The organism is Pseudofrankia coriaricola, from assembly GCF_032027725.1.
Classification (GTDB): domain Bacteria; phylum Actinomycetota; class Actinomycetes; order Frankiales; family Frankiaceae; genus Pseudofrankia.
Window position 1 is genome coordinate 57,672 of the sequence record NZ_JASNFO010000041.1, and the last position, 57,671, is coordinate 115,342.

The 57,671-nt window shown below is 74.4% G+C and carries 47 protein-coding genes (2 of these 47 cut by a window edge); 22 read left to right on the forward strand and 25 right to left on the reverse strand.

The genetic code is table 11. The features are described 5' to 3' along the window. Positions 1-1,212, forward strand: the 3' portion of a protein-coding gene (locus tag QOZ89_RS22510) for a helix-turn-helix transcriptional regulator (RefSeq protein WP_071051579.1). Its footprint begins 1,887 nt before the window's first position; the window shows 1,212 of its 3,099 coding nt (coding positions 1,888-3,099); the start codon falls outside the window, past its left edge; its stop codon occupies positions 1,210-1,212. Positions 1,213-1,663: 451 nt separating this feature from the next. Here QOZ89_RS22510 and cas6 read toward each other — a convergent pair whose 3' ends face one another. Next, positions 1,664-2,587: a CRISPR system precrRNA processing endoribonuclease RAMP protein Cas6 gene (gene cas6, locus QOZ89_RS22515; RefSeq protein WP_071051580.1), complete on the reverse strand. Its 924-nt coding sequence runs from the start codon at positions 2,585-2,587 to the stop codon at positions 1,664-1,666. A 271-nt stretch (positions 2,588-2,858) separates the two neighbouring features. Beyond that, on the reverse strand, positions 2,859-3,254 hold the full coding sequence (locus QOZ89_RS22520; RefSeq protein ID WP_071051581.1) for a DUF2267 domain-containing protein: 396 nt from the start codon (positions 3,252-3,254) through the stop codon (positions 2,859-2,861). A 365-nt stretch (positions 3,255-3,619) separates the two neighbouring features. Here QOZ89_RS22520 and QOZ89_RS22525 point away from each other — a divergent pair, with 365 nt between their 5' ends. Beyond that, positions 3,620-3,781 (forward strand): ABC transporter permease subunit, encoded by a 162-nt coding sequence (locus QOZ89_RS22525; RefSeq protein ID WP_274536589.1) that lies wholly within the window; start codon positions 3,620-3,622, stop codon positions 3,779-3,781. Positions 3,782-4,219: 438 nt separating this feature from the next. On the opposite strand, the gene QOZ89_RS22530 is transcribed toward QOZ89_RS22525, so the two are convergent. From QOZ89_RS22530 to QOZ89_RS22565, 8 genes are all read right to left on the reverse strand, one after another. Next, entirely contained in the window at positions 4,220-5,086 is an 867-nt protein-coding gene (locus QOZ89_RS22530; protein WP_071051582.1) for a hypothetical protein, read from the reverse strand. A gap of 229 nt (positions 5,087-5,315) precedes the next feature. Continuing rightward, positions 5,316-6,302 carry a mycofactocin-associated electron transfer flavoprotein beta subunit gene (locus QOZ89_RS22535; protein ID WP_071051583.1) on the reverse strand — a complete coding sequence of 329 codons (987 nt, stop codon included), beginning with the start codon at positions 6,300-6,302 and terminating at the stop codon, positions 5,316-5,318. A gap of 77 nt (positions 6,303-6,379) precedes the next feature. Then, a complete protein-coding gene (locus QOZ89_RS22540; protein ID WP_241842066.1) occupies positions 6,380-6,748 on the reverse strand; it encodes a ferredoxin family protein in 369 nt (122 codons plus the stop codon). After that, positions 6,745-8,112 carry an FAD-dependent oxidoreductase gene (locus QOZ89_RS22545; RefSeq protein ID WP_071051584.1) on the reverse strand — a complete coding sequence of 456 codons (1,368 nt, stop codon included), beginning with the start codon at positions 8,110-8,112 and terminating at the stop codon, positions 6,745-6,747. The genes QOZ89_RS22540 and QOZ89_RS22545 overlap by 4 nt, the downstream gene beginning before the upstream one ends. Beyond that, positions 8,105-9,352: a mycofactocin-associated electron transfer flavoprotein alpha subunit gene (locus QOZ89_RS22550; RefSeq protein ID WP_071051585.1), complete on the reverse strand. Its 1,248-nt coding sequence runs from the start codon at positions 9,350-9,352 to the stop codon at positions 8,105-8,107. The genes QOZ89_RS22545 and QOZ89_RS22550 overlap by 8 nt, the downstream gene beginning before the upstream one ends. Positions 9,353-9,395: 43 nt before the next feature. Then, a complete protein-coding gene (locus QOZ89_RS22555) occupies positions 9,396-9,554 on the reverse strand; it encodes a hypothetical protein (protein ID WP_157910580.1) in 159 nt (52 codons plus the stop codon). Positions 9,555-9,696: 142 nt separating this feature from the next. After that, complete coding sequence (locus tag QOZ89_RS22560) at positions 9,697-11,856, reverse strand: mycofactocin system FadH/OYE family oxidoreductase 2 (protein ID WP_312625031.1); 2,160 nt, start codon at positions 11,854-11,856, stop codon at positions 9,697-9,699. After that, positions 11,853-14,012 (reverse strand): mycofactocin system FadH/OYE family oxidoreductase 1, encoded by a 2,160-nt coding sequence (locus QOZ89_RS22565; RefSeq protein WP_312625033.1) that lies wholly within the window; start codon positions 14,010-14,012, stop codon positions 11,853-11,855. The genes QOZ89_RS22560 and QOZ89_RS22565 overlap by 4 nt, the downstream gene beginning before the upstream one ends. A gap of 309 nt (positions 14,013-14,321) precedes the next feature. On the opposite strand from QOZ89_RS22565, the gene mftR reads away from it, so the two are divergent. Then, positions 14,322-14,912 carry a mycofactocin system transcriptional regulator MftR gene (gene mftR, locus QOZ89_RS22570; protein ID WP_071051594.1) on the forward strand — a complete coding sequence of 197 codons (591 nt, stop codon included), beginning with the start codon at positions 14,322-14,324 and terminating at the stop codon, positions 14,910-14,912. A 163-nt stretch (positions 14,913-15,075) separates the two neighbouring features. On the opposite strand, the gene QOZ89_RS22575 is transcribed toward mftR, so the two are convergent. Continuing rightward, on the reverse strand, positions 15,076-15,339 hold the full coding sequence (locus QOZ89_RS22575) for a hypothetical protein (protein ID WP_071051595.1): 264 nt from the start codon (positions 15,337-15,339) through the stop codon (positions 15,076-15,078). A gap of 85 nt (positions 15,340-15,424) precedes the next feature. Here QOZ89_RS22575 and QOZ89_RS22580 point away from each other — a divergent pair, with 85 nt between their 5' ends. The 3 genes from QOZ89_RS22580 to QOZ89_RS22590 are packed head-to-tail and all read left to right on the forward strand — an operon-like array spanning position 15,425 to position 21,321. Next, a complete protein-coding gene (locus QOZ89_RS22580; RefSeq protein ID WP_071051596.1) occupies positions 15,425-15,940 on the forward strand; it encodes a hypothetical protein in 516 nt (171 codons plus the stop codon). Between the two features lie 3 nt (positions 15,941-15,943). Continuing rightward, positions 15,944-20,623 carry an HAD-IC family P-type ATPase gene (locus QOZ89_RS22585; RefSeq protein ID WP_312625036.1) on the forward strand — a complete coding sequence of 1,560 codons (4,680 nt, stop codon included), beginning with the start codon at positions 15,944-15,946 and terminating at the stop codon, positions 20,621-20,623. Beyond that, positions 20,569-21,321 (forward strand): cation transporting ATPase C-terminal domain-containing protein, encoded by a 753-nt coding sequence (locus tag QOZ89_RS22590; protein ID WP_312625038.1) that lies wholly within the window; start codon positions 20,569-20,571, stop codon positions 21,319-21,321. The genes QOZ89_RS22585 and QOZ89_RS22590 overlap by 55 nt, the downstream gene beginning before the upstream one ends. 138 nt (positions 21,322-21,459) lie before the next feature. Here the strand turns inward: QOZ89_RS22590 and QOZ89_RS22595 are convergent, their stop codons facing one another. Further along, positions 21,460-22,260: a DUF4232 domain-containing protein gene (locus QOZ89_RS22595; RefSeq protein WP_312625040.1), complete on the reverse strand. Its 801-nt coding sequence runs from the start codon at positions 22,258-22,260 to the stop codon at positions 21,460-21,462. 385 nt (positions 22,261-22,645) lie between these two features. After that, on the reverse strand, positions 22,646-23,356 hold the full coding sequence (locus QOZ89_RS22600) for a TetR/AcrR family transcriptional regulator (protein WP_083419380.1): 711 nt from the start codon (positions 23,354-23,356) through the stop codon (positions 22,646-22,648). 875 nt (positions 23,357-24,231) lie between these two features. On the opposite strand from QOZ89_RS22600, the gene QOZ89_RS22605 reads away from it, so the two are divergent. Continuing rightward, on the forward strand, positions 24,232-25,152 hold the full coding sequence (locus QOZ89_RS22605) for a proteasome assembly chaperone family protein (protein WP_071051599.1): 921 nt from the start codon (positions 24,232-24,234) through the stop codon (positions 25,150-25,152). A gap of 100 nt (positions 25,153-25,252) precedes the next feature. On the opposite strand, the gene QOZ89_RS22610 is transcribed toward QOZ89_RS22605, so the two are convergent. Then, on the reverse strand, positions 25,253-26,137 hold the full coding sequence (locus QOZ89_RS22610) for an LLM class flavin-dependent oxidoreductase (RefSeq protein ID WP_071051600.1): 885 nt from the start codon (positions 26,135-26,137) through the stop codon (positions 25,253-25,255). Positions 26,138-26,613: 476 nt separating this feature from the next. Between QOZ89_RS22610 and QOZ89_RS22615 the strand changes: the two genes are divergently transcribed. Beyond that, positions 26,614-27,774: an epoxide hydrolase family protein gene (locus QOZ89_RS22615; protein ID WP_071051601.1), complete on the forward strand. Its 1,161-nt coding sequence runs from the start codon at positions 26,614-26,616 to the stop codon at positions 27,772-27,774. A 30-nt stretch (positions 27,775-27,804) separates the two neighbouring features. On the opposite strand, the gene QOZ89_RS22620 is transcribed toward QOZ89_RS22615, so the two are convergent. From QOZ89_RS22620 to QOZ89_RS22630, 3 genes are all read right to left on the reverse strand, one after another. Next, positions 27,805-28,644: a mycofactocin-coupled SDR family oxidoreductase gene (locus QOZ89_RS22620; protein ID WP_071051602.1), complete on the reverse strand. Its 840-nt coding sequence runs from the start codon at positions 28,642-28,644 to the stop codon at positions 27,805-27,807. A 128-nt stretch (positions 28,645-28,772) separates the two neighbouring features. Further along, complete coding sequence (locus QOZ89_RS22625) at positions 28,773-30,485, reverse strand: DUF4139 domain-containing protein (RefSeq protein ID WP_071051629.1); 1,713 nt, start codon at positions 30,483-30,485, stop codon at positions 28,773-28,775. Positions 30,486-30,529: 44 nt separating this feature from the next. Continuing rightward, positions 30,530-31,534, reverse strand: a complete 1,005-nt coding sequence (locus QOZ89_RS22630) for a CE1 family esterase (protein ID WP_083419366.1) — start codon at positions 31,532-31,534, stop codon at positions 30,530-30,532. A 326-nt stretch (positions 31,535-31,860) separates the two neighbouring features. Here QOZ89_RS22630 and QOZ89_RS22635 point away from each other — a divergent pair, with 326 nt between their 5' ends. Continuing rightward, positions 31,861-32,391 (forward strand): VOC family protein, encoded by a 531-nt coding sequence (locus tag QOZ89_RS22635; protein ID WP_071051631.1) that lies wholly within the window; start codon positions 31,861-31,863, stop codon positions 32,389-32,391. 288 nt (positions 32,392-32,679) lie between these two features. Continuing rightward, positions 32,680-33,216, forward strand: coding sequence for a GNAT family N-acetyltransferase (locus QOZ89_RS22640; protein ID WP_083419367.1), 537 nt, complete (start codon positions 32,680-32,682; stop codon positions 33,214-33,216). 108 nt (positions 33,217-33,324) lie between these two features. Here QOZ89_RS22640 and trxA read toward each other — a convergent pair whose 3' ends face one another. From trxA to QOZ89_RS22660, 4 genes are all read right to left on the reverse strand, one after another. After that, positions 33,325-33,723 (reverse strand): thioredoxin, encoded by a 399-nt coding sequence (gene trxA, locus QOZ89_RS22645; RefSeq protein WP_083419368.1) that lies wholly within the window; start codon positions 33,721-33,723, stop codon positions 33,325-33,327. Continuing rightward, on the reverse strand, positions 33,720-34,307 hold the full coding sequence (locus QOZ89_RS22650) for a MerR family transcriptional regulator (RefSeq protein WP_071051603.1): 588 nt from the start codon (positions 34,305-34,307) through the stop codon (positions 33,720-33,722). Before QOZ89_RS22650 ends, trxA begins: the two co-directional genes overlap by 4 nt. An 86-nt stretch (positions 34,308-34,393) precedes the next feature. After that, positions 34,394-35,566, reverse strand: a complete 1,173-nt coding sequence (locus QOZ89_RS22655; protein WP_241842069.1) for a serine hydrolase domain-containing protein — start codon at positions 35,564-35,566, stop codon at positions 34,394-34,396. A 401-nt stretch (positions 35,567-35,967) separates the two neighbouring features. Then, positions 35,968-36,192 (reverse strand): hypothetical protein, encoded by a 225-nt coding sequence (locus tag QOZ89_RS22660; RefSeq protein WP_071051604.1) that lies wholly within the window; start codon positions 36,190-36,192, stop codon positions 35,968-35,970. Between the two features lie 153 nt (positions 36,193-36,345). Between QOZ89_RS22660 and QOZ89_RS22665 the strand changes: the two genes are divergently transcribed. Both QOZ89_RS22665 and QOZ89_RS22670 read left to right on the forward strand, forming a co-directional pair. Then, positions 36,346-37,317: a hypothetical protein gene (locus QOZ89_RS22665; RefSeq protein ID WP_241842070.1), complete on the forward strand. Its 972-nt coding sequence runs from the start codon at positions 36,346-36,348 to the stop codon at positions 37,315-37,317. A gap of 51 nt (positions 37,318-37,368) precedes the next feature. Then, a complete protein-coding gene (locus tag QOZ89_RS22670) occupies positions 37,369-37,614 on the forward strand; it encodes a DUF2630 family protein (protein WP_071051605.1) in 246 nt (81 codons plus the stop codon). Between the two features lie 31 nt (positions 37,615-37,645). Here the strand turns inward: QOZ89_RS22670 and QOZ89_RS22675 are convergent, their stop codons facing one another. The 3 genes from QOZ89_RS22675 to QOZ89_RS22685 form a co-directional block, all read right to left on the reverse strand. After that, positions 37,646-37,816 (reverse strand): hypothetical protein, encoded by a 171-nt coding sequence (locus tag QOZ89_RS22675; RefSeq protein WP_157910581.1) that lies wholly within the window; start codon positions 37,814-37,816, stop codon positions 37,646-37,648. Between the two features lie 198 nt (positions 37,817-38,014). Beyond that, entirely contained in the window at positions 38,015-39,622 is a 1,608-nt protein-coding gene (locus QOZ89_RS22680; RefSeq protein ID WP_312625053.1) for a sensor histidine kinase, read from the reverse strand. An 82-nt stretch (positions 39,623-39,704) separates the two neighbouring features. Then, positions 39,705-40,556 (reverse strand): response regulator transcription factor, encoded by an 852-nt coding sequence (locus QOZ89_RS22685; protein ID WP_241842072.1) that lies wholly within the window; start codon positions 40,554-40,556, stop codon positions 39,705-39,707. A 100-nt stretch (positions 40,557-40,656) separates the two neighbouring features. Here QOZ89_RS22685 and QOZ89_RS22690 point away from each other — a divergent pair, with 100 nt between their 5' ends. The 6 genes from QOZ89_RS22690 (at position 40,657) to gabT (ending at position 50,489) form a co-directional block, all read left to right on the forward strand. Then, the gene (locus QOZ89_RS22690; RefSeq protein ID WP_312625057.1) at positions 40,657-42,063 is read left to right on the forward strand and encodes a DUF1800 domain-containing protein; all 1,407 of its coding nucleotides are present in this window, start codon (positions 40,657-40,659) and stop codon (positions 42,061-42,063) included. 86 nt (positions 42,064-42,149) lie between these two features. Next, on the forward strand, positions 42,150-43,526 hold the full coding sequence (locus QOZ89_RS22695) for a DUF1501 domain-containing protein (RefSeq protein ID WP_071051606.1): 1,377 nt from the start codon (positions 42,150-42,152) through the stop codon (positions 43,524-43,526). A gap of 387 nt (positions 43,527-43,913) precedes the next feature. Continuing rightward, entirely contained in the window at positions 43,914-44,759 is an 846-nt protein-coding gene (locus QOZ89_RS22700) for a GNAT family N-acetyltransferase (protein WP_198543441.1), read from the forward strand. A 143-nt stretch (positions 44,760-44,902) separates the two neighbouring features. After that, positions 44,903-47,437 carry an FdhF/YdeP family oxidoreductase gene (locus QOZ89_RS22705; RefSeq protein WP_083419381.1) on the forward strand — a complete coding sequence of 845 codons (2,535 nt, stop codon included), beginning with the start codon at positions 44,903-44,905 and terminating at the stop codon, positions 47,435-47,437. A 375-nt stretch (positions 47,438-47,812) separates the two neighbouring features. Beyond that, the gene (locus QOZ89_RS22710; RefSeq protein ID WP_071051607.1) at positions 47,813-48,574 is read left to right on the forward strand and encodes an SDR family oxidoreductase; all 762 of its coding nucleotides are present in this window, start codon (positions 47,813-47,815) and stop codon (positions 48,572-48,574) included. Positions 48,575-49,019: 445 nt separating this feature from the next. Beyond that, positions 49,020-50,489 (forward strand): 4-aminobutyrate--2-oxoglutarate transaminase, encoded by a 1,470-nt coding sequence (gene gabT / locus QOZ89_RS22715; protein WP_397428822.1) that lies wholly within the window; start codon positions 49,020-49,022, stop codon positions 50,487-50,489. A 43-nt stretch (positions 50,490-50,532) separates the two neighbouring features. Here the strand turns inward: gabT and QOZ89_RS22720 are convergent, their stop codons facing one another. Then, complete coding sequence (locus tag QOZ89_RS22720) at positions 50,533-54,150, reverse strand: NAD-glutamate dehydrogenase domain-containing protein (RefSeq protein ID WP_312625061.1); 3,618 nt, start codon at positions 54,148-54,150, stop codon at positions 50,533-50,535. A 392-nt stretch (positions 54,151-54,542) separates the two neighbouring features. Here QOZ89_RS22720 and QOZ89_RS22725 point away from each other — a divergent pair, with 392 nt between their 5' ends. The 4 genes from QOZ89_RS22725 to QOZ89_RS22740 form a co-directional block, all read left to right on the forward strand. Next, positions 54,543-55,466 (forward strand): M48 family metallopeptidase, encoded by a 924-nt coding sequence (locus tag QOZ89_RS22725; protein ID WP_312625063.1) that lies wholly within the window; start codon positions 54,543-54,545, stop codon positions 55,464-55,466. Positions 55,467-55,876: 410 nt separating this feature from the next. Then, a complete protein-coding gene (locus QOZ89_RS22730) occupies positions 55,877-56,359 on the forward strand; it encodes a hypothetical protein (protein ID WP_312625065.1) in 483 nt (160 codons plus the stop codon). 156 nt (positions 56,360-56,515) lie between these two features. Then, on the forward strand, positions 56,516-56,917 hold the full coding sequence (locus QOZ89_RS22735) for a pyridoxamine 5'-phosphate oxidase family protein (RefSeq protein ID WP_071051612.1): 402 nt from the start codon (positions 56,516-56,518) through the stop codon (positions 56,915-56,917). A gap of 100 nt (positions 56,918-57,017) precedes the next feature. After that, on the forward strand, positions 57,018-57,671 hold the beginning of the coding sequence (locus QOZ89_RS22740; RefSeq protein WP_083419370.1) for a serpin family protein. 675 nt of this gene lie beyond the right edge of the window; the window shows 654 of its 1,329 coding nt (coding positions 1-654); the start codon lies at positions 57,018-57,020; the stop codon falls past the right edge of the window.

Here is a 57,671-nt window from a genome sequence, read left to right on the forward strand (position 1 = left end):
GGCGGCTGCCGGTTCGACGAGGCGATCGCCGCGGGGCATGAGGGCCTGCGGCTGGCCCGCCGGCTCGGCCAGGAACGCACCCACGGTCTGCTCCTCGCCGGCAATGTGATCGAGGCACTGTTGGGCGCGGGCCGCTGGGAGGAGGCCGAGAAGCTGCTCGCCGAGACGACGGAGCTCGCCCCGATGGGGATCCACGCGCTGTTCCTGGAGCAGCTGCGGGGAGACCTGGCGCTCGCCCGCGGCCAGCTCGACGAGGCGGGGACCGCACTGGCCGCCGCCGAGGGCACGCTCGCCTACCGTTATCTCGGCAGTCAATACACGATGCCGCTGCTGCGGCTGCGCATCGACCTGGACCTGCGCCGCGGCGAGCCGGGCGCGCTGACCGACGGCGTCGCCGACGCCCTGGCGGCCGTGCGCGCCGTCGAGGCGTTCGACTTCACCGACGTGGTCCGCTACGCCGCGCCGTTGCTCGCGACCGCCATGGGTGCCACCGCCGAGGCGGCGGGCGTCGCCAGAGCCCTGCGCGCCCAGGACGACCTGCGCCACGCCCTCGAGGCGGCCGGCAGGGTCGCCGCGCTCGCGGCCGAGATGCCGTTCGAGCGGGCCGTGTCCGGCGAGGCCTGCCGCGCGGTGATCGCCGGGGAGCTGGCCAGGGCCGAGGGCCGGCCGGACCCGGAGCCGTGGGCGAGCGCGGCGAAGGCCTGGTCCGCGCTCGGCGTCCCCTATCAGGCGGCCCGGGCGCGCTACCGGCGGGCGGAGACGCTGCTCGCCGTCGGCGACCGGGCGGCGGCCGGCGACGAGCTGCGCGCCGCCGCGGCCGCCGCGGCCGCGCTCGGCGCGCACCTGCTGCGCCGTGACCTGCGCCTGCTCGCCGCGCAGGGCCGCCTGGCGCTGCCCGGCCCGGAAAGCGGGCAGGCACCGGCCGAGGACGAGTGCGAGGCCGCCACCGCGGACGGCCCGCCGCTCGGCCTGACCGCGCGGGAGCTGGACGTGCTGCGCCTCGTCGCCGCCGGCAGCACCAACCCGCAGATCGCCGCGGCGCTGTTCATCAGCCGCAAGACCGCGAGCACCCACGTCTCGAACATCCTCGGCAAACTGGGTGTCACCAGCCGCGGTGAGGCCGCCGCCGTCGCCCACCGCCTGCGGCTGTTCGACGACACCGACGTCGCTGATGCCGCCATCCCCGACCACCGTCCCGTCGCGCGCCGCTAGTCCTCTCACGACGACCCTGGTCCTGCTCGGCTTTGCCTGCGCGTTGCTGGCGTCGCTGGCGTTCGAGAGCCGGCTGGTCATTGGCTCGCAGCCTGCCCGCAACCAGATCCCGGCACTGGCGGCGCTGGCCGCCGGCGCCGCGGTCGGGCTCGGGCTGAGCGTCGTTGTGCTTCCGACGACGCTGGTCGGCCTGAGCTGTGCGTTGCTCGCGGGCGCGACGACCGCCTTCGGTTTGATCACCGGGCTGGGACCGGTGAGCCCAGAGAGGGGAGCTCGACTCCGATGGCCACGGCCATGGCCTCGCCGGCCGCCGCGCAGACGGCCACCGCGGACTCCGAGAACCCGTCCTAAACTCCCCTGGGCACGTAGGGCAGCCGGCTGCCGCGAGTGCATTGCGGTACCTCGCGGCCGACGTCAGGCACCTCACCATCCCGGATACCGGGGTGGCCGGTTACCGCCTGACGGTCCTGGCGGCGGGGGAGGAGACCGGGGCGCGGCCCGAGCGCCGGCTCGGTGGGACGGCGACCGGCGCCATCTGCCGCGGCGCGCGCACGACGTCGACGACATCGACAACGTCGACGTCCACCGCGCCGAAGCCGTGGGCGGTGCGCTCTCCTACGCCGGCGAACGCGGCGAACCGGGCGAGCGCGGCGAACATCGTCGCGGTGTAGTCGGACGTGGCCGCGAGCAGGCGCAGGTCGGCCTGCCCGACGAATCCCACCTGGCGCAGCCCGTGGCCGAGCTCGACCTCGGAGCTCGCGCCCCAGACGCCGTCGAGGAAGACCGCCTCGACGAGGGCCCGCGCGTCGTCGGCGCCGATCCGCAGCGGCCCGGGCGCATAGGTGTTCCAGCGGGCGAGCAGCCCGCCGATGGCCAGTGCCGGGTCGGGCAGCGGCAGGTCGCGCCCGTCCCGGGAGAAGAACGTCGGAGTGTTCATCGTCAGCCGGGCGCCGCGGGCCGGCCGGCCCTGCGCGAGCTCGGCGTAGGAGTACCGGTGCAGGTCGGCGCCGACGACCGGGAGTACCTGGGAGCCGAACCGGACCGTGTCCGGCTGCCACCCGGGCAGCGGCGCGTCGTCCGCGAGCCAGCCCAGCCGCCAGGTCGTCACGGCGCCGCCGCGGCCCGGCGTGCCGCACGTGGACGGCTCCCACGCGCCGGCCAGGCCGGCATCGCCGCGCCCGCCGAGCCCGGTGCCGCCGAGCCCGGTGGCGTTGGGTCCGGCGTCGGGCACCAGCGGGCCGACGCTGAACGGCCTGGCCTCGTCGGCACGCGCCCCGTCGGCGGGGTCGCAGATGGCGCTCGCCGCGGCAAGCAGCCAGCGAGGGGCCGCATCCGGAATGGCGCCCGCCATTCGGACGAGAAGTATCGACGGCATCCGAGCCTCCGCCATCATCCCGCGCGGTGGGCAACCAGCCGAGCACAGTCAGCTGCCCTGCAGCGGGGAGTGTAGCCGACGGCGCCGTCGACAATGTGGCCTGGGTCACTCTGGTGTTACGTCGAAACCGATTTCCACCGGGGAACGGCTGCTTCGTCCGCTATTGCGCCGCAGGTCGCGGTCGAGTGACCCTCTCGGGAGGGTATCTCGGGAAATTTTCGGCCCGACGGGGGATGTCCCACCGCGAGGCATCTGCCGTGCGAAGGTGCCGTTAATAGTGGATGACCGACTCGCGGCTGAGGAGATCGGCGTAGTCGGCGGGCAGTTGGCCGGCGACATCCTCGAACTCCGACGGCGAGACGCTGGCCTTGAGCGCCGCGACGACGGCGCGGGCATGGCGGCGGGCCTTGGGCTCCGTGCAGGCGTCGCCTTCGAGCTGGGCGACCCGGCGATAGAACTCCTGGACGTCGAACCGCTCGCCGCCGCCCCTGGGTGGCAGCGCCTCGGCGAACGCCGCCGGCAGCTGGGAGGCGAGGTTCCGCGTCTCTCCGCCGGAGATCCGTTCGCCGAGCACGGTAAGGGTGGCGCGCATCGCCGTCTCCGCCTGCCGCGCGGACTCGAATCCGCCGGTGACGCGGATCGCGGACACAAGCTGGTCCTGCTTCATCTCGGCTGCCCTCTCACTCGTGACCCGGAGCGGTCTCGGGCCGGACCGGCTTGAGACCGACAACCCCTGCCCGTCCCCAGTCCGCCACGGACAAAACGCCAGGTGACGGCCCCATGGTGTCCACCGTCGCGCGAGGGACGTACGACGCGAGGGGCGCACGGGTGGCGGAGAGTCATGAGGCAGGCGGCCGTGGCGGTGGGCCGAGGCGGACGGCGACCGATCCCCGGACGGCGACCGACCGCCGGACGGCGCGCTCCTGCCTGGCTGGACGCGGTGGCCTCTGATCCGGGGGCAGATTACATGTAATCGACGGAGGGCCGCTCTCTCGTCTCTCGGATCATCTCGTCGTTGCAGACAGTTTCACCCTGCGCGTCCCCGGCAGCCTCGGCCATCTGTTCGCCGGCGCGAAGATCGCCGTCATGATGGCCATGATCGGCGCGATCGTCTCCGAGTTCACCGGCACCAACAAGGGCCTCGGCGCGGTCGTCGTCCAGGCCACCACGTACATGAACCTCGTGCAGATGTAGGGCGCCATCTTCGTCTCGGCCTTCGTGGCCCTGTTCCTGCTCGGCCTGGTGAACCTGGCGGAAAGGCTCGTCGTCCGCTGGTGACGCGGGCGCGCCCGGCGGCGTTCCCGACGCGAGGGGCGCCTGCGGTGGAGGAGGTCAGCCCGGAGAGCGGGGGCTGCGTGGGGTAGGAGGCAGTCCGGGTCGCGGCGAGTCCAGCGCTGCCGCGCGGCCGGCGGTCGTCCTCCCCGCCGGCTCCCGTCCGCGGCGGCGCGGAAACACGACTCATCCATTGCCCTCTCCCGCTGCCCCGTTGTGCTTCGGTCCCTGCGCGCCCCGGCTTCGGTGAGCTCGCAAAAAATCCGCAGGGATCAAGGAACCCGGTCACGTTGACCTCGGCCGGTCGGGCCGCCGACGCGGTTTATGCGGCCGTGTGCATTCTTGCCGGCCGTACCTGGGCTATTCGTGGATGACGTCGTCGATGGTGGTGGCGGTGACCGCGCGGCGCAACCAGGTGTCGAACTGGTCCAGGTCCGTGCAGGACCGGATCCGATCGCGGACATCTTCAGTGACGTGCACCCCACGGGCATCGAGTGCGGTCAGCAACATTCGCGCCGCACTCTCGGCGTGGGCGCGGGCGGCGGTCTCGCCGAGCAGCTTGCTGCGGTATGGACGACCAAGGGCGCTATTCATATGCGTCTCCCAACGATCCCAGAGCGCCGCTGGCAACCCAGCCAGCACGATCTCATGATATAAGGGACCCTTCCTCGGACCGAGCGCTCGCAGTGCCTCCGTCAGCGCGGGAAAGGACGCCTCGATGCCGGCGTCCCCACCGTGGCAGAGCACGGAGAACATCGCCAACGCCGGCTCGACCCGCGCCCGCTCGACGTCGACGACCAGCGGCACGTCCCCCGGCGTGAAGACGAGCGGGCGCAGATGCAGGCTGACGCCCTCCGACTCGAACATTTCCCGGTAGCGGCGGGCAACCGCCGCGCTCGGGCAGTAGACCAGCAGCGCAGCGTTGACCTCCAGCTCGGCCTCCAGGTGCGCGACGTAGGTCTTCAGGGTCCAGCGCTTGCCCGGGTCCCAGGCGCGCTGGACCTCCAACACGACCGACATCAGCGACCGGTCGGCGGCATCGCACAGCAGCATCATCCCGTCGGCGCGGTAGGTGCTGGGCACCAGTTTCCGGACCTCGGTGGGCTGCGGCCGGGCGTGATGATAGCCGGACACCTTGACGTCGAAAAGTTTCTCCAGCAACCAGACGAGGACCTCCGGATTCTGTTCGGCCAGCTCCAGCGGCGACTCGTGTTCCCCGCTCGGCATGCTGCCAACCATAAAGAACGCGGACAGGAAATAGCAAACACGTAAGAAGCCCATTAATGCCGATTCAATAACCGGACTGAGTTACGCTCGTCTACCCGCTCTCGGGCAAGAAATCGGCCCGAAGAGTCTCCCCGTGAGCCTTCCGGCGGCTAGAGGCGGCCATGGGCGCGAAGTAGCGAGACGGCGTGCGGTGTTCGCGACGCGAGGTGGCGACGGCGGGCCTGGGCGTTCAGGCCGTGAGGTAGCCGTTGCGGACGAGGTAGGCGACCAGCGCGTCCGCGGCCTGCCCGGCGTCCGTCGGGCCGATGATCGTGGGCGGATCGTGGGCGACGAGGGCGCCGGTGAGCGCCAGCAGCCGGTCCCGCGGGGTCGCCCCCGCCGGCGGAGGCACTACCCGGGCCCGCGGGCGGTAGGCACGGACGTCCACGACCTCGACCGCGCCCACCGCGGGCCGCGTCGGGCGGGCGGCGGGGACCGGCGCGTCGCCGGCGGCGAGCAGGGCTGGCAGCGCGGCACGCCGCAGCCGCAGCCCGGCGGCCTCGGCCGAGCAGACCGCCGGGGTCGGCACACGCAGCCGCTCGCGGCGGCCGCCGTCGAGCCGGCGCTCGGCGAGCAGCCAGCCGTCGTCCGTCGGCGTCAGGCTGACCAGGCCGAGGGCCTGCGCGGCGCCGAGAGCGTGCGCGAGCTGCGCGGGCAGCGCGCCGGTGCCGCGGTCGGGGGAAAGGTCGCCGCAGAGCACCAGCGTCGGTTCGCCGACCGTCCGGATCGCGTCGACGAGGACCTCGGCGAGCGCGCGCGTGTCGCCCGCGAGGTCGGCGAGGTAGGCCGCGCGCGGCCCGAACGGCTCCGGGTCGACCGCCGACGCGGCGTTGACCGCCGAGGCGGCACCGGGAGCGGCGCCGTGGCCGTCGGCCTCGTCGTGCGGCGGCCAGGCGACGCGCAGGACCGCAGCGCCCAGCGCCGCCGCGGCGCGCAGCGGGCCCTCGACGATAGGCGAGCCGGCGGCGACCGCGAGCACCCGCCCTGACCAGGCCCGCGCGATCGCCAGCGCGCGCTCCAGCGCCGCCTCGTCCGCCGCCGAGAGCCCGGCGCCGTGCGCCGAGCGTGTCACCACGCCGGTCAGTGGATCGACCTCGGGCCGCAGATCGGTGACCCGCAGGCACACGACGACCAGCGGCCCGCCCCCACGGGCCCCGTCACCTGTCGCGTTCGTCATCGCCGTCCTCCTTTTGACTTCGGGACAAGGGCCGCCGGGCGCGCGAAGGAAGATCATTATCGCGCGCCCTTTGGCCCTCAGCCCTGGCGGAAGACGACGCCCTGGCCGCCGTCGGGGTAGGTCCAGGTGAGCGCGCCCTCGCCGTTGCAGACCATGTAACAGGTGCCGCACTCGAAGCACTGCTCGTAGTTGAACAGGATCCCGCCGTCCGCCGTCGGCGCGAACAGGTTCGCCGGGCAGGCGGTGACGCAGGCGCGGGTGGTACAGGAGCGGCAGACGTCCGAGTCGACGACGATGTGCGCCCGCTCGCCGACCCGGAAGTCGACCGTCGCCATCCGGTCCTCGAACGCGATGTCGCCGAGCCGCCCGCCGCCGCCTTCCGCGGCCTCGGTGGCGGCGGGCGCGGTGGCGGCACCCACCGGCTTCCTGAAACCGAACCGGCTCACCGGAATACCTTCCCGATCCTTAGTCCGTCGCGGGCGAGCTCGCGCAGGCTGACGCCGTTGCGCTTGGCGGCCCGGCGCAGCAGCGCCAGCGCCCCCGGCTTCGGTTCCGGGTTCGTCACCGTGAACAGGCTCTCGACCAGGTCGGCGACGAGCCCCGGGTAGCGGCGCTGGATCCGCTCCGACAGGATGATCTCGGGTGCGCCGCGCAGCCGCTTGTGGTCGGCGAGCACGAACTGCTTCTCCAGCTCGTCCCGGTAGCGGGCCAGCCGCTTCTTCGACGCGTCGCCGGCGGCGGCCGCCTCGGCGGCGACCCGGCCGGCGACCAGGCCGGAGCCGATCGCGAAGTTGACGCCCTCCAGCCAGATGCCGGCGGCGAGCGTCATCCCGGCGGCGTCGCCCGCGATCAGCAGGCCGTCCGTGGCGAGTGCCGGCATGTGGTCGTAGCCGCCCTCGGGGATGAGGTGCGCGGCGTACTCCTTCACCGTCGCCCCGCGCAGGTAGGGCGCGATCGCGGGGTGCGCCTTCAGGTCGGCGATGATCTCCTCCGGCCGGACCTTCGCCGCCGCCAGGCCCGGCAGGGCGAGCACCGCGCCGATGCTGACCGTGTCGCTGTTCGTGTAGAGGAATCCGCCGCCCGGGATGCCGCGGGTGTTGCCGAGCATCTCGATGTCGAGGCCCTCCTGGCCGCGCAGCCCGAAGCGCTCGTCGATCACCTCGCGCGGCAGCGACAGCACCTCCTTGACGCCCAGGGTGTGGTGCTTCGGGTCGGCCTTCGGCAGCAGGCCGGACTCCTTGGCCAGGAACGAGTTGACGCCGTCGGCGGCGATCACGACCCTGGCACGCAGCTCGCCGTCGGTCCGATCGGTGCGCACACCGACGACCCGGCCGGCCGCGTCGCGCAGCAGCCCGGTCGCGACCGTCGAGGTGACCAGCCGCGCGCCGGCGGCGGTCGCCTTGCCGGCGAGCCAGCTGTCGAAGTCGGCGCGGTACGCCGTCATGCCGTTGTACGGCGGGCCGGCCCAGGTCTGGGTGCGGAAGTCGACGGTGAGCGCCTGCGTCTCGGTGAGCACCATGGTCGAGCGGCGGACGACCCAGCGCTCGACCGGCACCTCCTCCCACCAGTTCGGCAGCACCGCGTCGAGGATCCGGCCGTAGATGACACCGCCGTAGACGTTCTTCGAGCCGGGGAACGGGCCGCGCTCCAGCAGGACGACGGACGCGCCGGCGCGGGCGGCGGCCAGCGCGGCCGCGGCGCCCGCGGGCCCGGCGCCGACGACGATGACGTCGACGTCCGCCGGCCGGTCCCCAACGGCCGTGCCGGGGGAGGTACCCGGGCCAGCGTATGGGGCCTGCTCGTCAGCCATGGGTGATCTCCGCACGCGGGTTGGGAACGTCGGCGGCCAGGCTGGCCGGGCTGGCCGGGGGACCGGCGGGGCCGGCGGATCCGGTAGGACCGGGGACGCCGAGACGGCGGGCGAGCTCGACGAGCAGGTCGCCCGCGTCGGTGACCAGGCCGAGGTCCGCCATCGCCGTCATCGGGCAGCTCGGGTCGGTGTTGACGGACACCACGTGGCGTGGCGCGCCCAGGCCCCCGGTGTGCTGGCTCGCGCCGGACACACCGAACGCGATGTAGAGCTCGGGGTCGAGGGTGACACCGGTGGTGCCGATCTGGCGGTCGTAGCCCATCCAGCCGGCGTCGGTGACGACCCGGGTGGCGCCGGCGGACGCGCCGAGCGCCGCGGCCACGCCGGCGAGCAGCTCGAACGCGGCGGCCGGCCCGACACCCGCGAGGCCGCCGTCGCGGGCGACGAGACCGGCGCCGCCGCCGAGCACCCGGCGCGCCTCGCCGAGGTCCATCGTCGCCGGGTCCGGCTCCAGCACTTCGACCACCTCGACGTCGACGATGCCGCCGGGCGCGGCGGGCAGCGCCACCTCGACCGGCACCAGGGCGCCCGCGGACGCCTGCTGGGGAATCTGGCCCGGGCTCGTCGCCGCCCGCGCCGTCGGTTCCGCCGCCGCTGGCGCCCCCGCCTCCACCGGTTCCGCTGGACCGTCGTACACCGACCGCGCACCTGGCAGCAGCGTCGCGACGGCGGGCGCCGCGCACGTCGCCGTGACGAGCAGCCGGCCGTCGACGCGGGCGAGCTCCGCCCGCACCTGACCGTCGCCCGCCAGCCCGGCCTGGACGGCGCCGGCGAGCAGTGGGACGTCGAGCGCGGCGGCCAGCCGCGGCGCGAGGTCGCGGCCGTCCGCGGACGCGGGCAGCACGACGAGGTCCGCGGCGGCGAGCAGCGGGGCGAGCGAGCACGCGAGGGCTCCCGCCCGCAGGCCCGGCCCGGTGTCGGCCCACCAGACCTTGGCCGCCGGGCCGCCGCCGGTGGCCCGGTGCAGCGTCACGGCCGCCTCGGCCGCCCCGGAGCCGACAACCAGCACCTGCCCGCCGGCCTCCGCCACCGCCTCGGCGCCGCCCGGCGGCACCTGCCCGCCGCGCGCGACGACGACCGCCACCGTCCCGGTGACCGTCAGCCCCGGCAGGGGCGCCGGCGTCGTCGCCAGTGCGTCCGGCGCGACGGGTGCCGTCTGGGAAAGCACGGTCTCGGTCATCGCGCGAGGTCCCGGGCGGACGGCGCGGGCATGCCCGCGACGATCAGCAGAACTCCCGCCACAGACGATCACTCTCCATCACGATGTCGTCGAGGATGCCGTGTGCCTCCTCAAGACTGCCCGCTTCGATCTCGGCGGTGAACAGGGCGAGGAACCCCGGCACGACTTCTTCGCCCATGGTCCACTCGATCTCGTAGATCACGCCGCACCCCCTACCCGTGCGCCGTTCTGGCGGGTGCCCACCTGGTGACGGCGCGCCAGCCGGGCCGCCGTTGTCCGCGTCGGCCCGTAACCACGTATGGAGGGCGTCCAGAGCCCTCTGGGCTGGCGCTTCAGCAGCCGCCTCATGCGAGCGCCACCGCCGCGCGCTGGCCCTCGACGACGGCGGCGTGAGCGCGGCGGGGGGACAGGCAGTCGCCGACGCGGTCCAGCGTGAACGGCAGGCCACCCGCTGTGTCGCCTTCGGAGCCCTCCGCGACTGGCCTTCGGCCAGCCTGCCAGCCGCTTTGGGCTGTGTCGCCTTCGGAGCCCTCCGCGACTGGCCTTCGGCCAGCCTGCCAGCCGCTTTGGGCTGTGTCGCCTTCGGAGCCCTCCGCGACTGGCCTTCGGCCAGCCTGCCAGTCGCTTTGGATCGCGCGCAGCGCCTTGTAGAGCGAGTCCTCGGCCCGCTGGTGCACCGCGCAGACGACCCAGTCGACGGTCCTCGTCTGGTCGGTCCCGGTGGGGTGGTGCTGCAGGTTGAGCACCACACCCTCGCCGTCCGGCGCCGGCGCCGCGCCCATGGGCACGAGGTCCGTGGCCTGGGTGACGCCGCGCGCCGCCGCCTTCACGTTCCACTGCTCCATGTCGAGGGTGACGCCCAGGTCCTGGCCGACGACCATGCCGTTGGAGATGACCTCGACCCGGCAGCCCCGGTCGGCGAGGAGCTCCGCGACCGACGTCGCCTGGTGGAAGCCCAGCTCGTCGACGACGACCACCGTGCCGGCCGGGACCGCGCGGCCCTCCAGCACGTCACGGACGTCGACGACCCGCGGGTGCCCGCCGGCCCACCACGGCGCGTTCGGCGCCGCGCCGGTCGCGAGGATCACCGCGTCCGGCTTCTCGGCGAGTAGTAGGTCCGCGTCCACCTCGGTCGACAGCTTCACGTCGACGCCGACGCGCTGCGCGTGGGCGACGAGGTTGCGGGTGATGTCGAGGAACTCGGCGCGGCTCGGCACGCTCGCCGCGAGCAGCACCTGGCCACCCAGCCGGTCGGACCGCTCGAACAGGGTGACGTGGTGGCCGCGCCCGGCGGCGGTGACGGCGGCCTGCAGCCCGCCCGGCCCGCCGCCGACGACGAACACCCGCCGGCCGCGCCGCCGCGGCGCCGGCAGCGGCACCGCCTCGCGGCCGGTGCGCGGGTTCTCGATGCAGCCGAGCCAGCGGTTCAGACCCATCCGCCCGACGCACTCCTGGTTGCACGACAGGCAGGTGCGGATCTCGGTGGCGTGCCCGGCGCGGGCCTTGGCGACGAAGTCGGCGTCGGCGATCTGGCCGCGCACGACGCCGATGAGGTCGGCCTGGCCGGCGGCGAGGGCCCGGTCGGCCTGCAGCGGGTCCTTGAACCGGCCGACACCGACGACCGGCAGCGACACGGCGGCGCGGATCGCGCTCGGGATGAACATCGCGTAGCCCGGCGGCACCTGCATGCTCGCCTCGATCATGTAGAGCGTGGCGGTGGCGACGCCGATCGAGGTGTTGATGTAGTCGACCTTGCCCTGCGCCTCGACCATCTGGGCGATGGCGACGGCGTCCTCGATCGTCGTCCCGCCCTCGATCAGCTCGTCGCCGCAGATCCGCACCCCGAGCACCCTGCCCGGGCCGATCGCGGCGCGGACCGCGTCGACGATCTCCAGCAGCAGCCGGGCCCGGTTCGCGAGCGACCCGCCGTAGGCGTCGGTCCGCTTGTTGGTGGCGGGGGAGAGGAAACCGCGCACGATCGACGAGTGCGAGCACTGCAGCTCGATGCCGTCGAACCCGCCGGCCATGCAGTGCTCGGCGACCAGCCCGTAGCCGGCGACGACCTCGCGGATCTCGTGCGGCTCCAGCGCCTTGGGCACCTCGCGGAACAGCGGGTCCGGCACCGGGCTCGGCGCCCACACCGGCTGGCGGGAGAACATGCTCGACGCCTGGCCGCCGTTGTGGTTGATCTGCGCAAGGATCGGCGTGCCGTGGGCGTGCACCGCCTCGGTGATCCGCCGGTAGCCGGGGATGACGGCCGGGTTGAAGCCGTGGATCAGCTTCTCGTAGGGCCAGTCGGTCGGGTGGGTCGAGTGCTCCTCGGTGATGATGAGCCCGGCGCCGCCGGCCGCGCGGGCGGCGTAGTAGGCGGCGTGCTGCTCGGTCGGCATCCCGTCGGCGGCGTAGTTCGTCAGGTGCGCCGAGAACACGACCCGGTTGCGCACCGTCAGCGGCCCGATCCGCAGCGGGCTGAACAGGTACTGGTACCGCCCCGTCGCGCTCATCGCGCCGCCCCTTCCGTCGTGCCCCCGGCGCCGACCAGCGCGCGCCGGGGCCTGCCGGTCGTGGTGGTGGCGACCTCCAGGGCGCGGCGGCGGCCCTCGAGGACGGCCTCCAGCACGCCGCGCGGGGCGACGCAGTCGCCGGCCCGCGGCGTGCCGGGCCGCCGCAGGTAGAGCGCCTCCATCGGGAGGCGGTGGCCGCAGTCGACGAGGACGGCGCAGGGGATGGCGCGGCGGGCGCCAGTCCAGATGTCCTCCAGCACCACCCGGCCATCGGCGGCCTCGCGGACCAGCGCGCGCAGCTCGCGGCGGACGCCCGCCTGGGCGAGGCGGGTGTTGGCCGGGGCGAGGTCGCCCGTGAGCGACAGCAGCGTGCCGGCGACCTGGTCGGGGGCGACCAGCGCGACCTCGCGGCCGGCGCCGGCCAGCCACTCCGCGATCCCGACGGCCACCGGGCCGCCGACCGGGTCGTGGACGACCACCGGTCCCTCGGGCAGGACGCCCACGCCGCCGTCGAGCAGCGCCAGCGCCGAGAAGACCGGGACCGTGGCCGCTCCGGGCGGCGCTGGGTAGACCCGGCCCGCCGACACCGAGCCGGTGGCGAGGATGACCGCCTGGCCGGCCGTCTCGGCGGCGTCCAGGTCGGCGGCGGTGACCGTCTTCTCGAACAGGAACCGCACCCCGAGGCGGGCGCACTCGGCGGCGAGCCAGTCGGTCAGCAGCGCGAGCCGTTCCCGGCCCGGGCCGACGGCGGCGGTGCGCAGCGCGCCGCCGAGCCGCTCACCCGCTTCGGCCAACGTGACGCTGTGGCCGCGCGACGCCAGCACCCGGGCGGCCTCCAGCCCGGCCGGCCCGCCGCCGACGACGAGAACCTCGCGCGGCCGCGGGTCGGTGCCCTCGGCAATGTCATTAGACGGTCTCCGTCGGCGGGAGGCTTCGCCCATTGTCCCGCCGACTTCGACCGGAGGGTCCTCGGTCTCGTGGCCGCTTCGCGGCTCGCCGACGCAGCTGACGATCGGGTTGCGGTTGTCGCGGACCCGGCAGGCCTGGTTGCACAGCAGGCAGGGCCGCACCCGCTCCGCGTGCCCGGCGCGGGCCTTGGCGACCAGCTCCGGGTCGGCGATCTGCGCCCGGGTCATCTCGACCAGATCCGCGACGCCGTCCGCGAGCGCCGCCTCGGCGGCGGCGACGTCGACGACGCTGCCCTGCAGCACGAACGGCACCCGCCCCGCCGCCGCCGTCCGCATCGCCGCGCACAGGTCGCGGTTGAACGTCGGCTCGGTATGCGACGTCGGCCGGTAGGCGGTCGTCGAGTAGGGCCCGCCGCGCGTCACGACCAGCAGGTCGAGCAGCCCGAGTCCCGCGAGCGCGTCCACCTGCTCGGCGGCCTGCTCGGGGGTGACCCCGGCCCACGGCGCCAGCTCGTCGCAGCACAGCCGCAGTGAGAGGATCCCGTCCGGGCCGAGTGCCGCGCGCACCGCGGTGAGGACCTCGCGGGTGAGGCGCAGCCGGTCGGAGCCGTAGCCGTCGCCGCGGTGGTTCGTCAGCCCGGAATGGAACTGGCGCAGCAGCGCGAGCGGGCCGGCGTCGATCTCGACCCCGGCCAGGCCCGCGGTCGCGGCGAGTTCGGCGGCGGCGGCGAAACCAGCGACGACCGCGTCGATCCCGTCCTGCTCCAGCTCGGCCGGGAGCTCCCTGCTGGCCGCGTCGGCGACCGGCGAAGGCGCCCACAGCACCGACTGCGAGTACGCGCTCGAGCCCTGCCCGCCCGCGTGCCCCAGCCCGGCGAGCACCAGGGTGCCGTGCGGGCGGACCGCCGCGGCGAGCGCTGCCCAGCCGGGGCCGCAGTCGGCGGCGAGCGGGGCGCGCTCGTAGGGCCAGTCGTCGGCGGTTACGGACGCCGTCTCGGTGACGACGACGCCGGCGCCGCCCGCCGCGCGGCGGGCGTAGTAGGCGACGTGGCGGTCGGAGATGTCCCGGCGGCGGGCCAGGTTCGTCTCGTGCGGGCCGAACAGGACGCGCGACGGCGCGGTGTGCTCGCGCAGCGTGAACGGCTCCGTGAGCGCCAGGCTCGCGGACCGTGCCACCGCCCGCGCCGGAGGCGCCACCGAAAGTGGTGCCACGGGCACCCCGTCGGTGTCACCGTCGATCGGGTTCATGCTGTGGCCATACCGTGATGTCCGTCCACATCGCAATGGTTGGTCGCCTCCCGGGACGGGAGGTGACCGCGGCCCGCCCGGTTGTGACACCCGATGTCACAACTTGACGGGTGACAGGAAGCATATTGGCACCCGATGCCAAAGGAAAGGGATCGGTCGATGCGTTCCGCGACCCCGGCTCCGCGCGAGCGGCCACACAGCGCGACAACGGCCGACGCTCGCGGGGGTGGCAAGGCCGGCGGGGACGGCACGGTTCGCGGGGATGACGTGGCTCCTGGGGATGACGCCAGCCGGGGGGATGGGTCCAGGGTGAGCGGCGGACGGGCCGGGCGCCGGCCGGTGACGAGCGCGGCCGAGCTCGAACGGCACGCTCTGATGATCTTCGAGGAGCGCGGGTTCGACGCGACCACGGTCGACGACATCGCGGCCGCGGCCGGCATCGGGCGGCGCACATTCTTCCGGTACTACGCGTCGAAGAACGACGTCGCCTGGGGAGAGTTCGACGCCCACCTGGAGACGATGCGCGCGGGCCTCGCGGCCACGCCGCCCGACGTGCCCGTGCTCCCGGCGCTGCGCCGGGCGATCCTGGACTTCAACACCTACCCGGCCGCCGAGGCGGACTGGCACCGGCGGCGGATGGCGCTCATCCTGCGCACCCCTGCCCTGCAGGCGCACTCCATGTTGCGCTACGCCCGGTGGCGGGCGGTCGTCGCCGAGTTCGTCGCCGAACGTACCGGGCGCGGCGAGGGCGCGCTCGAGCCGCAGGCCGTGGCCTGGGCCTTCCTCGGCGTTGCGATCGCCGGCTATGAGGAGTGGCTCGTCCGTGCCCGCGCCGATCTGATCCCTATCCTCGACCGGGCGCTCGGGCTGCTGGTGGACGGTCTCGAGCGCTCGCTGTAGGCCAAAGGGGGCGCGAAAATGGCGAAGCCTCGCGCCCACGGAGGCCGTCAGGCAGCCTCCAGCCCCCGGGCGAGACGGACGCCTCCGCGAGGACCCGCCAGGAACGGCCGCCGCCGCGCGGCCGACCGTCACGCGTGGTAGACACTTGGCTTCAACGCAGTTACTAAGCGTAGTCGACTGTCGCCGCTGCCTGGGCGGAAAGGGGAACAACCATGCCGTCGAAGGCGCGAACGACGACCGCCAGCCCTGACGGGAGCAACCCGGCCAGGACCACGCGGACCGCCGCGTCGCCCGCGACGCGTTCGACGGCCGCGCGTCCGACCGCCACCCGTTCGACCGGCGCGCGTTCGGCGGCAACGCGTTCGGCGGCGGCTCGCCCGGCGGCCCGGGGGACCTCGTCGCGCGCGGCCGCCGCCAGCACCAGCACGGCCGGCGCGGCAAAGCGGCCCGCGTCGTCGACCGGCCGGGCGACCGTCCGGCGTGGCCGTCAAGCCGCCTCGGAGGCGAACAGCATGGGCATGGCGGAGCAGACGCCGGTGGCCGAGGACTGGTACCGCCGCGGCGTCATGGACGCGGTCTCGCGTGAGCAGGAGGCGGTCGCCGCCTCGTTCCGGCTGCCGTTCCTGCGGGTCAACGTCGAGCGGCCCCGCCGCCGCCGCGCCCCCGTGATCGAGCCCGCCGCGATGCGGGAGGAGGCGGACCGGGCCGGCGCCGAGGGCTGGCGGATCGGCCGCTTCGAGCTGCCCTCGCCGCGCAAGACGGCCTACTACCTGGGGCTCGGCGCGCTGGCCGCGTTCGAGGTGGTCGAATGGCCGGTCGCGGCCGCGGTCGCGGCGGGCACCTGGGTGGCCCAGCACACCAGGCCGGAGGCACCGGCCGCCGGCACCGCGCCCTGGGAGCTTCTGCACCGTGGCGGCGGGCACGGCCACGACGAGCACAGCGAGAACGGGCATGCCGGCCCCGCGGCCATGGCCGGCGCCCACACGCACAACGGCCACTCGCGCCGCCGCACGTCCGCGGGCAGCTGACGGGTGGTCGCCCTGCGCCCGCCCGGGCTTGCGCTGCCTGGGCGCGCTGGCCTCGCGCGGGCGCTGGCCGCTCCCGCGATCGCGGCGCGCGCGCTGCCCAACCCAGGCCGGGTGGCGCGCGCGCTGCCCCGTCCTGGTCGGGTGGCGGCGGCGTTGCCCAGCCCTGGTCAGGTGGCGCGCGCGTTGCCGAGCCCTGGTCGGGTGGCGGCGGCGTTGCCGAGCCCTGGTCAGGTGGCGCGCGCGCTGCGGCATGAGCTGGCGCATCCGGACCGTCGGCCCCGGCGGGTGTGGCACGAGGACGGCGCCGCGCACATCGAGCTGATCGGCGCGGCCCGCACCGGCGGCACGGCGGCGCACGCGGCCGTCCGCGCCGCGCTGCGCCGGCTCGCCGGCGTCGACTGGGCCGAGGTCGACGAAGGTCTCGGCCAGGTGCTCATCGGGTTCGACGGCGAAGAGATCGAGGTCTCGGAGCTGATCGACGCCGTCACCGAGGTCGAACGCGCGCTGCACGCCGAGTCCGGCGGCGGCCAGGGCCCGGCCCGGGCCCCCGAACGTCATCCCGCGGAGACCGACCCGCTGCTCGCGGAGACCGTCGCGCTCGCCACCGACGCCGCCGCCTTCGGCGTCGCGATGGCCGGACGGCTCGTCCGGCTGCCGGCGGTGCCCCGTGCCGCCGGCGCGGTCGTCGCGCTCGTGGACGGTCAGCCCCGGGTGCGCGCCGCCCTCGCCGACCGGATCGGGCCGACGGCCTCCGACCTGACGATCGGGCTCGCCAGCGCCTGGGTCGGCGCGCTCACCCAGCAGCCGGACGTGCTCGCGGTCGCCATGGTCCGCCGGGTCGCGCGGGTCGCCGAGCTGCGCGCCGGCGCGCGGGTGTTCGACCAGCGGGCCCCTCAGCTGACCGCGGACACCGCGCGGCGGGCCCGACCCGACAGCGACCGCGCCGACGCCGACGAGCCGGCCGCCGTCCGTGCCGGCGCCTCCCGCGCCGATGGCGGTGGCCGCGCCGGCGCCGCCTGGCGTGACCGGCCGGTGCCGCTGCCGGACGGACCGGTCGAGCTGGCCAGCGCGCGGCTCGCCGTCGCCGGGCTGGCGCTCGGCGGCGCCGGGCTCCTCGTCGGCCGCTCGCCGCGGCTCGCCGGGGAGCTGATGCTCGCGACGCTGCCGCGCGCGGCCAGGGCGGGGCGGGACGTGTTCGCCGCGACGGCGGGCCGCCGGCTCGCCGGCCGCGGCATCGTCCCGCTGGACGCCGGGTGCCTGCGCCGCCTCGACCGGGTCGACACCGTGATGGTGTGCGCGTCGGTGTTGCTGGGTGACAGCGCCCGGGTGCTGTCCGCCACCGACGCCGCGACCTGGAACCGGGTGGAGGCCATGCTCGGCGGCCTCGACCCCCACCGCGCATTCCGGCCAGGAGACATGGTCGCCCGCGCCGGCGGCGGCCGGCTCGTCGCCGCGCACTACGCCGGCCGCCGCCGCGCCGCCGACCCCGGCGGGCTGCCGCTGCTGCTGTGGCATGGACAGACCAGCACCCAGGCGCTCGCCGGGGTCACGCTGGACGGCCACGCCGAGGCCGTGCTGCGGGCCGCGCGCGGCTGCGGCCGGGTCGTACTGACCGAGCACGCCAGCGTCGCCGACGTCGCGGGCCTCGCCGACGTGACCCTGCCCACCGGGCCGCCCGGCCCGGCCCCCGCGCCGCGGCCGTCCCGGTCGGCGGGCGGCCTCGCCGCCGAGGTCCGGCGGCAGCAGGCCGCGGGCGCCGGGGTGTGCGTCGTGGCCGACGCCGAGGGCGACGAGGCGCTGCGGGTCGCCGACGTCGGCGTCGGGCTGGCCCGCGCCGGCAGGCGGCCGCCCTGGTCCGCGGACCTGCTGTGCGGCCCGGAGCTCACCGACGTCTGGCGGGTGCTGCGGCTGCCGCCGTACGCCGCCGCGACGAGCCGCCGAGCCGCCACGCTGTCCGTGTCCGGCTCGGCGCTCGCGGCGCTCACCACCGTCGTCGACGGGCCGGACGCCCGGCCGACGGGCCTCCGGCTCGCCCTCGTCAGCGGGCCGGTGACCGCCGCGGCGGCGACAGCCATGGCCGCCGGGCTCGTCGCGGCCCTGCGCGCGGACCGGGCCACGCCGCCGCCACCAACCCTGCACACCGACTGGCACGCGCTGACGGCCGACACGGCGCTGCGCCGGCTGCGCGGCGCCGCCGGCGTGGGCGGCGGACCGGCGCGGGCGGCGGCAGCCACCTCGCCGACCGGCGGGTCGTCACCGACCGGCGGGTCCTCCGCGGCCCGGCGCCGACTGGACGCGGTCGGCGCCCGGCTCGGTGCCGGCCGCGCGCGGGCGCTGGTCGCGAACGGCCAGCTCACCGGGACCGTCACGCGGGCGGTCGGTGGCCGGATGGCACTCGCCGGCACGGGCGCCAGCCGCTACGTCACCGCGGTCGTCGCGGACCTGACCGACCCGCTCGTGCCCGTGCTGCTCGTCGGGGCGGCGGCGAGCGCCGTCCTCGGCTCTACGACCGACGCCCTGCTCGTCTCCGCGGTGTCCGTGGCGAACGCGGCGATGAGCGGCGCGCAACGGGCGCACGCCGAGGGAGTGCTCGCCAGGCTGATCGACCGGAACGTGCCGATGGCGCGCGTCGTGACCGGCGGCGGCGAGACGGAGACCCGCCGGGCCGACACGCTGGTGCCCGGCGACGTCATCGAGCTGGGCGCGCACGACATGGTGCCGGCGGACGCGCGCCTGCTGCGGGCCGAGGCGCTTGAGGTGGACGAGGCGACGCTGACCGGGGAGTCCCTGCCGGTGACCAAGGGCGTCGAGCCCACCCCGGCCGCCGAGATCGGCGACCGCGACTGCATGGTCTACGAGGGAACGACCGTGCTCGCCGGCACCGGCCGGGCCGTCGTCGTCGCGACGGGCGAGGCCACCCTCGCGGGCCGGGCCGGCGTCGTGGCCTCGGCCCACACGGCCGGCCCCGTCGGCGTGCAGGCCAGGCTCGGTGAGCTGACCCGGCTCGCCCTGCCGGCGACGGGGCTGTCGGGGCTCGCGGTCGCGGCGCTTGGCTCGCTGCGGGGCGCGCCGGCCAGGTCGGCGCTCAGCTCCGGCGTCGCCGTCGCCGTCGCCGCGGTGCCCGAGGGCCTGCCGCTGGTCGCGACGGTCGCGCAGGTCGCCGCGGCCCGCCGGCTCGCGAAGCTCGGCGTGCTGGTGCGCTCCTCGCGGGTGGTGGAGGCGCTCGGCCGCGCCGACGTCGTCTGCTTCGACAAGACCGGCACGCTGACCGAGGGCCGGCTGCTGCTGCGCGCCGCCGCCGTGCCCGACGCGGCCGGCCGGTGGCGGACGGTGCCCGTGCCCGCCCCGGGGACGGACGACGCGACGGACGCGACGGAGGTGCCGGACGGAACGGCCGTCCGGATGCTGGCGGTGGCGGCCGCGGCCTGCCCGCCGCCGGAGGGCCGGGTGCCGCACGCGACCGACCGGGCCGTGCTCGACGCGGTCGTCGGGCGGCCCGAGCTGGTGAGGGCGCTGGTGGGCGAGCGGGTGGACGAGAGCCCGTTCGAGACGGCCCGGGGCTACGCGTCCACTCTCCTGCGCACGGCCGACGGGCCGGTGCTCACCCTCAAGGGCGCGCCCGAGGTGGTGCTCGGCCTCGTCGACCTGGACACGGCCAGGCTCGCGTCGGCCCGGGCCACCGCCGGCCGGCTCGCCCGCCAGGGCCTGCGGGTGCTCGCGGTGGCCGAGTCGGTCCCGGGGAGCCAGCCGGCCTCCGCCGTCGACCTGAGCTCGCTTCGCCTGCTGGGGTTCATCGGCATCGCGGACAGCCCGCGCCCGTCCGCCGCGCCGGGGGTGCGCCGCCTCCTGGATGCCGGCCTGCGGGTCGTCGTCGTCACCGGCGACCATCCCGAGACCGCCTCGGCGATCGCGCGGGAGGTCGGCGTCCCCGGCGCGGAACGAGTGGTCACGGGCGCGCAACTGGACCGGCTCACCGACGACGGCTACGCCGCGCAGGTCGGCGCCGCCGCCGTGTTCGCCCGCATCTCGCCGGAGCAGAAGGTGCGGCTGGTCACGACCTTGCAGCGGCTGGGGAAGGTGGTGGTGATGACGGGCGACGGGACGAACGACGCCGCCGCCATCCGGGCCGCCGACGTCGGCGTCGCCGTGCGCGGCCGGGGCACCGCCGCCGCCACGGGCGCCGCCGACCTGCTGCTCACGGACGCCGAGGTCACCCGTCTCGCCGACGCCGTGCTGGCGGGCCGCCGGATGTGGCGCTCGGTGACCGATGCGGTGTCGGTGCTCGTCGGCGGCAACGCCGGGGAGATCGCCTTCACGCTGCTCGGGACGGCGATCGCCGGGGAGGCGCCGCTGCGCCCGCGCCAGTTGCTGCTGGTCAACCTGCTCACCGACATGGCACCGGCGATGGCGCTCGCCGTGCGCTCGCAGGAGGACCGCGGACGAGGCGACCACGGCGACTCCCGGCCGGCGGACTGGCCGCGGCCAGCCAGCGGCGCCGGCGTGGGGGGGGGGGGGGGGGGGCCCCGCCGCCGCCCCCCCCCGCCGGGGTGGGTTTGGGGGCCGGCGCCGGCGCCGGCGCCGACTCCGACGCGGTCGCGGGCCGCTGGCTCAGCGGGCCGCTGCGCCGCATGCTGCTGGTCAGAGGCGCGACGACGACCGCCGGCGCGACGGCGGCCTGGCTGATCGGCCGATACACCGGCACGCCGCGGCGCGCGTCGACGATGGGGCTGCTCGCGCTGGTCACGACCCAGCTCGGCCAGACGCTGATGCTGGCCGGCCGGGACCCGCTGGTGATCACCACCGCGCTCGGGAGCATGTTGGTGCTGGCGGCGCTGGTCCAGACGCCGTTCCTGTCCCGGCTGTTCGGCTGCCGCCCGGTCGGGCCCGTCGGCTGGTCGGTGGTGCTCGCGTCGGCGACGCTCGCGACGTCCGCTGCCTGGCTCTACGAGCGTCGTCGTCGTCGCTCGCTCGGCCCGGTCGGCGCCGCCGCTCTCAGCAAGCCTCGCGTGCGCCGTGACGCGTCCGTGACGCCCCCGGTCTCCGCCGAGAGCGGCGCGGACGTGGCGCCGACGCCGGTGGGCTCCGCGGGCGGCCGCGGGCCGGGCCCGGCGGCCGCGTCCCGCGACGGTCGGGCACCGGGTCTCTCACTGACGTTGCCCCCGTTCGGGCGTCCGCTGTTTCCGGGCCGGCCGACCGCGCCGGGGCCCAAGCGGACGCGGCTGCCGGGCGTCGCCGCCAACGGCGGACCTGGTGCTGGCAGCGGGGCGGTGGCTGGCGGCGGGGCAGTGGCCGGCAGCGGAACGACGGCTGGCGCTGGGCCGGCGGCGGCCCGTGGCAGAACCGCGAAACCGCCGCCTCAGCGGGTGGCATCGTCGACGTAGCCGAGGTGGTCGGCTGTCCAGCGGCGCAGGGTCCGACAAGAAGGCAGGGCCCGGCCGCTCAGGATCTGCGAACGGTGGCTGACGAGTCGCCAGGCTGGCGAGTCGTCGGGCCGGTGGGCTGGCGAGCCGGCGGTCGGGTCAGCGGGTGACGGGGCCGATGTAGCTGCCGGGGTAGGCCTCGCGGCGTTGGTCGGCGACGGGGCCGCCCGGCCAGTCGATGCGCACCGGGTCGCGGTCGTCGGGCGGCGTGACCAGCAGGTAGCGCGCGTCGAAGACCGGCATCGCCTCGGCGGGCGGGGCGTCGCCCGCGGGCGGCGTGGTCTGCGGCGCCGGTGCGGCGAGGTATGTGAGGACCGCCGCCGCGCCGCCGCCCGGCGGAAGGCGCAGGGAGGCGGGCATGGCGGTCGTGCGGCGCGGCAGGTCGTAGGAGTCGCCCGCGGCGGTGACGAGCGTCGCGCCCGGGAACCCGTACATCGCGCAGGTCCGCGGCGTGCCGTTGGTAAAAGTGATCATGAATGCGAGCTGGGTCAGCCCCGGCGCGAGCGTGGTGACCTGGGTCGGCGTGCCGAGCCGCACCGTCAGGCCCGCGCCGGTGCACCGCGCCGCGCCGGCCGCCCCGGCCGGCCAGGCCGCGCCGTCGACGGTGGTGCCGTCCGTGGCGGCACCGTCGGTGGTGAACGGCTCACCGGTCGTCTCGGTCTCGGCCACGGTCGACGGCGTCGCGTCGGCGTCGGCGCCGTTGTCGGCGGGAGTCGTCGCGGCCGGGATCGCGGCCGCCAGCGGTGAGGGCGTCTGCGCCGGGGACGACGGGATGTCGAAGTCGGCGGACGGGTCGGGCTGCGAGCAGCCGCCCGCCACGCCCAGCGCCAGCGCGGCCGCGCACGCGGCCGTCGCGGCCGTCGCGGCGCGGCGCCGCGTTCGGGCGCTCCGCTGGTCCATCGTTAGCTCCCGGTTGTCCCGCCCCTGGACGGGGCGCCTGACCTGGGAGTGTTCGGCCCGACCGGCCGGCTTTCCGCCAGGCGCGGCGCCGTGGTCCGCGTGCGTATGCGACCGGCCGGCAACACCCGCTCTCGGCCCCTCCGGGCTGATCCGTCCATTAAGGCGCCGTTTTGCCAGAGCGCCGTCACCCCGGATCCGACGCTGGCCCTGATCTCGCGCCGACGCGACTGCCGGCGGCGCTCTGATCGCTGTCCGCGCCCTTCGGGGGTCGTGGACCGGGCTTGTTGGCGACCGCCTGAGGGCACTGACGACGATCAGCGCCCGGCGGGGCGTGTGGAGCCCGCCTACGGTCCGGGCCGGGTCGGGGACCGGGACCGGGACCGGGTCAGTCCAGGATCCGGCCGAGGCCGGTCTCGAACTGGTCGGTGAGGTCGGCGTGCAGGTAGGGCGCGGCCCCCGCCAGCTCCGGGTAGCGGGAGCGCGGCGGGTTGACGGTCGGCATCGGCGCGCCGACCCGGTCCGTCGCGATGTTCTCCGCCAGGTGGCGCGCCTCCACCAGCGCGTGGCCGACGACGAAGAACAGCAGCGTCTGCCAGGTCGCCCCGGCTTCCGCCTCGGTCCGGCCGGTGGCACGCAGGGCGCCGAGAGCGTGCTCCATCCGGTCCCACCATGAGCCGGCGCCCGGCGGCTGGCGCAGCACCGACGGTGCGAGGGTCGGGTAGCGCAGCAGCTGGCGGCGCAGCTGGCGCAGGTTCTCCCGCAGGTCCGCCGCCGGGTCGCCGGTCGCGGGCAGCGGCTCCTCGCCGCGGATCAGCAGGTCGGCGAGCGCGTCGAGCAGTTCGTTCTTGTTCTGGAAATGCCGGTAGATCGCGGTCGGGTCGACGCCGAGCCGCGCGCCGAGGGCGCGCATCGACAGGGCGTTCACCCCGCCGATGTCGACGATCTCCCGGGCGCTGTCCAGCAGCACCTGCTGGGACAGCGTCCCGCGCGGCGTCCGCCGCGCGGCCGCGCTGACCGTCACCCGGCCGCTCGCCGCGCCCGCTCCCGGTTCGTCGGGCCCGGAGTCGTCCGGTTCGAGCTCGTTGTCGTCCGACATCGCCATCCACCTCGGTTCCGCCGGCACGCGTCGGCGCGCCGCGATCGCCCATCCGATCACCTGCACTGTAGACAACGCTGTTGACGACGTCCCGGCGGCGCGCGGAAGGATTTTCGTCAACTGCCGCGAAACGTAAGAGGCGGGCGGAGTCCGGCCGGCCGCCGGTCACTCGAACGTGGCTGTCGAGAATGTCGGGCTGGGCCTGCGCCCGTGCTCCCGAGATGCTGTCGTCTCGGGTCCCGGTACTCGGGTGAACCGGGGTCTACCAGCGTCGTTGTGGCGATGGTCCGTGAACACCGCTGCCACCCGTCCGGGATGAGCGCGGTGCGTCGGCGGTTCGCTGGCAACGCTCATCCGGCACGGTTCGGCCGATCGACGTACATCCGGGCGACCGAGGAGGAAGCTGGAAGACGGGCGGGGTGGAGTTGGAATGGATCCGCGTCGTCACCGTTGAAGCAGACGAGGCTGAAGAAGCAACCGAGGCCCGACCGGTTACGACCCGACGGCAGAGGCAATCGACGCGGGTGGACCGGGCGGCGCGGTGCGAGCGGCCGGCACGGTCGGCATGGGCGACCCGCCTGACCTGCCGCGGCGGCGCTCGGTCCGCGCTGTGGCGGACGTTGCCCCGGCCCCTCGCGGCGACGCGGTGGGTCGGGCTGGCCACGATTTTGCGGGCAAGGCAGGACTATGCCGGCAGGTGCCACCCGCTGGCAAGCCCGTGACGCGACAATGCGGTGACGGCCGAGGCCGTCGCCCTGGCAGGATCCTGGCCGAAGGAGGTGCGACCATGCGGCACTGTTACTCCTGGAGAGTGACCATGCCGCGTATGGGCGCCCCCGGAGGGGGTCAACACACCAGTGGGGAGGTCTCGGCCCATGCTCGACCCGAGTGAGCTCTACGAGGTCCACGGTGACCTGCCCGACTTGGGGCGGCCGGTGATGCTCGAGACGATGACCGGCGTCGTCGACTCCGGCAACGCGATCCGGCTCGCGCACGAGCACCTGCTGACGACGCTGGAGCACCAGGTCATAGCGACGTTCGACATCGACCTGCTGCTGGACTATCGGTCTCGGCGTCCGGCGATGACGTTTGTCGAGGACCACTGGGAGCACTACGAGGACCCGGTACTGGCCCTCTACATGCTGCGTGACCGCGCCGACACGCCGTTCCTGCTGCTCGCGGGCCCCGAGCCGGACCTGATGTGGAAGCGTTTCTCAACCGCCGTCCGTGAGCTGACCAGACGGATGAACCTGCACCTGTCCGTCGGCCTTAACGCCATCCCGATGGCCGTGCCCCACACCCGCCCGACCGGGCTGATCGCGCACGCCACCCGCAAGGACCTGATCGCCGGCTACGAGCCGTGGGTGCGCCAGGTCCAGGTTCCGGGCAGCGCCGGCCACCTGCTGGAGTACGAGTTCGGCAGGGAGGGACGCGACGCGATGGGCCTCGCGGCGCTCGTCCCGCACTACCTGAACCAGACGGACTTCCCGCAGGCGACCGAGGTGCTGCTGACCTCGGTCTCCAAGGCGACCGGGCTGATGCTGCCCCTGGACGGCCTGCGCTCCGCCGGCGAGGCGGTGCGCGGCGAGGTCGACCAGGAGCTCGCCAAGGGCGGCGAGATGGCGTCGCTCGTGCATGCGCTGGAGGAGCAGTACGACGCCTACAAGCGCGGCAAGGACAGCGGCGGCCTGCCGACCGTCAACGCCGAGGACCTGCCGTCCGCCGACGAGCTCGGCGCCGAGCTGGAGCGCTTCCTGGCCGAACAGTCCGAGACCGACGGCCCGACCTCGCCCTGACGCTGGAAACGGTCCTCCGGGCGCGCGGGTTTCCCCGAGCCCGGCACGGCCACCCCGGAGTTCCCTACGGGCCGGCGGGCCGGACCGTTTCCTCTCCGTGCTAGCGGACGTTTTCGATGACCTCGGCGAAGGCGGCGAGCGTCTCGGGCGCCGAGAAGTCGGTGAACCAGGCGTAGGCGCGGTCGACGCCGCGGGCGGCGAGTCCCTCGAAATAGGCCGTGAGCTCGGTGGGAGTGCCGATGACCAGACCGCCGCCGGCTCCCATCGCGCCGAACCGGCGCTGGGCGAGCACGGTGATCTCGTCGCGCTGGGCCGGCGAGGCGTCGGCGGGGATGAGGGTGACCAGCTGTTGGACGGAGACGCGGGCCTTGCCAGCGCGGGGGCGCAGCTCGTCGAGCTGGTCCAGCCTGCCGATCTGGATGTTCCACCAGTCGGCGTACTCGGCGACGAGCGCCAGCGTGCGCGGGCCGGTGCCGCCAATGGTGATCGGGATCGGCCGGGTCGGAACTGGCAGCGCCATGGCGTCGCGCAGCGTGACGTGCTCACCCTGGTAGTCGGCGCGCTCGCCACTCCAGAGCAGGCGCAGGACGGCGAGTGTCTCGGCCAGCCGCTCGACGCGGGTCCGCGGGGTCGCGTCGCCCACTCCGTAGCGCTCGAGCTCGGCTGGCACGGAGCCCCAGCCAATGCCGAGCTCGAAGCGACCGTCGCTGGCGTGGTCGAGCGTGACGGCCTGCTTCGCGAGCAGGACCGGATGACGGAACATGTCGCACAGCACCAGGTGGCCGACCGTCAGCCGTTCGGTCTTCGCCGCCACCCAGGTCGCCGCCGTCATCGCCTCGAACATCGATGTACCCGCCGCCATGGGTGGCGCGAGGTGGTCCATCAGCCCGATGCCAGCGAATCCCGCCTGCTCAGCGTTGCGCGCCCGCTCGACGATCTCGGGCATCGTCATCCGCATCTGCGGCAAGTACAGATGGAATTCCATCCCGCCTCCTCGGCCGGCCCCGCCCGCCATATCCACGCGCCTCGTTGCACATCCGTGCCATACCGGCCGACCTTCGCCTGTCGCCTGTCGGCCCGGAACGCACCAAACCACGGCTCGCCAGGCCCGCGCCACCGACCCACCACTGGCCACCGGCCACCGACCCACCACCGATCTGGTGTCGCCCCCGCCAATGTTCGTCCGTCAGCACGCGACTGGTAGATCACCACCACCGTGTCGCCGTGGTCGTGGATCGGGCCAAATCGCGACCGCGACAACATGCCCGCGGTGATCATGAACCGTCGTGAACCGGGGGACCTTGCTGTCGCGGTACTCAGGAAGGGGATGGGCACGGGGCTCGGGTGGCGCAAGGATGCACCTCGTCGAGACCCGGCCAGGTGACCGACCGGCCGCCCAGCCGCGCGCGATTGCGCCTGTGTCTGGGTATGCAGGGGCTTGAACACGATGAGGTGGGCTGGATGGGTAACGACATCGTGCCGTTCAAGGTCGCGATTCCGGAGGAGGACCTCGCCGACCTGCGGCGGCGGCTGACGGCGGCCCGCTGGCCGGAGAAGGAGACGGTGGGCGACTGGAGCCAGGGTGTGCCGCTGGAATGGCTGCGCGACCTGTGCTCCTACTGGGGCGACGGCTACGACTGGCGGCGCTGCGAGGACCGCCTGAACGCCCACGACCAGTTCGTCACCACGATCGACGGCCTGGACGTCCACTTCCTGCACGTGCGCTCGCCCAACCCGGACGCGCTGCCGCTGCTGCTCACCCACGGCTGGCCGGGCTCGGTCCTCGAGTTCCTCGACGTGATCGGCCCGCTCACCGACCCCGCGGCGCACGGCGGCGACCCGGCAGACGCGTTCCACCTCGTCGTGCCGTCGCTGCCCGGCTATGGCTTCTCCGGCCGTCCGGCCGGCGCCGGCTGGGGGATACCGCGCATCGCCGCCGCCTGGGCGACGCTGATGGCCCGGCTCGGCTACGACCGGTACGGGGCGCAGGGCGGCGACTGGGGTTCCGCGGTGACGATCGGGCTCACCAAGGTGGATCCGGATCACCTCGCCGGCATCCACCTGAACTTCGTGATGACCGGCCCAGGAGGCGACCTCAGCGAGCTGACCGACGAGGAACAGGACGCCCTCACCGCGATGGCCGAGTTCCTGGAATGGGGCTCCGGTTACTCGGCCCTGCAGTCGACCCGCCCGCAGACGGTCGGCTACGGCCTCGCGGACTCGCCCGTGGGGCAGTGCGCCTGGATCGCCGAGAAGTTCCACGCCTGGACCGATCACGACGGCGACCCGTACACGGCGCTGAGCCGTGACCAGATGCTTGATGACATCTCGCTGTACTGGCTGACCGCGACCGCGGCCTCGTCGGCGCGGCTGTACTGGGAGTCGGGGCTGTCACGGCCCAGCCGCGCGTCCGGCCTGTCCGGCGGCCTCGACGTGCGCGTACCCGCCGGTGTCTCGGTCTTTCCGAGGGAGATCATCCGGCTGTCGCGACGCTGGGTCGAGCACAGCTTCTCCGACCTGCGTTTCTACGAGCGGGCCGACCGGGGCGGCCACTTCGCCGCCTACGAGCAGCCCGCCGTCTTCGCCGACCAGGTACGCCGCGCCTTCCGGGCCATCCGCTGACCACCAACCAAAGGAGGCCGCCTGGGCAGGTCAGGCCTTGGCGGCGGCGCCGGCGTCGACGGGGAGAGGGACGCCGGTGATGTAGCGGGCCTCGTCGGAGGCGAGGAACAGGACGGCGTTGGCGACGTCGACGGCCTCGATCAGCGGGACCGGCATGAGGTGCAGCTGGCCGAGGACGGCGGCGGCGTCGTCGATGGTCGGGTTCGCCAGGTCGGGGCGCAGCATCCGGCACAGCGACTCGTTGTCGACCATCGGAGTGCGGACGTTGCCCGGGTGGACGCTGTTGACCCGGATCAACTGGCCGGCGAGCTCGTTGGCCAGCGATCGCATGAGACCGACGAGGCCGTGCTTGGCGGCGACGTAGGCCGCCATCCAGCCCTGGCCCTTCAGGCCGAGCATCGAGCTGGTCAGGATGATCGAGCCGCCGCGCCCGCCGGCGACCAGGTGCGGGATCGCCACCTTCGCGGTCAGGAAGCAGCCGGTGAGGTCGATGTCGAGCAGCGTGCGCCAGGCATGCGCGTCGAGCGTCTCCGTCGCGGCGCCGCCGCCGGAGATGCCGGCGTTCGCGACGACGATGTCGAGGCGGCCTAACTCGGCGACCCCGGAGGCGACGGCGATGCGCTGCGCGTCCTCGTCGCGGACGTCCGCGACGGCGGTGACAATCCGTCGGCCGAGCTTCTCCACCAGCGCCACCGTCTCCGCCAGATCCTCGGCGGTCGCCATCGGGTAGTCGACGGTGTCGACGTCGGCGCACAGGTCGACGCCGATGATGTCGGCGCCCTCCTGAGCGAGCCGGACCGCATGCGCCCGCCCCTGCCCCCGTGCCACTCCCGTGATGAACGCGACCTTGCCCTCGACCCGTCCGGCCATGTGAACCTCCCGATGCCCTCGTCTGGATGTTTGTCGCATCCAGGCGACCGCCGCGCGAGGAGTCAGGCCGAAGGACCTTTCCGCCACTGTGCCCGGTGCCGGGCGCGGAGCGTCCGGCACGGGATGTCTCAGTCGGTCCAGCCGGTGAGGTCGAGGCCGCGGGCGTGTTCGAGGCGGAAGCCGAACTCGATCCTGCGCTGGGCGGCGGGCTCGAGGTCGACGGTCCAGGTCAGCTGGCCGAGGTCGGTGCGCTCGCCGACGGTGGGCGAGCTCTGGAAGTCCTTGACGGTGATCCCCTCATGGCGCGAGACCGGGATCTGGTCGCGGACGGTGGCCTGCGCCCGCCGCGGGGTGTGGTTGGTCAGGGTGATCACGTAGCCGACGTCGGTGCGCCGGAGGTTGCCGACGACCTTGCGGCTGGTGGCGCGGCTGACCAGCTCGCGCTCCACCAGCAGCCGGTCGTCGACGCCGAGCTGCAGCTCCACCTCGGCGCCCGGCGGCACCAGCTCCACGGCGCTGGTGCCGACGAAGTCGGCGTCGTGGAAGACCGCGACCGGCCCGGGCAGCAGGGTGTGCGCCGAGGTGTTCGTGACGGTGGCGCGCAGGTAGGCCTCGGGGGCGAGCTTGGGCACGGTCAGGTAGTCGAGCTGGGCCTCCAGCTCGAGGACGGCGAGGGTGGTACGGTGCGGCCGCCCGTCGGCCGGCACTGCTACTGGCCGGGCCGGCCGGTAGATCGCCGCGGTTCCCGAGGTGTCGACGGTGGCCACCGCGTGCTCCACAGGCGGCGGGGGCGGGGCCGCGCCCGGGGCCTTCGCCGGCGCCGCGGCCGCAACGGGCGTCATCTCGGCGGCGGCGTCGAAGGCGGCACCGCCGGCGAAGGCGCCACCCCGCGCGGCCATGGCGAAGGGCATCACCGGCGGGTGGGCGACGTCGACATACCAGGGGGTGAGCTCGGGCAGGCCGCTGGCGCGGCCCGGCCGGGCGGTCGACAGCTTCAGGTCACCGACTGGCCAGTCCTCGCCGCTGCGCTGGCGCACCATCCCGAACCAGGTCAGCGTGACCACGCCGCCGACCAGCCGCGCGTCGTACCGCGCCGACCACGACGCGCTGGCGACCAGGTAGGAGACCTCCAGCTCGACGTCGACCTTGCCGTCGGCGGCACCGGGGCCACCCGTCGGCTCCAGCGCGACGACGACCTGCCTCGTGTCCGGCAGGCGTACGCCGCGGCGGGCCTCCAGAGCGCGCCGGGTCGCGTCGGTCAGCTTCTGGACGTTCTCCTGCTCGTCGGCGATCGCGCGCAGCCGGGCGTGGATGCCGGCGAGCTGCGTGGCCAGCGCGCCGCTGGCCTCCGCCAGCCGCCGCTCCTCGCCGCTGGGCGGCGTCGTTCCGCCCTCCGCGGGGCCGCCGCCCCAGGACGGCGCGCCCCAGCCCCTGGCGAGTGCCGCGGCGCCGTTGCGGGCCGCGACGTCCAGGAACCTGCGGCGGGCCTGCTCGGTCTCCTCGTCGTCGGCCAGCTCGCGGGCCCGCCGCCGCAGCCGGTCGACCTCGTCCTCCAGCTCCGCCAGCCGCGGGTCCGCGGTCACCGCGCGGGGCTCGACGACGACGTCCACACCGAGCACGCGCACCGCGCCGCGCCCGGACACCCGCACCGAGCTCGTGTCCAGCTCCATCGGCAGACTGCCGAGCGTCACCGTGACCTCCGGCGGGCCGCCCCCCGCGTCCTCGGCGCCGGGCGGCAGCGTGACCGTTCCACGGCGGGTGACCCGGGCCTGCTTCGGGTAGACGACGACCGCCGTGATCGGAGCGTCCAGTATCAGCGTCGTCGCGCCTGGAGCAACCATGCTGATCACCATAGTGGTGCGGTCCGACATTTCGGCACGGCCCGTTACTGGCGGGGCAGCTCATGACGGGCGAAGAAATCCCAGATCGCGGCGGTGGCGTCGAGGTCGGCCGCGGGGGCGTCGGCACGCGGGCGGCCCTTGCGGCCACCGGGCCAGGCGTGGCCGCCGCCGTCGACCGTGTCGAGGACGACCTCGGTGCCGTCGGCGCAGGGCATGTAGGTGGTCCGCGTGACGGCGCCGTCGTGCTGCGCGACGGGGGTTGCCGGGCAGCCGTCGCGCCGGACCCAGAACGCGACGGAGTCCGCCACCGACCGGTCTACCCGGCCGCGCTCGGAGGGGAACCGTTCCTCCTGGACGGCGCCGGTACCGCCGTTGTAAGGGACGTTCTGGTCGGCGGTGCCGTGGATCGCGAGCAGCGGCACCGGCCGGCTCGGCGTGCAGCCGTCGTAGTCGAGGGCGCCGGACACCGGGGCGATCGCGGCCAGTCGGTCGGCGAGCGCGCAGCCCAGCCGGTAGGTCATCATCGCCCCGTTGGAGAACCCGGTCACGTACACCCGGCGGGTGTCGAGCGGGTAGTGCGCGGCGATGTCGTCGAGCATGGCGGCGATGAACCCGACATCGTCGACGCCGTTCTGGGCGGCCTGCCCGCAGCACCAGCCCGCGTTCCACGTCAGCATCCGGTCCTCGAGCCGCCCGGTCCCGTTCGGGCTCGCGACGAGGAAGCCCTTCTGGTCCGCGAGGTCGAAGAAGCCGGTCTGCCGCTCGATGGCGCCGTTGTTGCCGCCGCCGCCGTGCAGCTCGACGACGAGCGGCCGTGGCGCCGTCCCGGTGCCCGGGGGGACGTGGATCTCGTAGGAGCGCTTCACCCCGCCGGCCGTCAGCGTGTGGGTGACCGTCCCCGCGGGCGGCGCGGTCCCCGCCGGCGGCTGGGAGGCGGCGGGTGCCGGCCGGTCCCGCGGCCCGCACGCCGTGAGGGCCACCGCCCCCGCCAGCGCCACTGCCGCCAGCGCCACCACCGTGAGCGCCCGAGGCGGCCCCGCGCGTCGCATCTGTCCCGTCGCCCCCGTCCGGTCGGCCCTGTCCTCCTGGCTGGCAGGACCTTCGCAGAGGCCAGCACGCACGCCGTAAGCGGCATGTAAGAAAAATGTCAGCGATGCCAGCTGGCCACGGCCGCCGGCCGGGATGCCCGCCGTCCAGGCGGGCGCGAGGTACAGGTGCGGATGCCCCGGATGGCTCCGTGGCGTGTGTCCCGCGGCGGACAGGAGCATGCTCCACGGGACGACCCGAGGAAGATGTTGTATGGGCAACGAGTTTGCGCACGTGACGTCAGGCGCGATGAGGCGGCCGCCGTCCCGAGACGAGCATCGGAGTGACCATGAGCAGCGAACCTTCGGCGACGACGACCATCCCCGCCCCACGCGACCTGTCCGCCCTGGCGGCGGCGCGGGCGGCGCTGCGTGACAGGTACCTGGTGCCGCCTGAGCAGCGGCCGGCCTCGTCCGCCAGGGGGGTGCACCACACCGCCCTGATCAGCCGGGATGTCGAGACGACGATCAGGTTCTACCAGGACCTGCTGGAGTTCCCGCTCACCGAGCTGATCGAGAACCGTGACTACCCGGGCTCGTCGCATTTCTTCTTCGACATCGGCAACGGCAACCTGCTCGCGTTCTTCGACTTCCCCGGGCTCGACCTCGGTCCCTACGCCGAGGTGCTCGGCGGCCTGCACCACGTCGCGATCTCGGTCGCCCCGGACCGCTGGGAGCGGCTCGTCGCCAACCTGGCGGAGGCGGGCGTCGAGCACGTCATCCACTCGAAGGTCTCGGTCTACTTCAGCGACCCCGACGGCGCCCGCCTGGAGCTGATCGCCGACCCGCTCGGCGCGATGTACGGAACCAAGGTGCTCTGACGTTCCTGGGCCGGTGTGCGCCGGTGACGAGCGGGCAGGGGGCCAGCCATGGCGGCGCGGCGCGGTAGTTCGCGCGGGCTGGCATCGTTGACGCTGGCGGGGCGTCGCTGGCGGGGGTGCCGCGGGCGGTGGCGTGGTGGGCGGATGCCCCGCCCGCGCACGGTTTCGACGAAGGCCCCTCGGCCGTGTGCGGCTCCGCCCTGGTGGTGGAATCGAGACTTCGACGGTCCTGGCTACCAGATCGCCGGGGATCCTTCGTGGAGGCGGGGGCCAGTAGGGAGGCGGGGCGTGACCGTGGTGGAACCGGTGCCTGGCGAGGTCGTCACGTTCCTGGAGATGACCAGCCCGGACCAGCTGCGGGCCGGACGTGCCGTCCCCCGGCTCGCGCTGGCGGCCACGGACGACGAGACGCTGGTCCGGACGACGATCGTGCGGGTCGGCGCGCCCTACCGCTGGCCGAGCGCCACCTGGTCGGACATTGCCTGGGCCGACTGGTTCGCCGATCCCCGCCGCCAGAGCTTTCTGCTGCGCGCCGATGGCGACGTCGCTGGCATCCTCGAGACAACGGTCCATCCGCCCTGGGAGGTGGAGATCGTCTCCTTTGGGCTCGTCCCCGAGTACGTCGGCACCGGCATCGGCGGTCACGCACTCACGCTCGCCGTCCGCCTCGCCTGGAACCTCGACCATCCGACGCTGAACGGGGCCCAGCGTGTCTGGCTGCATACGTCGACCCTCGACCACCCGAACGCCCTCGCCAACTACCGGGCCCGCGGCTTCCGTCCCTACCGCACCCAGACCCGCGGCCACGTCCCGTCATCTGGGTAACCCAGACGACGGCAAAGAACACCCGTGGACGAACCGAGCCCGACCGATGAGGGCCGACCGCCAGACCGTCGGTCGCGCCGACGACCGGCGAACGACCGCGAACGACCGTCAGTCGCCGAGAAGGCCGTCGACGAGCTTGCGCATCGCGGCACCGGAGCGGGCGCCGACGACCGAGGCGACCTGCTCGCCGCCGTGGAAGACCGTGAAGGTCGGCATCGCGAGGATGCCGTAGGTGCGGGCGGTCTCGGGCTCCTCGTCGCAGTTCAGGGACACGACGGTGAGCCGGCCGGCGTAGTCCGCGGCGAGCTTCTCCAGGATGGGAGCCATCATCCGGCAGGGCGGGCACCAGACCGCCCAGAAGTCGACGAGAACGGGGAGTGGGCTCGCCAGCACGACCTCGGCGAAGGTCGCGTCGGTGACAGCGACGACCGTCCCCGGGGTGGGCGGGTTCGCGACGGTCAGGCCGCCGCCGACGTTGTGGGTCGCGATGCCATGGGTCGATGTCATGACAGATTCCCTCTTTTCTCCGAGTAGGTCTTGAGCTGGGACTGGGTCTGCTCGAAGGACAACGCACAGGCCGGCGGCGCGGCTGGGACGGCCACGGCGCGTATGGCGTCCACGGCGTCCACGGCGTGTGCCATCGGCGGCGCGGCGGGCGCCTCGGGCTCGGGCACGGCCTTGCTGGACAGTGGCGTGCCGGCGCCGACCGGGCTTGCCGCGCCTGCCGGGCCTGCCGCTCGGCCCGCCAGTTCGTCGGCGAGCTGGCCGGCCAGACCGGCGCGGATCTCGGCGAGCCGGGACACGCACGCGTCGATCTCGGCGATCTTTCGCCGGTGGACGGCGGCGGCGTCGGGGCAGGCGACGCCGCGGTCGTGCCCGGATCGCAGGCAGTCGACGAACGGGCGGGTCTCGTCGAGGGTGAAGCCGATGGCGAGCAGTGACCTGATCTCGGCCACCAGCCGCAGGTCATCCTCTTCGTAGTCCCGATATCCGTTCGCCCGGCGCCGGGCCGCGAGCAGGCCTTCCTGCTCGTAGTGCCGCAGCGCCCGTGGGCTCGTCCCCGCCCGCCGCGCCAGCTCCCCGATCCGCATGAACCCGACGCTAAACCTTGCCGCCGACGTCAACGCCAGCCCGAAACCCTGGGGCGACGCATGCTGGACGGCCCCGCGCTGGGTGGTCAGCCGCCGCTGACGGGACCGGTGACCGCCTGGGTGACGACGCGGCTGGCTTCACCGGGGCCGAACGTGGGCGGCTTGGGGGAGGTTTCGGGGATGCCCATGCGGACGACGACCGTGTCGGAGCCGGGGTCAACCTGTACTACCTGGTTGCCGAGGCCGATCGCCCAGAAGATGCCGTCCGGGGCGCCGGGCACGAGCCGGCCATGGGTGGCCGTCTGGTTGCCGACCTGGGAGAGGTCGGTCGCGACCAGGGGGTTGCCGATGAGGCCCTCGTGGTTGAGCCACCACAGGTAGCCGTAGGCCGCGTTCAGCTCGGTGGACGACGTCCCGGTCGCGGCCCGCAGCCAGTCGGCCGAGACGATCTGCTTGCCGTGCCAGACCCCGTGGTCCAGGGCAAGCTGCCCGAAGCGGGCCAGGTCGCGGCAGGTGGTGTGCAGGCCGGTGTAGGTCCGCGCGTTGCCCGCCCCGTCCGGCGTCATCTTGGTGCTGGTCATGCCGAGCGGGCCGAACAGCCGGTCCTCGGCGAACGTGACCGGGTCCTGTCCGGTGGCGCCCTTCAGCACCTGTTGCAGCGTCTGGATCGCGGAGTTGTTGTAGGCCCATACCTGGCCGGGCGGGTTCGCCTGGTCCAGGCCGACGGCGAACGCGGTCTGGTCGGTCGCCCGGATGAGCTGGCGGTAGTCGACGCCGACGCTCCAGCGCCGCCCCGAGTCGTTGCTGAGCAGGTCTTGGACGGTGACCGCCTCCGACGGCGTACCGCGCCACGTGGGAATCCACGTCGAGGCGCTCTCGCCGATCTTCAGGTCGCCGTCGTCCTGGGCGATCCCGACGAGCGTGCTTGTCACGGACTTCGTCGCCGAGAAGACGTCCTGGGTGGTGTCCTTGTTGGTGCCGCGGAAGTACCACTCGCCGGCGATCTTCCCGTCGCGGACGACGAGGAGGCAGTTCGACTTGCCGGTCTCGGCCGTCTTCGCGATCTCGTCGAGCTTCGCCGGATCGAGCCCGACCGTCGCCGGGGCGACGGTCTCCCACTCGTCGCCCGGCTGGTGCGGCGGCGCCGAGGCCTGGCCGGACGCGGCCACGCCGGTGGCGGTCGGGCTGGGCGGCTCCGCCGCGCTGGCCGAGCCGCCGCTGCAGGCGGCCACGCCGAGCAGCGCCGCGGCCGCGAGCACCGCGGCCCCGGCTCCCGCGCGTCGATGCGGGAGCCTCGGTGTGGGGGCGCCGACGGGAGAACGGCGGTGGCATGGCTGCTGGCGGCGCATCGGCGACCTCACGGAAGGCATCAACGAGGTGTGCGGCTAGATCGTCGCAAGCCGATGTCAACATCAGGTAAGGCCGGCGCGCAACCGACGTAAGCCTCAAAGGCGGTGGAGAGCCTCAAGGCGGTGGAGCCCGCCTGGCCTGGGGGCCGCGTCGCTCGGGACCATTGCTCCGGGGAGCCGATGCCTCCCTTTGGTGCCGCGCCGCGCCGCGACGGACGGCGCCGGGCATCAGGACGCCGCCGTCCGTCAGAAAGGGTGGAGAGGCGCGGTCGCGCAGACCCCGGGGAACGGTCCACTCCCCTGGGAACGACCTAAGAGGCGTCGGGGTGGGCGCGGCGGTGGCCGGCGGCCCGGGTCGAGGCGGACGACCCGTTGGGCGACGGCGCGGCGGTGCTCTCGGCGAGCCGGCCGTGCAGCCGTTCGCGGACCTCGTCCGGGGTGTAGGCGCGCCGCGCGCGTTCCTTGCGGGCCACCATCGCGCCCGTGGTCGCCACTCCCACGACTCCGGCCAGGCCGAGCACTTTCCACCAACGCATACCTGAAGGCTAGAACCTCGTCCGCCCGAGCGGCGGCGCCAATCCGCCAGAGACCGCGGCGCGGGCGGAAGAATCATGCGCCTGGGGCATGACCAGCCTGTCCGGACGGGTCCGATAGCGGGTGTGCCGTCCTAGGCTGTGAGCATGTGCGCCATGCCGGTCAGCCTGGACGCCGCCGTGGAGGCGAGCCGTACCGGTGACCTGTGGCTCTTCCGCGGCCGAACCCCCGCCGACCGGGCCATCCAGACGCTCACGAACAGCCCGGTCAACCACGTCGGGATGGCGCTTGTCCTCGAGGACCTGCCGCCGATGATCTGGCATGCCGAGCTCGGCAGGTCGCTGACCGACCAGTGGACCGGCGGCCGTCACCGCGGCGTCCAGCTGCACGACCTGCGCGACGCGGTCCACGTATGGGGCCAGCGTTACGGTCAGCGTGCCTGGCTGCGCCAGCTCGAGCCCGAGGTCTCCCGCGAGGCGGAGGACGCGGCACTGCGGATCATTGCCCGGCTCGACGGCACCCCGTTCCCGTCGACCGCGCAGCTCGCCGGGCGCTGGCTGCGAGGCCGGCTGCCGACACTCGTCCGGCGCGGGGGAGGTGCCGAGGCCGCCGACGCGCCGGAGGCACTGGTCTCCGACCCCACCGCCGAGCCCTGGCTCGCGTCCTTCCCCTGGCGCGACGGGTCCGCCGACTCCAGCCGGCTGGCGGCCGGGTCTACCGGCTCGACCGGCGCGACGGGCGCCAGAGGTTCCGCCGGCGTCGCGCGCCGCGGAGGCTCCGGGGCGTCGCCGGTCGGCGTCGCCGACGGTGACGACGCGCAGCCGGGCCGCTGGTCACGGCTCCGTGGCCTCGCTACCCGGCGCGGCGCCGCCCGCACGGCGAGCCCTACCGACGGGCCCACGGGCAACGAGACCCACGAGTCCGAGGAGGGGGAAGAAGGCCGCCCCGCCCTGGAGACCGCGTACTGCGCCGAGGTCGTCGCGATCACCTATCAGGCCATGGGTCTGCTGGCCTCCGGCCGTCGGCCGAGCTGGTACGACCCGGGCCGGTTCTGGAGCGGCGACGACCTCCCGCTCGCCCTCGGCTTCGCCCTCGGCGCCGAGATCGCCGTCTCCATGCCGGACTGACCACGGGGACGGGCCGTGGCCAGGCGTCGGGCGGCGTGGTTGGGTGGCGGCATGGATGAGAAGGGCATTTTCACGCAGATCAACGCACTCGTCGCCGAGGAGCACGAGCTGCGGACCAAACGGGCGGCCGGGGAGGTCGACCCCGAGACCGAGCTTGAGCGGCTCCGCCACGTCGAGGAGTCCCTGGACCAGTGCTGGGACCTGCTGCGTCGCCGCGAGGCGCTGCGCAACGCCGGCCTCGACCCCGACGAGGCGAAGTCGGCCCCGGTCGGCCAGGTTGAGGGCTACATCCAGTAGCGAACGGCCCGGCGACCAGCCCGGTCGGGCGTCACCCGGTTGGCGCGCGACGGGCGCCACCGTCGCGGGCGCCGTCGCCGGAGGCGCGGCCTCGGCGGTCGTGGCGTGGGCTGTGGTGGGCGCGGTACGTCCGGCCCTTCTCCAGGTTGAACGCGAGCAGGTAAAGCCGGAGGGGCAACGACCGGGACAGGCTCAGACTCACCCCGAAAGCTTTCCAGGGCGAACGGCACGCGGCGTGGTCAGTTCGCCGACATCCCGCGGGCCACGGCGTCAAGCCGTGCGGCGGCCCGCGACGCCGCTCCAGCGACCGGTAAGCGCAACTCGACCACACCTGGTGACGGCGCCTCAAGCGCAGCACCAACCCGGCCACGTCGTCAGCCCGGCCCCAGCTCTACCACCCTCATATGCCAGGACCCGGAACCACGCGGGGAGGGCGCTCAGCGCCCGACACGGGGCGAGCGCGTTCAGCGCCTCGCCCCGGCATGCGGATCGTGAAGGCGGCCCCGCCCTCGGGGGCGGCAGCCGCGTGGGCGTGCCCGCCGAGCCGGGACGCCAGCCGGGCGACGAGCGCGAGGCCAAGCCCCGTCGAGACCGGCCGTAGCCCGCGGTAGCGCTCGTAGAGCGCCGAGCGCTCGAACGCGACGGCCAGGTCGTCGTCGGTGAGCCCCGGGCCGCCGTCGCGCACCTCCAGCACCGCGACCGTCGGCCCGGCGCCCGCGAGCCCGGTACCCGCTGGCCCGGTGCCCGCGAACTCTGCCCGGGCCGCGAGCACGATCGGTGCGCCGGCCGGGACCAGCCGCAGCGCGTTCTCGGCGAGCCCGTCGAGGATCTGGCGCAGTCGGACCGCGTCCGTCACGGCCACGACCGGCCCACCCGGCACCTCCACCCGCAGCTCGACGCCCACGGCGGCGCAGCGGCGGCGCCAGACCTCGGCGGCGTCGGTGACGAACCTCGCCAGATCGACGGGTGCGAGGTCGACGCGGAAGTCGTCGGCGTCGAGGCGGGCGAGGTCGAGCAGGTCCTGGACGAGCCGGTCCAGCCGCAGTGCCTCGTCGAGGATCACCCGGCCGGCGTCCGGGGTCTGCCCCGCCGGGGTGACGCCGTCGGCGAGCGCCTCGGCGAAGCCGCGGATCGCGGTCAGCGGCGTTCGCAGCTCGTGCGAGACCGAGAGCAGGAACTCCCGCTGGCGTGCCTCGCTGACCGTGAGCGCGCTGGCGAGCCCGCCGAGCGCGTCCGCCACGTCGGCGATCTCGGCCGGGCCGCCGGACGGCAGAGCGAGCGCCAGGTCGACGTCGCGCCGGCCGTGCGCCAGCTCGCGCGCGGCCGCGGCCAAGGCCCGCAGTGGCCGGGCCAGCAGGCGGGCCAGCAGCAGGCCGGCGACCGTCGCCACGGCGAGCGCGATCACCAGCGCCACCAGCAGCCGGCGCGACAGCGCGGACGTCAGCTCCTGGGCCTGCGAGGCGGGCTGGACGAGCACGACCGTCGAGCCGTCGGGCAGTGGCCGGGTCGCGATGACGACCCGTCGGCCCGCGGTGGTACGCACGACGTCGGTCCGGTGGGTGCCGGCGAGCCGGCGCAGCGTCGCCGCCGGCAGCGCCGGCACCCACCGCCCCCCGACGGGGCCCATCGCCGTGCGCACGGCACCGCGCGGGCCGAGGACCAGCAGGCTGACCTGTTGCGACCCGATCGCGCGGGTGACGCCCGCGCGCAGCTCGGCGGTCGCCTCCGGCTGCTCGTAGAGGGCGACGACGAGGTCGGCCTGCCGGCCGAGTACCCGGCGGGCCTGCCCCTCGCCGACGTCGCCCAGCTGTCCGAGGAACACCGCCCCGGTGATGATCACCCCGAGTAGTGCGACCAGCGTCGTGGCCAGCGCCGTGCGCCGCCCGAGCCCGCCCCCGCGGCCCGGCCGGCGACGTGCGCGGCCCACCCGGTTCAGCCTGCCCGGCCGGCTCTCCCCGCCCAGCGGGCGAACCGGGCCCGGCCCGCCCGCCCGTCCCGCCCGTCCCACCCGGCTCGTCCTGCCCGGCCGGCGGTGCCCAGACGTGGCGTCAGTCGGCTGGCCACCGGCCTGCCAGCCGGGTGCCGGCGCGCTAGCCATCGGCGGTGTAGCCGACGCCGCGGACGGTGCGGATCGGTGAGGCGGCGCCGAGCTTGGCGCGGACCTGGGCGACATGGACGTCGACGGTGCGGGTCCCGGCCGCCGCCTGGTAGCCCCAGACCTGGGAGAGCAGCCGCTCCCGGGTGAAGACGAGCCCGGGGCGTGTCAGCAGCGCGGCCAGCAGGTCGAACTCGGTCGCGGTCAGCGCGACAGCCTCCCCGCCGGCGCGTACCAGGCGGCGGTCCAGGTCCATCTCGACGGCTCCCGCGCGCAGCACGCGGCTCGCCGGCCGGTCCGCCTGGGGGCCGGCCCGGCGCAGCACCGCGCGTAGCCGGGCCACCAGCTCGCGGGGCGAGAACGGCTTGACGAGGTAGTCGTCCGCGCCGAGCTCCAGGCCGAGGATGCGGTCGACCTCGTCGTCTCGCGCCGTGACGAACAGGACCGGCGTCCAGTCGTCGTCGGCGCGCAGCGCCCGCACCACGTCACGCCCGTCCAGCCCCGGCAGCCGGATGTCCAGGACGATCGCGACCGGAGCGAGCGCCCGGGCCGCCTCCAGACCGGCTACGCCGTCGTGGCGGACCTCGACGCCGAATCCCTCCCTGGTCAGGTAGAGCCGGATCAGGTCGCAGATATGCGGCTCGTCCTCGACCACCAGCACGAGCCCCGACGACCGCCGGGCCGCCGCCCCCACCCCCGCCTCCTCCACGGGCGCCGAGGACCTCGGGGGCGCCGACGACATCGCGGACGTCGAGGATTCGGACGCGGGCGGGGTGGCCGGTGTCGGCTGGATGGCCGGTGTCGACGCCGTCGGGAGGTTTCCCACCTGCCCAGTCTGGGGCGCCATGCGCTCCTCGCCGACCCCGGCCGGGTATCGGCCGGATTGTCTTACCGTTCTCGAACATGGCGGCCACGGCACGCTGACGGTCCGCTGGGACGGTCCGTCCATGGCCACCGCGCGTTCCGATATCGCGTTTCTCTACCGGCGGGCCGGGTTCGGCGCGAGCCCGGCCCAGCTCGACGCCGTCGTGGCCGGCGGATACGACGCGGCCGTCGACGCCCTGCTCGGCGCCGGCACGCGTGCCGGCGCCGGCCCGGATCCGGAGCCGCCGCCGACGTTCGCGCCGCTGCCCAAGCTGGCCGACGTCCGGACGGACCCCCAGGCACGGTCGACCTACGCCCAGATGGTGCGTGAGCAGGGGACCGAGCTGACCGGCTGGTGGGTGCGCCGGATGGTCGCCACCGCCGACCCGTTCACCGAGAAGCTCACGTTCTTCTGGCACGGGCACTTCGCGACGTCGATCACCAAGGTGCGCGTGGCGGCGGCGATGCTCGCGCAGAACGAGATCTTCCGGCGTTCCGGGACCGGCCCGTTCGACGCGCTCACTCTCGCGGTCGCCCGGGACCCGGCGATGCTGGCGTGGCTCGACGCCGGGCAGAACCGCAAGGAGCACCCGAACGAGAACTTCTCCCGGGAGCTGATGGAGCTGTTCACCCTCGGCATCGGCAACTACACCGAGACCGACGTCCGGGAGGCGGCGCGGGCCTTCACCGGCTGGCGGGTGGACGCGAGCCGTACCGGCTTCCAACTGGCCGCGAAGCAGCACGACGACGGGACGAAGACGGTCCTCGGCAAGACGGGCAACCTCGGCGGTGAGGATGTCATCGCCCTGGTCACCCACCAGCCGGCGTCGGCCCGCTGGGTCTGCTCCCGGCTGTTCAGCCGGCTCGCCGCCCCCGTCGCGCCCGACGCCAACCCGGCGGCCGACGCGATGCTGGCGGCCTACGGCTCGACGCTCGACGTCGGCGCAGCCGTGCGCGCCATGCTTCGCTCGCCCGCCTTCCTCGCGAGTCGCGGCAAGCTCGTCGCCCAGCCGGTCGAGTACGTCGTCACGACGCTGCGGGCGCTCGGCCTGCGGGTCACACCGACAGCCGGCGGCTCGGCGGACGCCTCCACCGGCGCCGCGGCTGGCGGCGGGACCGGGACCGGGGGCGCGGCCGGGGCCGGGGCCGGCGGCGGGGCGCTGCCGCAGCGGGCCCTGCTGGCGGCGCTCGCCGGCCTCGGCCAGGTGCCGTTCCAGCCGCCGAGCGTCGGCGGCTGGCCCGAGAACGCGGCCTGGCTGACGACCGCGTCCACGCAGGTGCGGACGAAGTTCGCCACCGCGGCCGCCGCGGCGGCGAACCTGGCCGCGATCGCCGACGAGCCAGCCGCCGGCCGGCCGGACGCCGTCGCCCACCTGCTGTCCCTCGACGGCTGGACCTCCCGCACCCGCGAGGCGATGTCCGGCGCCGGCGGCAACCCGGCCCGCCTCGTCGCGCTCGCCCTGCTCTCACCCGAGTACCTGACCGTCTAGGACACCGCCCCGGAAGCCCGGAGGCCCTGGAAGCTCGGAGGCCCTGGAAGTTCGGAGGCCCCGGAAACCAAGAAGGAGGAGGGCCGATGCCGTTCGACCGGCGCCGGTTTCTGATCGCGTCCGGGGTGACCGGCGGCCTGGCCGCGGCCACCACCGCCGGGGTCGTGTCCTACCGGGAGCTTCACCACAGCGCCGCCCAGGAGCCGTTGGCCGGGGGTGGCGTCCTCGTCGTCGTCACCCTCTACGGCGGCAACGACGGGCTGAACATGGTGATCCCCGTCGAGGACCCGGCCTACCGGGCGGCGCGCGGCGAGCTTGCCTACTCCGCCGAGCAGGCGCTCCCGCTCACCGACGGCTTCGCGCTGCATCCCGCGATGACCGGACTGCGCAAGCTGTGGGACGACCATCGTCTGGCGATCATCCGCGGTGTCGGCTACCCGAAGCCAGACCACAGCCATTTCCGGTCGATGGCGATCTGGCAGACCGCCTCGCCGGAGACCGCGTCGACGACCGGATGGCTCGGCCGCTGGCTCGACGCCCAGGCCAAGACCCCCGCGGGCGGCTCGTCGGCACCTGGTGCTTCGTCGGCACCGGCTGGCTCCTCCTCACCCGGCAGCGCCGCCGCGCTGCGGGTGGTCTCCGTCGGCCCGACGCTCGCGCCGCTGGTCGTAGGCGCGACGACCGCCGCCGCGGCCGTCCCCACCGGCCCGTTCACGGCGCCCGGCGGCGCGATCGGCCAGGAGCTGCGCCAGCTCTACCGTCCCGACCCGGTGGACGGCCCGCTCGCCGCCCGGGTCGCGTCCTCCGGCGCCGACCTGTTCACCGTCGCGGGCACGCTCGGCCCTGTGCTCGCGGGCCAGGCCGACCAGGACACGGGCCCGGCCGGTCAGCTCGACGGCGGCGGGGGTGACGCCACCGCGGCCCCCGCCGCCGGCACCGCCACGTCGCCCCCGGCGTCGGCCACCGTGGCCGCGGCGAAGGCCGGCGAGCTGGGGGCGCAGCTCGACGTGGTCGCCGCCTGCATCCGCGCCGGCGTGCCGACCAGGGCCTACTCGGTCAACCTCGGCGGCTTCGACACCCACATCATGGAGAAGGCGACCCAGGCGAAGCTGCTCGGCGAGCTGGACGCCGCGCTCACCCGCTTCCAGGCCGCGATCGTCGGCGACCCGCACGGGACGGCGGTCACGACAGTGGTCTATTCGGAGTTCGGCCGGCGGGTCGCGGCCAACGCCAACGACGGCACCGACCACGGCACCGCCGCCCCCGTCCTCGTCCTCGGCACGAACGTCCGCGGCGGCTTCCATGGCGACGCACCGAGCCTGACCAACCTGGACGACGGCGACCTGAGGTTCACCACCGACTTCCGCTCCGTCTACGCCACCCTCCTGGAGCGTGTCCTCGGAACCGAGGCCGGCGTCGTCCTCGGCTCCCAGGAACACTTCCCCCGCCTCGCCTTCCTCTGACCGATCCCGACGGGACCGGCCTGGGGCCGGCCCCGTCGACTGATCGCGTACCGGAGTCTCAGACATCTCGACGCCACATCCGGCGCGCCGGCGGCCGGTGTAGCGATGGCCGGCGGGCTGACAGCGGGCCGGACCGGGGCTGGCGCGGCCTGGGGCGACAGTCGGGGAGGTGACCGTAAATCGGGTGAGCCAGTTCCGGCGCGCGCCATAGGGTGACTGGTGGGCGAGTCGGCGGGTGAGCCGCCGGGCGGCGGTGGCCGCTGGGACGGTTCGGCCCGTGGGCGGATAAGCCGTCGCCGCGGAGCCGGCGGCGAGCGCTCGTCGGCAGGCGCGGGTGGGGCCGGGGCCCATGTTCCTGGGCGCTGGCGTGGTCGGAGGGATGGGCGCGTGACGGAGCCGACGCGGGTTCTGCCAGAGAAGACCGAGCCGGAGGCGCCGGCGGCCGACGGCGGTCCGCTGGACAACGTGATCTGGGCGGCGCTGACCGGGCCGCAGGCGGGGTTCGCCGAGCGGGCCGGGCAGGCTGCGCGGTTCCAGACCGACGTCGCGCCCTTCGCGGCCATGGCCGGCGGGCCGGGGCGGTGGGCCTGGGACGACCTGGCCAGGGTCGTCGGCCCGGGCGGCCCGGCGGTGCTGTTCTTCGTCGAGGAGGAACCGCCGGCTGGCTGGCGGTCCGTCGACGTGCTCGGCCTCGTCCAGATGGTCGCGACCGACGCGTTCGCCGACGCTCCCGAGCCCGAGGCACGGCCGCTCGGCCCGGACGACGTGCCCGCGATGCTCGACCTGGTCGGCCGCACCCGCCCCGGCCCTTACCTCCAGCGGACCATCGAGCTCGGGAGCTACCTCGGCGTCTTCGACGGCGACGCGCTGGTCGCGATGGCGGGGGAGCGGCTGCGGATCCCCGGCATGACCGAGGTCAGCGCAGTGTGTACCGACCCCGCCTACCAGGGCCATGGCCTCGCGACCCGGCTGATGCGCGCCGTCGCCGTCGGGATCCGCGCCCGCGGTGAGACGCCGTTCCTGCACGCGGCGGCCACGAACACGACGGCCATCCGCCTCTACGAGCACCTCGGCTTCGAACTGCGCGCCACCACGGTCTTCCGCTTCGTCGAGGCGCCAGGGCTCCTCGAGCCCCGCCTCCTCGAGCCGGGCATTCCGGAACCTCGCGCCGACGAGCCGGGCGGCTGGGCGGACGACGACGAGCACTTCGTCCGCCCAGGCGAGTGCGGCTGAGCCGGGTCTATGGGGGGTCGGGGAGAGGAAGCTACGCGCGGGGTGCGGCGAGCTGCCGGCCATGTCGCGGATTGCGGGAGATGACGGCCCGACCCGCGAGGTAGCTTGCGGAGGGGACCGGCGGTTCCAAGGAGGTGGTCGCGGTGGTGCGCAGGGCACCTACGACGGATCCAGAGGACGCCGGTGGGACCGGGCGTGGCCCGGCCTCATGGGCGGCGGGCGTGCCCGGGGTGGCGCACGCGCTCGGGCAGTCGTGGGCGCAGATGGGGGCGCGGCGCAGCCTCGCCACGCTGCGGCTGCTCAACCAGGTCGACGGGTTCGACTGCCCCGGCTGCGCCTGGCCCGACCCGGACCCGAATCACCGGCACGCCGCCGAGTTCTGCGAGAACGGCGCCAAGGCCGTCGCCGAGGAGGCGACGCTGCGCCGGCTCACTCCCGCGTTCTTCGCCGAGCACAGCCTGACGGGCCTGGCCGGCCGTTCCGGATACTGGCTGGGCCAGCAGGGCCGGCTCGTCGAACCGATGCTGAAGGCCGCCGGCTCCGACCATTACGTCCCGGTTGGCTGGGACGAGGCGTTCGGCGTCATCGCCACTGAGCTGGCCGCCCTCGCGAGCCCGGACGAGGCGGTCTTCTACACCTCCGGCCGCACCAGCAACGAGGCCGCGTTCCTCTACCAGCTGTTCGTCCGCGCCTTCGGCACGAACAACCTGCCCGACTGCTCCAACATGTGCCACGAGTCGTCCGGCGCCGCGCTGACCGAGACGATCGGCATCGGCAAGGGTTCCGTCACCCTGGAGGACCTCGAACAGGCCGACCTGGTGCTCGTCGTCGGCCAGAACCCGGGCACCAACCACCCGCGGATGCTGACCTCCCTGGAGAAGGTCAAGCGACGCGGCGGGTCGATCGTCGCGGTCAACCCGCTGCCGGAGGCCTCGCTGCTGCGCTTCCGCAATCCGCAGAAGCCGTCCGGCGTCCTCGGCGCTGGGACGACGCTCGCCGACCAGTTCCTCAAGATCCGGCTCAACGGCGATCTGGCCCTGTTCCAGGCGCTGTCCCGCCGGCTGCTCGACGCCGAGGACGCCGCCCCCGGCACCGTCCTCGACCACGGCTTCCTGGCCGCCCACACCACCGGCTTCGACGCGTTCGCCGCCCACCTGCGGACGCTCGACGACGAGGAGGTGGCGGTGGCGACGGGTCTGGCGGCAGCCGAGATCGACGAGCTCGCCGCCCGGGTGCTGGCCTCCGACAAGATCATCGTCTGTTGGGCGATGGGGCTCACCCAGCACGCGAACGCGGTCGCGACGATCCGCGAGGTCGTCAACTTCCTGCTGCTGCGCGGCAACATCGGCCGCCCCGGCGCGGGCGTCTGCCCGGTGCGCGGGCACTCCAACGTCCAGGGCGACCGGACGATGGGCATCTGGGAGAAGATGCCGGACGCCTTCCTCGACCGGCTGGGCGCCGAGTTCCGCTTCTCCCCGCCGCGCCACCACGGCTACGACGTCGTCGACGCGATCCGCGCGATGCGTGACGGCCGGGCCTCGGTGTTCGTCGGGCTCGGCGGGAACTTCGTCGCCGCCACCCCGGACAGCGCCGTCACCGAGTCCGCGATCCGCTCGTGCCGGCTCACCGTCCAGATCTCCACCAAGCTCAACCGCTCGCACGCCGTCACCGGCCAGGTCGCGCTGATCCTGCCGACGCTGGGCCGCACCGAGATCGACGTCCAGGCCGGCGGCCCGCAGGCCGTCACCGTCGAGGACTCGATGGGCTCGGTACACGCCTCCCGCGGCACCATCGCGCCCGCGGGGCCGGCGCTGCGCTCCGAGGTCGCCATCGTCACCGGCCTCGCGGCGGCGACCTTCGCCGCGCGCCTCGCCCGCCTGGGGAGCGTGCCCGGCGCTGCCGGCGGTGCCGCCGCCACTGCCGGTGCGGCCGCCGTCACTGCTGCTACTGCCGGCTCTGCCAGTACTGCCGCCGCCGACGGGACTGCCGCTGACGGGACCACTGTCACTGGGCCTGTTGCCGCGGGGACTGCCGCCGACAGGGTTGCTGTCACGGGGACCGCCAACGCCGACCCGGCCTGGGTGGATCCCGCGAGCCAGGTCGTGCCGGCCATCGACTGGGCGGGGCTCGCCGGCGACTACCGGCACGTCCGCGCCCACATCGCGCGCGTCATCCCGGGCTTCGACGACTACGAGGAGAAGATCGCCCACCCGGGTGGCTTCCTGCTGCCGCACCCGCCGCGCGACGCCCGCGAGTTCCGCACCCCGTCAGGACGGGCCGTGTTCACGGTCAACCAGCTCACCGTGCTGCGCGTCCCGCCCGGGCACCTGCTGCTGCAGACGGTCCGCTCGCACGACCAGTACAACACCACGATCTACGGCCGCGACGACCGCTACCGGGGAGTGCGGAACGCCCGCCGGGTCGTGCTGGTCAACCCCGACGACCTCGCCGTCCTCGGCCTCGCCGACGGCGACCGCGTCGACCTGGTGAGCGTCTGGACGGACGGCGCCCAGCGGCGTGCCGAGGACTTCCGGATCATCGCCTATCCGACGGCCCGCGAGTGCGCCGCCGCCTACTTCCCGGAGACCAACGTCCTCGTCCCGCTGGACTCGACGGCCGAGCGCAGCAACACTCCCACCTCAAAATCCCTCGTCATCCGCCTCGAACCCCGCGCCTGACCCGCCGAGGCGTCGTGATGGCCCCGCGGCCCGCGGTTCCGTCGTGTTCCTCGTATTGCCCGGGTTCGGGACGACTGGCCGGACGTCGGCGCCGCGTCGCGCACCTTGGCCGGACGCGCGAGCCGCCCATGATCTGGTGGAATCCTCGGAGCTGCCGCTCGGAAAATGTCATCAGGTCATGGAAGTGGCTCTACCAGCATCAGCCGGTCAGACCCCTGGCGCGCCGGAGCCCGGCCCGCTGCGCGGACCGGACGTGAGATCCGCCGGTTCGGGACGACCGAGGCGGACGCCGACCGGCAGTATGACGGTGATGACAGGCAGCGGTCCGGCCGCGGAACTCGGCCCGGCCCCGCCGAGAGACGGGAGAACGAAAGCATGACGGAGTCCGCCCAGAAGGTGGCGATCGTGACCGGTGCGGCCCGTGGCCTGGGTGCCGCGACTGCCCTGCGGCTGGCCGAGGACGGCTACGCCGTCGCCGTGCTGGACCTTGAGGAGCAGGCCACGAAGCCGGTCGTCGACCAGATCGTCGCGGCGGGCGGCAAGGCGATCGGCGTCGGCGCGGACGTGAGCAACTCCGCGCAGGTCGAGGCCGGTGTCGCCAAGGTCGTCGCCGAGCTCGGCCCGCCGACCATCCTCGTCAACAATGCCGGCATCACCCGCGACAACCTCATCTTCAAGATGCCCGAGGCCGAGTGGGACCTCGTCATGGCCGTGCACCTGCGCGGCGCGTTCCTGATGACGAAGGCCTGCCAGAAGCACATGGTCGACGCCAAGTGGGGCCGGATCGTCAACCTCTCCAGCACGTCGGCGCTCGGTAACCGCGGCCAGGTCAACTACTCGGCCGCGAAGGCCGGCATGCAGGGCTTCACCAAGACGGTGGCGATCGAGCTCGGCAAGTTCGGGGTCACCGCCAACGTCATCGCCCCTGGACTCATCGAGAGCGAGATGACCCACGCGACCGCCGAGCGCCTCGGCGAGACCTGGGAGGCCTACGAGGCCCGCCGCGCGAGGGAGATCCCGGTCGCGCGCGTCGGCCAGCCGGCCGACATCGCCCACGCCGTCTCGTTCTTCGTCAGCGAGGGCGCCGGCTTCGTCTCCGGCCAGGTCCTCTACGTGGCCGGCGGCCCGAAGGCCTGAGCCGCCAGGCCGCACGCTGGACCAACCGGCCTGGCCTCCAGGCTCCTGGCCCCGGGCCGACCACGACTCGTCGGTCCGGGGCCTTTCGGTTACCTGGAGTGGTCGGCCGTGTGCGGCTGAGTCGGCCGCTGCCGGGCCAGCGGAACCGGGTCGGCGTGTTTTTCCTCGGCCGACATCACGCCCCGGGCCCGTCCCGGGAGTGTCCGTTCGCCGGGGCCCGGTGTCAGCCCCGGACCGTGGCATCTGAGCCTGCCTATAGACACGCCAATCCAACACACATGCCCACCGGGGGATCGAACTGTGTTGGCTGAGCCTGCCTATGAACAGGCCCAAGTGCCACACATCCGCGCATGGCCGATCTCGGGCCGTGGACGGCCCGGCGGGAGTCGCCTCGCCGTCTCGCCTGGAGGGAGCGCCTGGGCGCCGGGGTTTGCGGCGGGACCGGGTGGCGAGGCCTGGGGCGGCCTACCGTTGGGACATGACGACGACCGCCGGCCCTTCCGCCCCCATCGGCTCAGCCCCGAATCGGGAAGTGGGCGGATCGGCGCATTCTGGCGACGCTGTCGCGGCCGGAGCGGTTTCGGCCGGCGGGCCGGGGCTGCCGCAGCGGCGGCAGCTGGTCACCGAGCTGCCGGGGCCGCGGTCGCGGGAGCTGCTGGCGCGCCGTGACGCGGCCGTCGCGCGGGGTGTGTCGATCGCCCTTCCGGTCTTCGTCACCGCGGCGGGCGGCGGGATCCTGGTCGACGTCGACGGGAACGCGCTGATCGACCTCGGCTCCGGGATCGCCGTCACCACCGTCGGCAACAGCGCCCCACGGGTCGTCGACAACGTGATCGCGCAGGTTCAGGCGTTCACCCATACCTGCTTCATGATCACGCCGTATGAGGGCTACGTCGCGGTCTGCGAGCAGCTGGCCCGCCTCACCCCGGGCGACCACGACAAGCGCTCGGCGCTGTTCAACTCCGGGGCCGAAGCCGTCGAGAACGCCGTCAAGATTGCCCGGATCCACACCCGCCGCCAGGCCGTCATCGTCTTCGACCACGCCTACCACGGGCGCACCAACCTGACGATGGCGCTGACCGCCAAGAACCAGCCCTACAAGAACGGCTTCGGCCCGTTCGCGCCCGAGATCTACCGGGTGCCGCTGTCCTACCCGTTCCGCGACGGCCTGACCGGCCCCGAGGCCGCCGCCCGCGCGATCGGGATCATCGAGAGCCAGGTCGGCGCCGCCAATGTCGCCGCCGTCCTTATCGAGCCGATCCAGGGCGAGGGCGGGTTTATCGTCCCGGCCGAGGGCTTCCTGCTGGCGCTCGCGGACTGGTCGCGCGCTAACGGCGCTGTGTTCGTCGCCGACGAGGTGCAGACCGGTTTCGCCCGCACCGGCTCGATGTTCGCCTGCGAGCACGAGGGCGTCGTCCCCGACCTCGTCGCCACCGCCAAGGGCATGGCCGGCGGCCTGCCGCTGTCGGCCGTCACCGGCCGTGTCGAGATCATGGAATCCGCCCACCCCGGCGGCCTCGGCGGCACCTACGGCGGCAACCCGCTGGCGTGCGCCGCCGCCCTCGGCGCCATCGAGACCATCGAGCGCGACGGCCTCGTCGACCGGGCCCGCGCGATCGGCGAGCGGGTGCTGCCCCGCCTGCGCACCGTCGCCGGGCGAATCCCGGCCATCGGCGACGTCCGCGGCCGTGGTGCCATGCTCGCCGTCGAGATCGTCGACCCCGCCACCAGCCAGCCGGACGCCGCCGCCACCGGCCGTGTCGCCCGCCGCTGCCACGAACAGGGCGTCGTCGTCCTCACCTGCGGCACCGACGGCAACGTCCTGCGCCTGCTGCCCCCGCTCGCGATCGGCGACGACCTCCTCGACGACGGCATCACCGTCCTCACCGAGGCCCTCGGCTCCCTTGCCCTCTGACAGCCCCGGGCGGACCCGTGACAGCCCCCGGCGACCTCGGGCGCTAGCGGTTGCGGACGTGGGGCCCCAGGCCGCTGTCGGTGAACTGGACGCGTTCGACGAGCAGGCGCAGCTCGCGGATGGCGACCGTGGCCGCGGCGACGTCGAGAGGGCCGGTGCCGACCCGCAGGTCGGTGGGCTGGAAGCCTGCCCGGCGGGCGGAACGGGGGCGGGGCTCACCGGACGGTGGCTCGCCGGCGAGCTCGGCGAGGACGGCGGTGAACGGGCCCACGGCCTCGGCGCGCTGGACGAGCCAGCGGGAGGTGAGTACCCGCGGACCGTCGGCCAGGTAGGCGTGGGCATCCCCGCCGGTGCTGGTCGGCTCCCGGGTCCCGGGTGAGATCGGGGCGTCGGCGCGGGCCGCGGCGAGGACGAGCCAGTCGAGGGTCGCCCACAGCTCGGTGAGCCGGGCCCGCAGCGCCGCCTTGGCGGCAAGCGTCCAGTGCGAGTCGGCGGCGACGTCGACCAGCCGGCCATGCAGGCCGGCGAGGCCGAGCCAGCGGCCGAGTACCACGTGCACCGCGGCGGCGTCCTCGACGGCCGCCGGCGCCGGCACCGGCGAGGCGACCAGCAGGTCGAGCGCGGTGCCGAGCGCGCCGAGCCCCGAGATCGTCCCGGTCAGGTCCCCGCCCGCGCCCGCGCCGGTTACGCCGAACGAGGCGGCGAGGTCCGCGGCGGGCCCGCGCAGCCGCTCGGTGACGGCCGTCGTGCCCGCCCGGCCGCGGGCGTGGCGTAGCAGCCACTCGCTCGCGAGCTCGTGGAACTCGCGGGCCGCGCGGCGGCCGGCCAGCTCGGCCGCCGCTTCCATCGCGTCGCCGCGCCGGTCGAGTGCCGCCCACAGCCCGTCGAGGCCGAACAGCACGGCCGCCGCCGCGTACGCGCGGGCGGCGTCGGCGCTGGTCACGCCGGTCTGCTCCTCGAGCCGGAAGACGAAGCCGGGCCCCAGCCGGTTGACCAGCTCGTTCGCCAGCCGGGTCGCGATGATCTCGCGGACCAGCGGGTGCGCGCTGATCCGCCCCGCGAAGCGCTCCCGCACCGCGGGCGGGAAGTAGTGCTGGGCGACCAGGTCGAGCGCGGGCGTGTCCGGCAGCGTCGAATCCAGCAGCTCCTGACGCACGAGTATCTTCGCCTTGGCCTGCAGCACGGCGAGCTCCGGGCGGGTGAGCCCGGAACGCGCCCCCCGCAGCTCCTCCAGCCGGACCTCCGACGGCAGGTGGTCCAGCGACCGGACCAGGCCGGAGCGGACCTCCAGATTGCGCAGCAGCCGGATGTGGCGGTCCAGGAAGTACGGCGCGTAGGTCGCCGCCAGGCTCACCGCGACCGCCTGCTGGGCGCTGTCGTCGAGGACGGCGGTGGCGACGTCGTCCGTGAGCGAGCGCAGCAGCTCGTCGCGGCCCTCGCGGGTCAGCTCACCCTCGTCGACGGCGCCGGCGAGAAGGATCTTCAGGTTGACCTCGCGGTCGGACGTGTCGACACCGGCGGAGTTGTCGAGGAAGTCGGTGTTGATCTTTCCTCCGAGGTGGGCGAGCTCGACGCGGGCGGCCTGGGTGACGCCGAGGTTGCCGCCCTCGACGACGACCCGGGCGCGCAGCTCGTCGGCGTCGACGCGGACCGCGTCGTTCGCGTGGTCGGCGGCGTCGTCGTGGCTCTCGGTGCTGGCCTTGACGTAGGTACCGATGCCGCCGTTGTAGAGCAGGTCGACGGGAGCGCGCAGCAGCGCCTGGATCAGCTCGACCGGCGACATCCCGACGCTGTCGCTGTCGCCGTCGCCGGTGTCGGTGTCGGTGTCGGTGTCGGTGTCGACCGAGGCGCCGTCGCTGGCGGGGGCGGCCGCGGGGGGGAGGCCGAGAACCTCTCGGGCCCTGGCCGAGAGCTCGACGCTGCGGGCGTCGCGACGGAAGACCCCGCCGCCGGTTGAGAGGATCTTGGGGTCGTAGTCCGCCCACGACGAGCCGGGCAGGTCGTAGAGCCGCTGCCGCTCGGCGAACGAGGCCGCCGGGTCGGGATCCGGGTCGAGGAAGACGTGCCGGTGGTCGAAGGCGCCGATCAGACGCATCGAGCGTGACCGCAGCATCCCGTTGCCGAAGACGTCGCCCGACATGTCGCCGATACCGACGACCGTGAAGGGATCGCGGTCGGCGTCGACGCCGAGCTCGCGCAGGTGCTGGCGGGCCGACTCCCAGGCACCCCGGGCGGTGATCCCCATCGCCTTGTGGTCATAGCCGGCCGACCCGCCGGAGGCGAACGCGTCGCCCAGCCAGTAGCCGTACTCGGCGGCGATCTCGTTGGCCAGGTCGGAGAAGGTGGCGGTGCCCTTGTCGGCCGCCACGACCAGGTACGTGTCCGGATCGTCGTAGCAGACGGTGCGCTCCGGGCCGACCGGCTTGCCGCCGGCCAGGTTGTCGGTGACGTCCAGCAGGGCCGAGACGAACGTCCGGTACGCGGCCCGCACCCTGTCCTGGCTCGGACGCCCGCCTCCCGCCCCGGTACCGGCCCCGCTCGCGTCGCCGGTACCAGCCCCGGCCCCGGCCCCAGCACCGCCATGGACACCGGCGGCCAGGGTCGGCTCGTGCAGGACGAAGGCGCCCTTGGCACCGTCGGGGACGATGACGACGTTCTTGGTGACCTGCGCGCGGTAGAGGCCGTGCACCTCGGTGCGGTAGTCCTCGGGCCGGTCGGAGAACCGCAGGCCGCCACGGGCCACCCGCCCGCCGCGCATGTGCACGCCCTCGACGGTCGGCGAGGTCACGAACACCTCGACCCAGGGGCGCGGCGCTGGCAGAAACCCGAGCCGGGACGAGGCGATCTTCAGTGCCAACGCCGGCTTCGGCCGCCCGGCCACGTCGCGCTGGTAGTGGTTGGTACGGATCACCGCGGCGAGCACGTCGCGCAGCCCGCGCAGGATCCTGTCCTCGTCGAGACTGGCGACGGCGGCGAGCAGCGCCTCCAGCCTGGCGGACGCCCGCGCGGCACCGGCCGCCCGGTTGTCCGGGCCGCGGCGGTCCGGGCGGTCCGGGCGGTCCGGGCCGGCGTGGTCCGGGTCGAAGCGGGCCCGGAAGTAGTCGAGCAGCCCGTGGGCGAACGCGGGGTTCGCCAGCACTGTCCGCGCGGCGTAGCCGTGCGACAGGCCGACGCCGGTCTGGTGCAGGAACCGCCAGGCCGCCCGGATGACGTTCACCTCGCGCCACGGGACCCCCGCGCTCAGCGCCAGCCGGGTGAACCCGTCCAGCTCAGCCTGCCCCGTCCACACCGCGGCGAACAGCTGCCCCAACGCCGCCCGTACCGCCGCGTCCGCGGACACTGTGCCCGACGGCTCCGGCAGCCGCAGCAGGTACTCGTCCCGCTCGGATGTCCTGGACCCGTCGGAGACGGCCGGCGGCCGGTCGTGGTCGACGACCTCGACGCCGAGGCGGGTGAACACGTCGACGACGGCCGCGAGCGGTGGCCGTCCCGTCGCCACCGGCCAGGTCAGCGCGCACCGCGTCGTCCCGCCGGCGCCGTCGCTGAACGTCATCTCAGGGGCGGCGGCCGCCGGCGCGCCGGACGGCCCCACCACCCGTGCCTGACCACCGTTTCCTGCCCCCGCCTCGGGGCCGTCCGTCCCCGCGCCACCTGCACTCACGGCCTCACCGGCTTCTCCATAGTCCTGACGGCCCTGCCCGGACGACCCGGTCCGAGCGCCCGGTCCCGAGCGCCGAGTTCCGGGGACCGGTCCCGAGGGCTCGGTCCCGACGGCCCGATATCGCGTCGGTGGTTGTCCACGTCCTACCTGACGCTAGAACTCGCGCCGAGATCGTGTCGTCCTGACAGGGTGGCCAGCCACATGTGCGGTGACGCCCGGGCGACAGGTCGGGACTTGCGTAGCCATCGCCGGACACGCGCGGTCTGAAGTAGCCTCCTGCCACCGGGGCCGCACCCAGTGCCACGGCGAAACAGTGTGCATGCCGTCCCGCGGGCCTTGAGCGGCACGTGACTGCGGCGAGCGGCCGGCTCATGCCAGGAACAGGGGCAGCAATGGACCAGCCCAGCTTCACCAGGTCAGCGGGTACAGGCTCCGACGCGGTCCGGAAGGCCCGGGTACGCCTCACCGGGCTCGACGTGGACCTCTTCCGCCACCCGCTCGACCGGCAGGCCACCAACAACCTCAAGAGGGTCCCGGGGTTCGACAAGGCGGTCGCGAGGTTCATCGAGTGGGGCGTCGAACGGATCGAGTACGTCGAGCACACCGCGTCGGGCGTGCGCGTCGGGCCCCGGCAGCTGCCCCGCGTCCATGGCCTGCTGCGCGAGGCCTGCGCGGTCCTCGACATCCGCGAGCCCGAGCTCTACGTCCGCCAGGGGCCCCCGAACGCCTACACATCGGGGCACAACCACCCCTACATCGTGCTGTTCACCGAGCTGATCGACCTCATGTCCGAGGACGAGCTCCTCGGCGTCCTCAGCCACGAGGCCGGGCACATCAAGTGCGGCCACGTTCTCTACAAGACGATGGCGCGGGTGTTCGGTGGCGCGGCGACCGCGGGGATGCGGCGCGTGAACCCGATGACGGTCGCCGTCGGGCTGGGTATCGGCGCGGCGCTGAAGAGCTGGGACCGCGCGTCGGAGTTCACCGCCGACCGCGCCGCGATGCTGGCCACCCAGGACCTCGACGCCTGCGTCGGGATGATGATGAAGCTCGCCGGTGGCGTCCGGTCCGACGAGATGGGCACAGCCGCGTTCCTCGAACAGGCCCAGCATCTGGACGTCCTCGCGGCCGAGAGCAAGATCTCCCGGCTCCACCGTTTCCAGCTGCGCGTCGGCAGCGGCCATCCGCTCGTCGTCGAGCGTGCCCGCCGCTTCCAGGAGTGGATCGCCAGCGGCGAGCCCGGTGACATCGTCGCCCGGTACGCGGCGGCCACCGTCCCCGCCCAGCCCACCACCGGTCCTGACGGCCGGTACTAGCGATCAGGACCAGCCTGGGCCGGCCACGTAGGGCGAGGGAAGATCGCTGGTGGCTGGTGGCTGGTAGCTGGTAGCGCTGGTGGCGGGCGACGCTGGTGGCGGGTGGTGCTGGAGGCCGGCGGTGATCTGGTGGCATTTTGGAGCCAGGACCCCGAAAATGCCACCAGATCATGAGCCGGGCCATGATCTGGTGGGATCGTCGGTGCCGCCCCGCTCACCGGTAACGACTTTTCCCTCGGGCAGCTTCTCGCTCGTCGTCCGTGGCCGCGTGCGGCGGTACGGCGGGTGCGCCTGGGCCGGTGCCATCGCCCTGACGGGCGCCCGCGCGGAGCGACCTCACCGGCCGGGCGAGCGGGATGGGCCGGCGGGATGGGCGAGTATGGCCGCATGCGACGCGCGGGGCGACACCGATGACCATGACCGGGCTGCCCCCGGAGGGGCGGGTGCTGGCCCGGGCGGTCACGGCCGTGGTCGACGCGGCGGGGCGGCGCGACGCGGCCGCGTTGCGGGCGGCGTGCAACCAGCTGCGGACCTGTGACGAGGCGGTGGCACGGGAGGTGCTGCACCGGCTGACGCTGAGGCTGGTCGAGCGGGCCTACCCCGACGGTGTCGACGCCGACGACATCCGCGGGCTGTTCGACGAGGTCGTCCGCCGCGCGTCGCCCTGGCTGACGGGCGTCGAGCCATATGCGGTCGTCGTCGTGCTCGCCGGCGCGCTGTCCATCCGCCCGCCGGACGACGCGCCGAAGCCGAGCCTCGACCCGGACGCCCTGCCGATCGCCTGCGCCCTCGTCGTCGATTACCTGCTCGTCCGCCTGGGTTCCCGACTGCCCGCCGAGCTGGCACACGCCTTCGACGAGCTGCGCACCGCCCAGACAAACGAGATGCCCTGAGAGCTGGGAGAGGGTTCTGGGCGCCGGATGCCTCCGCCGCCCCGCGCCCCGCCGCGCACTGTTCGCCCGGCACCCGGAGCGGACGATCGTCACCTGGGTAGTCGGGGAACGACGGGTCCTCCGTGGAGCCGGGCGGGGTCCGGCAAGACTGGGAAGATGGCTGACACTCTTGCCGTCCCGGAGACGCACCGAGATCTGTTCACGAGCTCCACGTTCATGCTCAGCACGCTGAACGCGGACGGCTCAATCCAGACGACGGCGATCTGGGGCCTGGTGGGCGAGGACGGTGTCGTGCGGACCTCGCTGTCGAAGAACCGCCACAAGTACAAGAACCTGACGGCGCGCCCGACGGCCACCATCTTCGCGATCTCCCCGTCGAACCCGCATCACACGGCGGAGATCCGCGCGAAGGCGATCATCGAGGATGACACGGACAAGTCCTTCCTGGTCACCATGCTCGCCACCTACGGCAGGACGCTGGAGCAGTTCGGCGCCCCTGGCCTCGAGCCCCGCGTCGCCGTGACCTTCCGGCCGACCCGCGTCGTCGTCCTCGGCTGAGCCGCTCGCCCCGCCACGCACCGGCCACCTTCACCGCCCTCGCGGGTAGGACGTCGCGGAAGGGAACCAGGGCGGCCGGGGGTGCGTCGGAGGGGGCGTGATGCGGCGACGTGAGTTACTGCGAGCGGCCGTCCTGGGTACGGCGGGCCTGGGAGCGGGCGCCCTGGTCGGCGGGTGCGGCGACGCGGCGGGCCCGGGGGATCGCGGCGGGAACGGTGGCGGCGCGGCGGTGGCGGCGCAGAACGTCGCCCGCGCCACGGCGGACACGGGCGCGCTCGCCGGCGCCGCCACCGCGGTCCGGGGGCTCAGCGGCGACCTGTACCGGCGGATGGCGGCGGCGAACGCCGGAAACCTGGTGTGCTCGCCGTACTCGGTGGCGGTCGCGCTCGGGATGACCCGCGCCGGCGCCGCCGGCCGCACCGCCTCCGAGATGGACGCGGTGCTGCACGCCTCCGCGCTGGGGAGCGGGCCCGACGCGTTGCCGGCTGGGCTGAACGCGCTGACGCTGGCGGTGGAGAGCCGGGCCGGCAAGCGGACGCTGGCAGACGGGTCGACGATCGAGATTCTCGTCGACGTGGCGAACTCGTTGTGGGGCCAGCGGCAGACGCCCTGGGAGGCGCCGTTCCTGGAGACCCTGGCGCGCTACTACGGGGCGGGCATGCGGACCATCGACTTCGGGGCGGACGCGGCGGGCGCGACGAGGGCGATCAACGACTGGACCGCGAAGCAGACCCACGACCGGATCCCCACGCTG

Coding starts and splice junctions, on each gene's coding strand:
- QOZ89_RS22590 (WP_312625038.1), top strand. CDS start 20,569: ATGCTGCTGGTCAGAGGCGCGACGACGACCGCCGGCGCGACGGCGGCC.
- QOZ89_RS22670 (WP_071051605.1), top strand. CDS start 37,369: ATGGATGAGAAGGGCATTTTCACGCAGATCAACGCACTCGTCGCCGAG.
- QOZ89_RS22735 (WP_071051612.1), top strand. CDS start 56,516: ATGGCTGACACTCTTGCCGTCCCGGAGACGCACCGAGATCTGTTCACG.
- QOZ89_RS22685 (WP_241842072.1), bottom strand. CDS start 40,556: ATGGCGCCCCAGACTGGGCAGGTGGGAAACCTCCCGACGGCGTCGACA.
- cas6 (WP_071051580.1), bottom strand. CDS start 2,587: ATGCCGTCGATACTTCTCGTCCGAATGGCGGGCGCCATTCCGGATGCG.
- QOZ89_RS22595 (WP_312625040.1), bottom strand. CDS start 22,260: ATGGACCAGCGGAGCGCCCGAACGCGGCGCCGCGCCGCGACGGCCGCG.
- trxA (WP_083419368.1), bottom strand. CDS start 33,723: ATGACATCGACCCATGGCATCGCGACCCACAACGTCGGCGGCGGCCTG.
- QOZ89_RS22565 (WP_312625033.1), bottom strand. CDS start 14,012: ATGAACCCGATCGACGGTGACACCGACGGGGTGCCCGTGGCACCACTT.
- QOZ89_RS22560 (WP_312625031.1), bottom strand. CDS start 11,856: ATGAGCGCGACGGGGCGGTACCAGTACCTGTTCAGCCCGCTGCGGATC.
- QOZ89_RS22725 (WP_312625063.1), top strand. CDS start 54,543: ATGGACCAGCCCAGCTTCACCAGGTCAGCGGGTACAGGCTCCGACGCG.
- QOZ89_RS22600 (WP_083419380.1), bottom strand. CDS start 23,356: ATGTCGGACGACAACGAGCTCGAACCGGACGACTCCGGGCCCGACGAA.
- QOZ89_RS22610 (WP_071051600.1), bottom strand. CDS start 26,137: ATGGAATTCCATCTGTACTTGCCGCAGATGCGGATGACGATGCCCGAG.
- QOZ89_RS22550 (WP_071051585.1), bottom strand. CDS start 9,352: ATGACCGAGACCGTGCTTTCCCAGACGGCACCCGTCGCGCCGGACGCA.
- QOZ89_RS22625 (WP_071051629.1), bottom strand. CDS start 30,485: ATGGTTGCTCCAGGCGCGACGACGCTGATACTGGACGCTCCGATCACG.
- QOZ89_RS22710 (WP_071051607.1), top strand. CDS start 47,813: ATGACGGAGTCCGCCCAGAAGGTGGCGATCGTGACCGGTGCGGCCCGT.
- QOZ89_RS22630 (WP_083419366.1), bottom strand. CDS start 31,534: ATGCGACGCGCGGGGCCGCCTCGGGCGCTCACGGTGGTGGCGCTGGCG.
- QOZ89_RS22545 (WP_071051584.1), bottom strand. CDS start 8,112: ATGGCTGACGAGCAGGCCCCATACGCTGGCCCGGGTACCTCCCCCGGC.
- QOZ89_RS22530 (WP_071051582.1), bottom strand. CDS start 5,086: ATGCCGAGCGGGGAACACGAGTCGCCGCTGGAGCTGGCCGAACAGAAT.
- QOZ89_RS22580 (WP_071051596.1), top strand. CDS start 15,425: ATGGGCATGGCGGAGCAGACGCCGGTGGCCGAGGACTGGTACCGCCGC.
- QOZ89_RS22635 (WP_071051631.1), top strand. CDS start 31,861: ATGAGCAGCGAACCTTCGGCGACGACGACCATCCCCGCCCCACGCGAC.
- QOZ89_RS22535 (WP_071051583.1), bottom strand. CDS start 6,302: ATGACGAACGCGACAGGTGACGGGGCCCGTGGGGGCGGGCCGCTGGTC.
- QOZ89_RS22695 (WP_071051606.1), top strand. CDS start 42,150: ATGCCGTTCGACCGGCGCCGGTTTCTGATCGCGTCCGGGGTGACCGGC.
- QOZ89_RS22620 (WP_071051602.1), bottom strand. CDS start 28,644: ATGGCCGGACGGGTCGAGGGCAAGGTCGCGTTCATCACGGGAGTGGCA.
- QOZ89_RS22520 (WP_071051581.1), bottom strand. CDS start 3,254: ATGAAGCAGGACCAGCTTGTGTCCGCGATCCGCGTCACCGGCGGATTC.
- QOZ89_RS22615 (WP_071051601.1), top strand. CDS start 26,614: ATGGGTAACGACATCGTGCCGTTCAAGGTCGCGATTCCGGAGGAGGAC.
- QOZ89_RS22605 (WP_071051599.1), top strand. CDS start 24,232: ATGCTCGACCCGAGTGAGCTCTACGAGGTCCACGGTGACCTGCCCGAC.
- QOZ89_RS22665 (WP_241842070.1), top strand. CDS start 36,346: ATGCCGGTCAGCCTGGACGCCGCCGTGGAGGCGAGCCGTACCGGTGAC.
- QOZ89_RS22730 (WP_312625065.1), top strand. CDS start 55,877: ATGACCATGACCGGGCTGCCCCCGGAGGGGCGGGTGCTGGCCCGGGCG.
- QOZ89_RS22690 (WP_312625057.1), top strand. CDS start 40,657: ATGGCCACCGCGCGTTCCGATATCGCGTTTCTCTACCGGCGGGCCGGG.
- QOZ89_RS22660 (WP_071051604.1), bottom strand. CDS start 36,192: ATGCGTTGGTGGAAAGTGCTCGGCCTGGCCGGAGTCGTGGGAGTGGCG.
- QOZ89_RS22650 (WP_071051603.1), bottom strand. CDS start 34,307: ATGCGGATCGGGGAGCTGGCGCGGCGGGCGGGGACGAGCCCACGGGCG.